This window comes from Breznakia sp. PFB1-19 (assembly GCF_029893935.1).
GTDB classification, from domain to species: Bacteria; Bacillota_I; Bacilli_A; order Erysipelotrichales; family Erysipelotrichaceae; genus Breznakia; species Breznakia blatticola.
Genome location: NZ_JARXXJ010000011.1, coordinates 1 through 57671, shown reverse-complemented (window position 1 = coordinate 57671; position 57671 = coordinate 1). Strand labels below are relative to the sequence as shown.

At 34.9% G+C, this 57671-nt stretch carries 61 protein-coding genes, 1 other RNA gene and 1 other annotated feature (1 of these 63 running past the window's edge); of the genes, 2 read left to right on the top strand and 60 right to left on the bottom strand.

From position 1 onward, the window contains the following. From hisE to M2098_RS06720, 39 genes are all read right to left on the bottom strand, one after another. Nucleotides 1-275: the 5' portion of a phosphoribosyl-ATP diphosphatase gene (gene hisE / locus M2098_RS06910; RefSeq protein ID WP_134168642.1), read on the bottom strand. 58 nt of this gene lie to the left of the window's left edge; only the first 275 of its 333 coding nucleotides appear in the window; it begins with the start codon at nt 273-275; the stop codon falls past the left edge of the window. 8 nt (nt 276-283) lie between these two features. Next, entirely contained in the window at nt 284-601 is a 318-nt protein-coding gene (hisI, locus tag M2098_RS06905) for a phosphoribosyl-AMP cyclohydrolase (RefSeq protein ID WP_134168640.1), read from the bottom strand. A 1-nt stretch (nt 602) separates the two neighbouring features. Next, nucleotides 603-1364 (bottom strand): imidazole glycerol phosphate synthase subunit HisF, encoded by a 762-nt coding sequence (gene hisF / locus M2098_RS06900; protein ID WP_280683049.1) that lies wholly within the window; start codon nt 1362-1364, stop codon nt 603-605. Further along, entirely contained in the window at nt 1358-2089 is a 732-nt protein-coding gene (hisA, locus tag M2098_RS06895; protein ID WP_280683047.1) for a 1-(5-phosphoribosyl)-5-[(5-phosphoribosylamino)methylideneamino]imidazole-4-carboxamide isomerase, read from the bottom strand. Before hisA ends, hisF begins: the two co-directional genes overlap by 7 nt. After that, on the bottom strand, nt 2067-2690 hold the full coding sequence (hisH, locus tag M2098_RS06890) for an imidazole glycerol phosphate synthase subunit HisH (RefSeq protein ID WP_280683046.1): 624 nt from the start codon (nt 2688-2690) through the stop codon (nt 2067-2069). Before hisH ends, hisA begins: the two co-directional genes overlap by 23 nt. Next, on the bottom strand, nt 2687-3271 hold the full coding sequence (gene hisB / locus M2098_RS06885; RefSeq protein WP_280683044.1) for an imidazoleglycerol-phosphate dehydratase HisB: 585 nt from the start codon (nt 3269-3271) through the stop codon (nt 2687-2689). The genes hisH and hisB overlap by 4 nt, the downstream gene beginning before the upstream one ends. Nucleotides 3272-3280: 9 nt before the next feature. Next, nucleotides 3281-4297 (bottom strand): histidinol-phosphate transaminase, encoded by a 1017-nt coding sequence (gene hisC, locus M2098_RS06880; RefSeq protein ID WP_280683042.1) that lies wholly within the window; start codon nt 4295-4297, stop codon nt 3281-3283. Further along, on the bottom strand, nt 4284-5576 hold the full coding sequence (hisD, locus tag M2098_RS06875; RefSeq protein WP_280683040.1) for a histidinol dehydrogenase: 1293 nt from the start codon (nt 5574-5576) through the stop codon (nt 4284-4286). The genes hisC and hisD overlap by 14 nt, the downstream gene beginning before the upstream one ends. After that, nucleotides 5560-6204 carry an ATP phosphoribosyltransferase gene (gene hisG / locus M2098_RS06870; RefSeq protein WP_280683038.1) on the bottom strand — a complete coding sequence of 215 codons (645 nt, stop codon included), beginning with the start codon at nt 6202-6204 and terminating at the stop codon, nt 5560-5562. The genes hisD and hisG overlap by 17 nt, the downstream gene beginning before the upstream one ends. After that, entirely contained in the window at nt 6201-7325 is a 1125-nt protein-coding gene (gene hisZ, locus M2098_RS06865) for an ATP phosphoribosyltransferase regulatory subunit (RefSeq protein WP_280683036.1), read from the bottom strand. Before hisZ ends, hisG begins: the two co-directional genes overlap by 4 nt. 34 nt (nt 7326-7359) lie before the next feature. Further along, nucleotides 7360-7600, bottom strand: a binding site (T-box leader). A gap of 107 nt (nt 7601-7707) precedes the next feature. Then, nucleotides 7708-8043: a hypothetical protein gene (locus M2098_RS06860; protein ID WP_280683034.1), complete on the bottom strand. Its 336-nt coding sequence runs from the start codon at nt 8041-8043 to the stop codon at nt 7708-7710. Between the two features lie 75 nt (nt 8044-8118). After that, nucleotides 8119-9330: an HlyD family efflux transporter periplasmic adaptor subunit gene (locus M2098_RS06855; RefSeq protein WP_280683032.1), complete on the bottom strand. Its 1212-nt coding sequence runs from the start codon at nt 9328-9330 to the stop codon at nt 8119-8121. Beyond that, nucleotides 9308-9793 carry a hypothetical protein gene (locus M2098_RS06850; protein WP_280683030.1) on the bottom strand — a complete coding sequence of 162 codons (486 nt, stop codon included), beginning with the start codon at nt 9791-9793 and terminating at the stop codon, nt 9308-9310. Before M2098_RS06850 ends, M2098_RS06855 begins: the two co-directional genes overlap by 23 nt. A gap of 11 nt (nt 9794-9804) precedes the next feature. Further along, on the bottom strand, nt 9805-11961 hold the full coding sequence (locus M2098_RS06845; protein WP_280683029.1) for a peptidase domain-containing ABC transporter: 2157 nt from the start codon (nt 11959-11961) through the stop codon (nt 9805-9807). Then, nucleotides 11951-12124, bottom strand: a complete 174-nt coding sequence (locus M2098_RS06840) for a hypothetical protein (RefSeq protein ID WP_166667535.1) — start codon at nt 12122-12124, stop codon at nt 11951-11953. Before M2098_RS06840 ends, M2098_RS06845 begins: the two co-directional genes overlap by 11 nt. A gap of 88 nt (nt 12125-12212) precedes the next feature. Then, the gene (locus M2098_RS06835) at nt 12213-12881 is read right to left on the bottom strand and encodes a GntR family transcriptional regulator (RefSeq protein ID WP_280683027.1); all 669 of its coding nucleotides are present in this window, start codon (nt 12879-12881) and stop codon (nt 12213-12215) included. Between the two features lie 27 nt (nt 12882-12908). Next, nucleotides 12909-13997 (bottom strand): MupG family TIM beta-alpha barrel fold protein, encoded by a 1089-nt coding sequence (locus M2098_RS06830; protein ID WP_134168611.1) that lies wholly within the window; start codon nt 13995-13997, stop codon nt 12909-12911. Between the two features lie 43 nt (nt 13998-14040). Beyond that, a complete protein-coding gene (locus M2098_RS06825; protein ID WP_280683024.1) occupies nt 14041-14487 on the bottom strand; it encodes a DUF3284 domain-containing protein in 447 nt (148 codons plus the stop codon). Next, nucleotides 14487-14645 (bottom strand): hypothetical protein, encoded by a 159-nt coding sequence (locus tag M2098_RS06820; RefSeq protein WP_280683022.1) that lies wholly within the window; start codon nt 14643-14645, stop codon nt 14487-14489. Before M2098_RS06820 ends, M2098_RS06825 begins: the two co-directional genes overlap by 1 nt. Before the next feature lie 29 nt (nt 14646-14674). Next, nucleotides 14675-14890, bottom strand: coding sequence for a hypothetical protein (locus M2098_RS06815; protein ID WP_280683020.1), 216 nt, complete (start codon nt 14888-14890; stop codon nt 14675-14677). A 13-nt stretch (nt 14891-14903) separates the two neighbouring features. Continuing rightward, a complete protein-coding gene (locus tag M2098_RS06810; protein ID WP_134168605.1) occupies nt 14904-15215 on the bottom strand; it encodes a PTS lactose/cellobiose transporter subunit IIA in 312 nt (103 codons plus the stop codon). Nucleotides 15216-15276: 61 nt separating this feature from the next. Further along, on the bottom strand, nt 15277-16689 hold the full coding sequence (locus M2098_RS06805) for a PTS transporter subunit EIIC (protein WP_280683018.1): 1413 nt from the start codon (nt 16687-16689) through the stop codon (nt 15277-15279). A gap of 81 nt (nt 16690-16770) precedes the next feature. After that, on the bottom strand, nt 16771-17073 hold the full coding sequence (locus tag M2098_RS06800) for a PTS sugar transporter subunit IIB (protein ID WP_134168601.1): 303 nt from the start codon (nt 17071-17073) through the stop codon (nt 16771-16773). A 189-nt stretch (nt 17074-17262) separates the two neighbouring features. Beyond that, on the bottom strand, nt 17263-18969 hold the full coding sequence (locus tag M2098_RS06795; RefSeq protein ID WP_280683016.1) for a DUF885 family protein: 1707 nt from the start codon (nt 18967-18969) through the stop codon (nt 17263-17265). Nucleotides 18970-18980: 11 nt separating this feature from the next. Continuing rightward, nucleotides 18981-19877, bottom strand: a complete 897-nt coding sequence (locus M2098_RS06790; protein ID WP_280683014.1) for a YitT family protein — start codon at nt 19875-19877, stop codon at nt 18981-18983. A 2-nt stretch (nt 19878-19879) separates the two neighbouring features. Then, nucleotides 19880-20695, bottom strand: a complete 816-nt coding sequence (gene proC / locus M2098_RS06785) for a pyrroline-5-carboxylate reductase (RefSeq protein WP_280683012.1) — start codon at nt 20693-20695, stop codon at nt 19880-19882. 61 nt (nt 20696-20756) lie between these two features. Further along, nucleotides 20757-22193: a tRNA (N6-isopentenyl adenosine(37)-C2)-methylthiotransferase MiaB gene (miaB, locus tag M2098_RS06780; protein ID WP_280683010.1), complete on the bottom strand. Its 1437-nt coding sequence runs from the start codon at nt 22191-22193 to the stop codon at nt 20757-20759. Nucleotides 22194-22310: 117 nt separating this feature from the next. Then, nucleotides 22311-22484, bottom strand: coding sequence for a 4Fe-4S binding protein (locus M2098_RS06775; protein WP_134168592.1), 174 nt, complete (start codon nt 22482-22484; stop codon nt 22311-22313). 65 nt (nt 22485-22549) lie between these two features. Continuing rightward, a complete protein-coding gene (locus M2098_RS06770) occupies nt 22550-23344 on the bottom strand; it encodes a TIGR00282 family metallophosphoesterase (RefSeq protein WP_280683007.1) in 795 nt (264 codons plus the stop codon). After that, nucleotides 23344-24894 carry a ribonuclease Y gene (rny, locus tag M2098_RS06765; RefSeq protein WP_134168588.1) on the bottom strand — a complete coding sequence of 517 codons (1551 nt, stop codon included), beginning with the start codon at nt 24892-24894 and terminating at the stop codon, nt 23344-23346. Before rny ends, M2098_RS06770 begins: the two co-directional genes overlap by 1 nt. Nucleotides 24895-25029: 135 nt before the next feature. After that, nucleotides 25030-25380 carry a DUF2200 family protein gene (locus M2098_RS06760; protein WP_280683002.1) on the bottom strand — a complete coding sequence of 117 codons (351 nt, stop codon included), beginning with the start codon at nt 25378-25380 and terminating at the stop codon, nt 25030-25032. A gap of 74 nt (nt 25381-25454) precedes the next feature. After that, entirely contained in the window at nt 25455-25805 is a 351-nt protein-coding gene (locus M2098_RS06755; RefSeq protein WP_280683000.1) for a DUF2200 domain-containing protein, read from the bottom strand. 11 nt (nt 25806-25816) lie between these two features. Next, a complete protein-coding gene (locus tag M2098_RS06750; protein ID WP_280682998.1) occupies nt 25817-26380 on the bottom strand; it encodes a GNAT family protein in 564 nt (187 codons plus the stop codon). 177 nt (nt 26381-26557) lie between these two features. Beyond that, entirely contained in the window at nt 26558-27592 is a 1035-nt protein-coding gene (gene recA / locus M2098_RS06745) for a recombinase RecA (RefSeq protein WP_280682996.1), read from the bottom strand. Nucleotides 27593-27629: 37 nt separating this feature from the next. Further along, entirely contained in the window at nt 27630-28088 is a 459-nt protein-coding gene (locus M2098_RS06740; protein ID WP_280682995.1) for a CinA family protein, read from the bottom strand. Then, nucleotides 28088-28666, bottom strand: a complete 579-nt coding sequence (gene pgsA / locus M2098_RS06735) for a CDP-diacylglycerol--glycerol-3-phosphate 3-phosphatidyltransferase (RefSeq protein ID WP_280682993.1) — start codon at nt 28664-28666, stop codon at nt 28088-28090. The genes M2098_RS06740 and pgsA overlap by 1 nt, the downstream gene beginning before the upstream one ends. A gap of 2 nt (nt 28667-28668) precedes the next feature. Continuing rightward, on the bottom strand, nt 28669-29631 hold the full coding sequence (locus M2098_RS06730; RefSeq protein ID WP_280682991.1) for a helix-turn-helix transcriptional regulator: 963 nt from the start codon (nt 29629-29631) through the stop codon (nt 28669-28671). A 95-nt stretch (nt 29632-29726) separates the two neighbouring features. Then, nucleotides 29727-30059, bottom strand: an RNA gene (gene rnpB, locus M2098_RS06725) — RNase P RNA component class B. Next, nucleotides 30058-30369, bottom strand: a complete 312-nt coding sequence (locus M2098_RS06720) for a DivIVA domain-containing protein (protein ID WP_280682989.1) — start codon at nt 30367-30369, stop codon at nt 30058-30060. Before M2098_RS06720 ends, rnpB begins: the two co-directional genes overlap by 2 nt. A gap of 111 nt (nt 30370-30480) precedes the next feature. Here M2098_RS06720 and recU point away from each other — a divergent pair, with 111 nt between their 5' ends. Both recU and M2098_RS06710 read left to right on the top strand, forming a co-directional pair. Continuing rightward, nucleotides 30481-31062 (top strand): Holliday junction resolvase RecU, encoded by a 582-nt coding sequence (recU, locus tag M2098_RS06715; protein ID WP_280682987.1) that lies wholly within the window; start codon nt 30481-30483, stop codon nt 31060-31062. Next, on the top strand, nt 31052-33934 hold the full coding sequence (locus M2098_RS06710) for a transglycosylase domain-containing protein (RefSeq protein ID WP_280682985.1): 2883 nt from the start codon (nt 31052-31054) through the stop codon (nt 33932-33934). The genes recU and M2098_RS06710 overlap by 11 nt, the downstream gene beginning before the upstream one ends. A 227-nt stretch (nt 33935-34161) precedes the next feature. Here the strand turns inward: M2098_RS06710 and M2098_RS06705 are convergent, their stop codons facing one another. The 21 genes from M2098_RS06705 to murF all read right to left on the bottom strand — a co-directional run bounded on the left by M2098_RS06705 (nt 34162) and on the right by murF (nt 57493). Further along, on the bottom strand, nt 34162-34458 hold the full coding sequence (locus M2098_RS06705; RefSeq protein WP_280682983.1) for a PTS sugar transporter subunit IIB: 297 nt from the start codon (nt 34456-34458) through the stop codon (nt 34162-34164). After that, nucleotides 34459-35748, bottom strand: coding sequence for a PTS transporter subunit EIIC (locus M2098_RS06700; protein ID WP_280682981.1), 1290 nt, complete (start codon nt 35746-35748; stop codon nt 34459-34461). Further along, nucleotides 35741-37123: a glycoside hydrolase family 1 protein gene (locus tag M2098_RS06695; protein ID WP_280682980.1), complete on the bottom strand. Its 1383-nt coding sequence runs from the start codon at nt 37121-37123 to the stop codon at nt 35741-35743. Before M2098_RS06695 ends, M2098_RS06700 begins: the two co-directional genes overlap by 8 nt. Before the next feature lie 107 nt (nt 37124-37230). Beyond that, nucleotides 37231-38034, bottom strand: a complete 804-nt coding sequence (locus tag M2098_RS06690; protein ID WP_280682979.1) for a MurR/RpiR family transcriptional regulator — start codon at nt 38032-38034, stop codon at nt 37231-37233. 60 nt (nt 38035-38094) lie between these two features. Then, on the bottom strand, nt 38095-39387 hold the full coding sequence (locus M2098_RS06685) for a family 1 glycosylhydrolase (RefSeq protein ID WP_280682977.1): 1293 nt from the start codon (nt 39385-39387) through the stop codon (nt 38095-38097). A 156-nt stretch (nt 39388-39543) separates the two neighbouring features. Then, nucleotides 39544-39861: a GIY-YIG nuclease family protein gene (locus tag M2098_RS06680; protein ID WP_280682975.1), complete on the bottom strand. Its 318-nt coding sequence runs from the start codon at nt 39859-39861 to the stop codon at nt 39544-39546. Nucleotides 39862-39869: 8 nt separating this feature from the next. After that, nucleotides 39870-40922, bottom strand: a complete 1053-nt coding sequence (locus M2098_RS06675) for a M20/M25/M40 family metallo-hydrolase (protein WP_280682973.1) — start codon at nt 40920-40922, stop codon at nt 39870-39872. An 87-nt stretch (nt 40923-41009) separates the two neighbouring features. After that, nucleotides 41010-41648, bottom strand: a complete 639-nt coding sequence (gene pyrE, locus M2098_RS06670; RefSeq protein ID WP_134171114.1) for an orotate phosphoribosyltransferase — start codon at nt 41646-41648, stop codon at nt 41010-41012. Then, nucleotides 41648-42343: an orotidine-5'-phosphate decarboxylase gene (gene pyrF, locus M2098_RS06665; protein ID WP_280682969.1), complete on the bottom strand. Its 696-nt coding sequence runs from the start codon at nt 42341-42343 to the stop codon at nt 41648-41650. Before pyrF ends, pyrE begins: the two co-directional genes overlap by 1 nt. After that, a complete protein-coding gene (locus M2098_RS06660; RefSeq protein WP_280682967.1) occupies nt 42340-43245 on the bottom strand; it encodes a dihydroorotate dehydrogenase in 906 nt (301 codons plus the stop codon). The genes pyrF and M2098_RS06660 overlap by 4 nt, the downstream gene beginning before the upstream one ends. Next, nucleotides 43239-43985: a dihydroorotate dehydrogenase electron transfer subunit gene (locus M2098_RS06655; RefSeq protein ID WP_280682965.1), complete on the bottom strand. Its 747-nt coding sequence runs from the start codon at nt 43983-43985 to the stop codon at nt 43239-43241. Before M2098_RS06655 ends, M2098_RS06660 begins: the two co-directional genes overlap by 7 nt. Beyond that, nucleotides 43985-47176, bottom strand: coding sequence for a carbamoyl-phosphate synthase large subunit (gene carB / locus M2098_RS06650; RefSeq protein WP_280682963.1), 3192 nt, complete (start codon nt 47174-47176; stop codon nt 43985-43987). Before carB ends, M2098_RS06655 begins: the two co-directional genes overlap by 1 nt. Next, entirely contained in the window at nt 47176-48255 is a 1080-nt protein-coding gene (locus M2098_RS06645; RefSeq protein WP_134171125.1) for a carbamoyl phosphate synthase small subunit, read from the bottom strand. The genes carB and M2098_RS06645 overlap by 1 nt, the downstream gene beginning before the upstream one ends. Nucleotide 48256: 1 nt before the next feature. Next, on the bottom strand, nt 48257-49531 hold the full coding sequence (locus tag M2098_RS06640) for a dihydroorotase (RefSeq protein ID WP_280682961.1): 1275 nt from the start codon (nt 49529-49531) through the stop codon (nt 48257-48259). Continuing rightward, complete coding sequence (locus M2098_RS06635; RefSeq protein WP_280682960.1) at nt 49528-50412, bottom strand: aspartate carbamoyltransferase catalytic subunit; 885 nt, start codon at nt 50410-50412, stop codon at nt 49528-49530. The genes M2098_RS06640 and M2098_RS06635 overlap by 4 nt, the downstream gene beginning before the upstream one ends. Nucleotides 50413-50614: 202 nt before the next feature. Further along, nucleotides 50615-51202 carry a TMEM175 family protein gene (locus tag M2098_RS06630; protein ID WP_280682959.1) on the bottom strand — a complete coding sequence of 196 codons (588 nt, stop codon included), beginning with the start codon at nt 51200-51202 and terminating at the stop codon, nt 50615-50617. Nucleotides 51203-51276: 74 nt separating this feature from the next. Next, complete coding sequence (locus M2098_RS06625; RefSeq protein WP_280682958.1) at nt 51277-52863, bottom strand: FAD-dependent protein; 1587 nt, start codon at nt 52861-52863, stop codon at nt 51277-51279. After that, nucleotides 52863-53897: an acyltransferase family protein gene (locus tag M2098_RS06620; protein WP_280682957.1), complete on the bottom strand. Its 1035-nt coding sequence runs from the start codon at nt 53895-53897 to the stop codon at nt 52863-52865. The genes M2098_RS06625 and M2098_RS06620 overlap by 1 nt, the downstream gene beginning before the upstream one ends. A 9-nt stretch (nt 53898-53906) precedes the next feature. Next, complete coding sequence (gene alr, locus M2098_RS06615) at nt 53907-55061, bottom strand: alanine racemase (protein WP_280682955.1); 1155 nt, start codon at nt 55059-55061, stop codon at nt 53907-53909. Next, on the bottom strand, nt 55048-56118 hold the full coding sequence (locus M2098_RS06610; protein WP_280682952.1) for a D-alanine--D-alanine ligase family protein: 1071 nt from the start codon (nt 56116-56118) through the stop codon (nt 55048-55050). The genes alr and M2098_RS06610 overlap by 14 nt, the downstream gene beginning before the upstream one ends. Then, a complete protein-coding gene (gene murF, locus M2098_RS06605) occupies nt 56111-57493 on the bottom strand; it encodes a UDP-N-acetylmuramoyl-tripeptide--D-alanyl-D-alanine ligase (protein ID WP_280682949.1) in 1383 nt (460 codons plus the stop codon). The genes M2098_RS06610 and murF overlap by 8 nt, the downstream gene beginning before the upstream one ends. Between the last annotated feature and the right edge of the window lie 178 nt (nt 57494-57671).

Genomic DNA, 57671 nt, shown 5'->3' with positions numbered 1-57671 from the left:
TTTTCAAGTTCATTATTTACATCATCCAATGTAATATTCTTTTCTGCCATTAAGACAAAAAGGTGGTAAAGTAAATCGCTAATTTCATTTACGATTTCTTCTTTATTATTTTCCTTCATTGCTGCAATAATGACTTCGGTTGCTTCTTCACCGATTTTTTTCAAGATTTTTTCTAAACCTTTTTCATATAAATATGCAGTATAGCTACCAACTTCTGCATGTTCTTTTCGATCAAGTAGTGTTTCATATAACACTTGTAATTCATTTTTTGCCATACGTCCTCCTATAAAACTTTATGAAAGAAACATGATTTTTCACCTGTATGACAGGCAACTCCATCCTGTTTCACAACTAACAATATTGTATCATAATCGCAATCCAAATACATATGAACCACGTGTTGATAATGCCCACTTGTTTCACCTTTTAGCCAAAGTTCGTTTCGACTACGTGAGTAATATGTCGCTAGCTTTGTGTCGATTGTTTTTTGTAAGCTTTCCTCATTCATATATGCAAGCATCAAGATTTCATTACTTCCTTCTTCTTGTACGATTACTGGAACTAATCCACCTTGTTTTGCAAAATCTATTTTATCAATCATCTTAATACCTCACTGGAATGCCGCGCTCATCTAAGTAACGCTTTACTTGTCCAACAGTTAATTCACCATAATGAAATAAACTAGCTGCTAATGCTGCATCAGCTACATCTTCCTTGAACACTTCATAAAAATCTTCAAGACTTCCACACCCGCCACTCGCAATAAGTGGCACGTCAATAATGGCATTGACGGCACGTAACATCTCTATATCAAATCCTTGTTTGGTTCCATCTGCATCCATACTTGTTAGCAAGATTTCTCCTGCACCTAAATCAACCGCTGTTTTTACCCAATCAAGTAAATCCAATCCTGTATCAATACGACCACCAGCAACAAACACATTCCATCCGCTATTATCTTCACGTTTCTTTGCGTCAATTGCGACTACTACACATTGCGAACCAAACGCTTTCGCTCCTTGTGAAATCAACTCTGGCTGTTTAATTGCTGCAGAGTTTAATGAAATCTTATCCGCTCCAGCTAGCAACATGTTACGCATATCTTCAACTGAGCGAATCCCGCCACCAATTGTAAAAGGAATGTAGATTTCTTTTGCGACATCATTTGCAACATCAACCATCGTTTTACGTTCTTCATGTGTTGCTGTAATATCTAAAAACACAATCTCATCTGCTCCTTGTGCATAGTATTCTTTGGCTAAAGTAACGGGATCACCAACTTCTTTGATCCCAACAAAATTGATTCCTTTCACCACTTTTCCTTCTCTAACATCTAAACAAGGAATGATTCGTTTTGTTAGCATGAGATTTCCCCCTTTGCAACTGCAATCGCTTGTTTTAAATCAAGCGTTTTATGATACATAGCCTTACCTGTAATTGCACCATAGAAATTTTTAATCTTTGCAAGTGCGGCAATATCATCAATATCTTTAATTCCACCACTGGCAATAATTTGCATGTTGACATGGTTTTGCAATTCTTGATACATCGATGCATGTATTCCACTCAGTGTTCCATCTTTTGAGATATCTGTCACAATAATTGTTTTCACACCCATGTTTTCAAGTTTCTTTGTGAAGTCTAAATAGTGCTCATTACTTGCTTCTAGCCAACCACGACCATATACATAACCGTCCTTAAAGTCTACACCGACTGCAATCTTATCTCCATAACTAGCAAGTGCTTGTACTAGAAAACCTGGATTTTCTAAAGCAACTGTTCCTAATATCACACGACTTACACCGTTTTTTAGATAGTAATCAATTGCTTCCATGTTGCGAATTCCACCACCGATTTCAATAGGTATCGATAAGGTTTTGGCAACTTCAACAATAGCCTGTGCATTTTTTAGCATTCCATCTTTTGCCCCATCCAAATCCACAAGGTGTATATACTGTGCCCCTGCTTCTTCAAATTGTTTGGCAAGTTCTAAGATGCTTCCGTCAACACGTTCCACTTGATTGTAATCCCCTTTGTATAGACGAACAGGTTTTCCATCAAGAATATCAATTGCTGGTAGAATAATCATCACACACCTCCATAAATTTCTTTAGCATTGCAAGTCCAACTTCACCACTTTTTTCAGGGTGATATTGCATCGCATAAATTTGTCCCTTATGAAAATACGCAGGAATTTTTGCATTCCCATACGTACTATACGCAACTAGATCATCTTCATCATAGTTTGCAGCTACAAAACTGTGTACAAAATATACATATGCATCTTGTTCTTTATCAATAAGTACATCATCTTGTGTATATTCAAGTTGATTCCAACCCATATGTGGAATTTTTTCATCCACTTTGATGCGTGTAACTTCTCCTTTAAAGAAAGAAAACCCGTCTGTAATTTGGCCTTCATATCCTCTTTCAAACATAACTTGCATACCTAAGCAAATCCCCAATAGTGGTGTTCTGTTTTTTACAACTTGATACACAACATCAATCAAGTTTCGTTTATTTAAATTTTGCATCGCTTCTTCAAATGCACCAACACCAGGTAAAATAACCCCGTCAGCTTTTTCAATTTCGTATGGATCTGATGTGATTATCGTTTTTGCACCTAGTGTATCTAAAGCATTTTTTACACTGTGTAAATTTCCTAATCCATAGTCAATAATCGCTATCATTGAATCACTCCCTTGCTCGAAGGAATTGCTGTACCTTCAACACGAATTGCCTGTTTCAGTGCACGTCCAAACCCTTTAAACATCGCTTCTACTTTGTGGTGATCATTATCTCCATACGCAACATTGATGTGCAATGTAAGTCGCGCTTGCATAGCTAATGCATAGAAGAATTCTTTGGTCATCTCTAGTGAATAATTATTGATGTTATCACGTGTAAATGATGCATTAAACACCAAATATGGACGGCCATTAATATCTAAATCCACCGTACATAATGTTTCATCCATTACTAAGCGCATACTTCCATACCGTGCGATTCCACGTTTATCTGCTAATGCATCTTGGATTAGTTCACCAAGCAAAATCCCACAATCTTCAATCATATGGTGATCATCTACATATAAATCTCCTTTTGCTTTACAGCATAAATCGATATTTGAGTGAAATGCAAACAAAGTTAACATATGATCAAAAAAACCAACACCTGTATCAATATCACATGTACCACTACCATCTAGATTGATTGACATTTCAATTTGTGTTTCTTTTGTATCTCTTTTCTTACTCGCAATACGTTTCATACTTTCACCTTATACCTTTCGTAAGATATCCATAACTTTCTTATTATCTTCATTTGAACCTACGGTTATTCTAAAATATGCGTCTTTGAAATTACGAATGATGATTTGTGCATCATCCATTAGTTGCAACAACTTTTCTTTATTTGTACTTGTGCCATAGAAATAGTTTGCGCATGATGGATATAGTGTAACATTCTTTGGTTTATCACGTCCATAATCCTCATACATAGCATCTCTAGCTTGTTTGATTTGCTCAATATTTTCTTGCACACGATCTTTTTGTTGGAGTACTCGAGTCGCCACGACTTGAGTTAATGCATTTACATTATAGGGTACTTTATATGTCTGTAATGTTTCCATCGTTTCTTTGTGTGCAATCATCATTCCACAACGAATTGCAGCTAAACCAAATGCTTTAGATAGTGTTCTAGTCACAAGTAAATTTTTGTATACATCCACTTGATCAATCATAGAGCTATCGCTGAATTCTGCATATGCTTCATCAATAATGACATATGTGTCTGCAAATGCCTCTACAATTTTTATAAGATCTTCTTTTTCAATACAACGTCCTGTTGGATTGTTTGGATTTGAAAAACAAATCAAATCCGGATTCGCTTTCTTTCCAAGTTGAATAAATGCATCAACATCAAATGTATCTTCTACTTTCAAAGGAAAGCGAACAATGTTTGCATCTTGTAAAGTTGCATAATAATCGTACATTGAAAAATCGTATTCAAGTGTATAAAGAGTTTTATTCGATCCTAAACGTAAGTGAATTAGTAATCCTAAAACTTCATCACTTCCATTACCAACCATAATTTGATCAGCATCAACCCCAATATAGCTTGCATATGCTTCTCTAATCATTGTAACATCATTGTCTGGATAACGATTAAAATCAATATTCTTTATATCTTCAATAATGGATTCCAGGATGTCGGCATCGATATTTTGGGGATTTTCATTTGCATTCAACAACAATCCTTGTTGTTGATTTGCTTCATATGCATCAATCTTTTTCATTATCTAATCTAACCTCAACTGCATTCGCATGTGCAAATAATTCTTCTTGTTTTGCAAATGTTGCAATTTTCCTTCCTTCTTCTAACAATACTTCTTTTGGATAATACAAATATGAACTTGTTTTCACAAAACTGTGAACCCCTAATGGCGAATAAAAACGAGCGGTTCCGTTAGTTGGAAGTACGTGATTTGTCCCTCCAAAGTAATCTCCAATACTTTCACAACTGTAATATCCTAAAAAGACACTTCCTGCATTTGTAACGAGCGGTAAATATTCTTTTGCATCTTCTACCATTAATTCTAAGTGTTCTGGTGCAATTGCATTTGAATAGGTAATCGCTTCTTCAATACTAGATACAACCATCGCATACCCGTATGCGTTAAATGATGTCTCGATAATATCTTTTCTAGGCATATCTTTTATTTGTTTGGCTAGTTCTTGTTCTACTTGATCTATCAAAGTTTTACTTGTGCTAATTAAAATACTACTTGCCATTGGATCATGTTCTGCTTGACTCATTAAATCTGCTGCAATATATACTGGATTTGCTTTAGCATCTGCGATTACGAGAATCTCACTTGGTCCTGCAACCATGTCGATATCCACTTGTCCATACACTAGTTTTTTTGCTTCAGCCACGTAAATATTTCCTGGTCCTACAATTTTATCCACACGCGGAATACTTTCGGTTCCATATGCAAGTGCTGCAATTGCTTGTGCACCACCAACTTTGTAAATCGTATCCACACCAGCAACCTTTGCAGTTGCTAAAATTACAGGATTGATCTTTCCTTCTTTATTTGGTGGTGAGACCATAATTACTTCTTTAACGCCAGCGATTTTTGCAGGAATCACATCCATTAGTACAGTACTTGGGTAAGGTGAACGTCCTCCAGGTACATAAATTCCAACTTTCTCTAATGGAATTACGCGTTGTCCCATATACACACCATTATCTTTTTCTAACTCATATCCTTGGCGTTTTTGCGCTTCATGATAAAATGTAATATTTTCCTTTGCTTCTTCTAGTATGGCAATCAAATTTGGATCACAGTTAGCATATGCCTCATCGATTTCTTCTTTACTAACAGTAAAAGAATCTAGAGATACACCATCAAATTTATTTGTATATTCTTTTAATGCTTCATCTTTACGATTTTTTACATCACGTAAAATATCTAAGACAGATGCTGTAATATTTGGGTCGATTTCCATCGAACGTGCTTGCAATAATTCATTAAAAGCTGCTTTATCTTGTATATCAATTTGCTTCAACATTTCGATTTCTTACCTCCTTTTGCAAATCTGTAAGTACTTGCATGATTTCATCACGTTTCAAACGAAAACTTGCTTTATTCACAATGACACGTGCACTAATATCACAAATACGGTCTAAAACAACTAAACCATTTTCTTTTAGTGTCGTTCCTGTTTCCATAATATCCACAATCGCATCACATAAGCCAAGTATCGGTGCAAGTTCTACTGAACCTTCGATTTTAATAATTTCAACATCAAGACCACATTGTTTAAAGTATGTTTTTGCGACTGTTGGATATTTTGTCCCTATTTTAATGTGCCCATTTTTTGTGAAGGGATCTTTACCTGGCAAACTAGCTACAATAAATCCACATTTTCCTAGTTCCAAATCAAGTAACTCATAAAAACGATTTCTTGATTCTAATAGTGTATCTTTACCAACAAAACCTAAGTCTGCAACACCTTGTTCAACATAGGTCACACAGTCTGCTGCTTTTACTAAGAAGTATTCAATATCTTTTTTCGTATCTTGAATTACGAGTTGACGTGTATCTTTTTGTAAGTTTTCAACACCATAACCACAAGCATCTAGCATCTTTACACTTTGCTTTTGTAATCTACCTTTCGTTAATGCAATTGAAATCATAACTGTTCTCCTTTTACTTTAACTCCTGTAATTGATGTATTGGGTGTCAATACAACAATTGTATTTTCATCATATGTCTTACGTAATGCAATGGCTTCTACAAGTGCGTCACGACCATATTCAATTTCTACTTTCTTTGCTTGCTCTTCATATGTGTAAGCTTCCATTAATTGATCAAGTTTGATTGAAAATCCAACAGCTGGACTTGCCTTTCCAAAACGTTCAAGTAAATCATCATAACGTCCTCCAGAAAGCACACGTAATCCAACTCCTTCAACAAAGGCATCGAAAATAATACCTGTGTAGTAATTCAAGTTTCCAATCTTACTCAAATCAAAAGAAACAACATCTTTGTAGCCTAGTGTTTCTAGTGTTTGATATACACTTCGTAAATTATCAATGACAGCAAGTAATTCATCATTGAAAGCAAATCGTTTTGCTATATCTAATACATCAACTGGGCCACTCCACCAAATCATTTCTGTAAAGAATGTTGCATAAGTTTCATCTATTGCTAATTCATTCACGTAATTTTTTAAGTCAACAAGTGCTTTACGATCAATCAAATCTGCTAATACTTCCATTTGTTCGTTACTTAAATTTGCTGCTTTGCATGCCTCTTTAAAGAAACGTACATCACCAATTTCAAAGGTGAAATCCTGTGTATCTACTACTTGTAGTGCATCTAGTGCAGTGACAAGTATTTCAATATCTCCTTCAGGTTCAGCAAGACCAATCAGTTCTACTCCACAATCCGTAATTTCATTTTTATTTCCTGATAATGTTTCGTGTGATTTGAATACATTCGCACTATATGAAAAACGTAGTGGTCCATCAACGTCTTTAAACTTTGTGGCACAAACGCGTGCAATTGGGATTGTCATATCTGCTTTTAATGTCACAATACGCCCATGATCATCCATGGATTTATAAAAGTCTTGTTCTTTTATATTTTGAAAACCAACAGCATATGTCTCATAGTATTCAATTCCTGGAGTTATGACTTCATCATATCCCCATAATCGAAATGTTTTCTCAATTTCTTGTTGTAATTGTCTTTTCTTTTTTGCCTCAGTCAATACTAAATCACGCATTCCTGATGGTACACTAAATATATTCATATGATCCTCCTTTATGTACAAAAAAAACTTCCATCCAAAGGACGAAAGTTTAACTTACGTGGTTCCACCTTTTTTTATTGATACTTCACAGCACCAACCTCTTCGAGTACTATCATACTCTAGCAAGATAACGGTTGCAGGGACACCGATGAAGACTACTTATTTCACCTTCATAACTCCAAGACGTGTTCACGAATCTGCCAATCTTCTTTTTCACCAACCAAGAAGTCTCTACGCTTTTTAGATACGTTACTATTTCTTATCATCGTTTATTGTTAGAATCATTATATGATGTATGTTTCATTGTGTCAACAGTATTTTCATTTTCTTTCATGTAAATATTTTCATAAATAAGAAAAACCAGATTTCTCTGGTTTCCAGCTTATAGATAACTTGCCCATCGAGGGGTCCTTCCCCAAGCCATTGTGTGGAAATACACACGAATTCCATTTCCGTTCGCACCTGATTTAAATACTTTAGCAGCTCCACCTAGTACAGTTGATATTGCACTAGCATACGGTGCAGCAGCCGCACAAAAATATGCAATCGCACTTGAGACCGTTGAGCCAACACTCAACCACCAAGAGATGTTTTTACAATCGGTCTTTGTCATTGTGTACGTCCATTGCGCATGTCCAGTATGCGTCCAATACCCTTGTGCAAAATGTTCCAATTTGTTATCTACTGCAACATAGTGTTTTGGTAATACAAGTTCCATAGTTCCTCCTTTCTAAGCAAGGTGCTCATCATTATATTCACCTCGAAAAAAAAGAATCCTAAGATTCTTTCAATTCTATGATGTAAAGTTAAGTAAGGATAATACATAGTCTAAATAGCTTTCTTCTTCATATACAATTTTACAAGTTACCGGCATCGATTTTTTTAATTGTTTAAAACTCTTTGTGTCTTTGACTTTTGCATAGTCCATCATAACAATCATCCGATATACAAGAACTTGTCCATTACTTGTCTCTTGTTGTAACGTGCCTTGATCAATACTCACTACCATACCAGGTATATTTGGATAAAGGTGTTCATTTAAACCATGTAACTGGATGAACACTGGATCACCAAGTTTGATCTTTGCTATATCATTTGCATCGACATACGTTTCCACTACCCAACGATTTGGTTCATCTTTACTAATACTTGCTACTACTCCATTTGCTTGAATGCTTACTCCTTCATACATAGGATTTAAATAGTGTACATATCCTTCATTAGTTGCACGAATGACATAGGTTGATTCATTTGTTGATGCTAGTAAATGATTTCCTTCTAACTCTTGTTTTTGGGTTTCTACTTGGGTTCTTTGTGTACCTAACTCACTGATAAATTGATAAAATAATTTATCACTTTGTGGAATGTTTTGTAGTTCTTGTTGGAGTTGTTTTACTTCGTCTTGTAAAGCTTCTACACTACTTTGTTTACCCTCCTTTTCCATAGGATCACTGATGCTTGCAAGAGTCTTTTGTTCTTGAGAAAGCTTTTGATTTTTTTGATATAAACTTTCTTCTACTCGTTTTCGTGAGATTTGTTCTTCCTTTACCTGTAGTAAATAGTATTCGACTTTTCCATAATATTCTTGTTGCAATCCATGATTTTGCAAATGATTAACCTTTTCACGCAATGAACTTTCATATAAATCCATAATGGATAGTTTTTCTTTCGCTTGATTGTATTGTTCGAGTAGAGCTTCTACTTCACTACCATTTTTCCCATCACTAACAACAAATAAGATATCGCCATTTTCTACATATTCACCTTCACTTGTTTCTATTGAGATAACAGCACCTTGTACATTACTAGTTACATAATGACTATCTTTTGCGACTACACTGCCTTGTCCATAGACAACATAGGGTTTCAAAAGAAAACATGAACCCCAAGCAATAAGACTTACAAACAATACAGTCACAAGCAAAGTAATCCATATATACTTTGGCGGTTTGCGATCAAAGAAAAAGCGTGTAAACTTCAAATCATGTACGTTGTATAGTTTCATGTGTTATTCCTTCTAAAGGAACATACATCACTGCATGAATTCGCTCTTCACTATTTTCATAAAACAAAGTATATAGTTCACCTGTACTGGCATATTCATGTTCATACAAATACACACTTAACTTTTGATGCGATAGATCAAAGAATCTAGGATGATCACAAAACTCTACACATAAACAATCTTCAAGCGTAATTTGTTGAATGGTTGAAAATGCATGATCATGCAAAGTATTGGTTTGCATCATCAGTGTATAATCCAATAACAAATCCCCTTCATCTGTAAATGTACTTCCACACAATTTATGAATTAATGGCCCATGGACATCGATTTGTTGAAGTTGGATACGATTGATGAATTGTTGCAGATATCGTTCAAATTCATACACTTGTATTTGATGAATCGGTTCAGTAATTAATTGTTGTAATTGTAATGATGCATGTTCACTAATTTTAATATGTTTCATAAATTCCTTTCTTATGTTTTTTCTAACATACGATAATATAATCCTTTTCGTGTATATAATTCCTCATGGCTACCACTTTCCAGTATTTTTCCTTGGTTAAGTACATGAATTACATCACACGACTGAATGGTAGATAGACGATGTGCAATGAGTATTCTTGTGTAACCTTCAAGTTGATTAAATATAATATCAGTAATCATTGCTTCACTTTTACTATCCAAATTACTCGTTACTTCATCAAAGATAAAAATATCTGGTTGTTTAAGTAAGGCGCGAGCAATTCCAATTCTCTGTTTCTGTCCTCCAGAAATATTACTTGAACCTTCTTGTATCATACTTAAATACCGCTTTTCCAATCCATCAATCCATTCGTGTATTCCTACTTGTTTACATACTCGAACAATCTCTTCATATGATGCATCTGGTTTAGCAAGTTTTAAATTATCTAATATCGTCCCAGAGAATAACTGTACTTCTTGTGGTACATATGCAATTTTCTTACGCAGTTCATGCATACACAAATCTTTAATATCATAATCACCAATAGTAATCGATCCATGTTCGACCTCATAATAGCGAAGTAATAAGCGAACAAGTGAAGTCTTCCCACCACCACTTTCACCAACAAGCCCAACAACTTGACCAGGCTGAATCGTAAATCGTAATTGTTTAAAAAGGTAATCTTGTTTTCCATATGCAAAACTTACATCATGAAATACAATTGGTGCATCTAATGTAAACTGTGTAATTGCTACATCTTGCATTTCCTCACTATCAAGTTCCATTAATTCTCGAAGCCGATCAATGGAAATTCCAACTTCTTGAAAGCGTAGCTGCAAGGAAACTAAACTTTGTATCGGTTCCATAAAATATTGTGATAGGGTTTGAAACACCAACAAATCACCAATACTCATTTTCTGTTGCATGATGTAGTATGCACCCACACCTAGAAAAATATAGTTTGCGAGTCCATTTATACTATTGGATAAAAAAGATTGTAGAATAGATAATTTCCCTTCTTTATAGTTAATGGTCAGTGTTTTAATAAAAGCTTTTTCTATTGCAAGTAAACGTTGTTTTTCATTGTTTTGCGCTTTCACTGTATCCATATTTTGCAAGGTTTCAATTAATGTTGCATTCATTTGCGAATTGGCTTCCATCTGCTTTATATTAATCGCCTTATATGGTTTCTTAAAAACATAGATTAAGACTATATTCAATAATACAATCACAAACAAAATAGAAAATAACGTGCGATTCATCGTAAATAAAATCACCGATGAACAAATTGCTAAGACACAATCCATCAATAAGGAAATCGCTACATTTGAAAACACTTCCTTTATCGTAATCGCATCTTGAAATCGCGTTAGGATATCCCCCACTTTACGATTTTTAAAATAACTAAATGATAGATACAGAACGTGTTTGAAATAACCTAGTAATAAAGGAATATCAATCTTTCTTGAAAAGAAAAGTAAGACATGTTCTCTTGCTGCTGATAATGTGTTTTGTAGCAACAAGACAAACGAGAAGAATACCAAATATACAACTAACAATTGTCCTTTGTTGTAAGGGATTAATTCATCCATCACAATTTTTGAACAAAGGGATGATACAATGCCAAACACAGTCAACAAGATGGACATAAAGATAACTTGTAAAATTAGTTTCTTATATGGCAACATCAAATTCGCAAACAAACCAAACATCGACTGACTTTTCACACTTGCTAGTTTTACATCATGTTCTTTTACTAATACAATGACAATCCCACCAAAGATAGACTCCAATTCTTCCTTGGATATCTTTTTTACACCAGCAATTGGATCAGCAATAATGTATTCTTCTTTTCTTGTGATTTTATAAAGTAAAATATAGTGCCACTGCCCTTGTGAATTACTAACCTGTAAAATAATAGGATAGATCATATCATTATGTAAATCTGATACACTCGTACGAACTGCTTGTGCTAAAAATCCATAAGAGTGCAAAACATCTACCAAATCATGAACTCTTGTTCCTTGAAGTTGAACGCCTAACTGTTCACGTAATGCTTCATAACTATAGGTATATCCATAATGTTGCAATACACTTGCTAATGTTGCAACACCACAATCATAGTCATCACGTTGCAATACACAGGCATACTTCTTTTTACGAATCATGATGATCTTGTTTTCGCATCAATATCAAAGAAACAAACATAATAAATGTGAAAAAGAAAATCACACTTGTAAAATCAAGTGGAAGAATTTTAAATGTTACAAGTAATCCTAATCCAATGGCTAGCCAACTACTTACTTGATATATGATATGTAAATATTTCATAGAAAACTCCTTTCAATACTCTATTCACAAAATTACTCAAAATTCCTATTATATACAAAAAAACCGCCATTATAGAGCGGTCTTTAGACTATGTTACGATTTCAATGACTTTTTCTGCCGGGTTGTTGTACACCTTCATAAAGATGACTGGTTCCCCGCTAATACGATTCACAATGTTTTCGACAAGGATGATAGGTTCATTAACTCGAACCGCTAACATATGTGCATATTGTGGTGGTACCATCACCGGCTTAAAACGTGAAGTTAAACTTCCTTCACTATACAAGCGATTGAAATCTTTCCAATTTGGAAGATTTCGTAATTCTTCATCACTTAAATTTAAACGACGAATATATATTTCTTCAATACATTGTGGTAGTTCATTTTTACTTACTAAGCGAATCATTCGAACCACTGGTTCATCATCACTTATTCGTAAAGCTTCTTGTACATCATCACCTGAACTCGCTTTCACATCGAAATAAATCATCTTATATGTAAGACTATCTATATCTTCTGTGTTAATCAATGTATTCTTTTTATGAAGGGTGCTATCAGCAACAAACGTTCCCCGATTACTGTCACGATATAGATACCCCTCATCAACCAATGCTGAAACTGCTTTGCGCACCGTCATTCGACTTGCATCAAAACGTTTCGTGAGATCACGCTCACTTGGAATTGGTGAATTGGGTGGTAAATCTTTTATCATTTCCAGCATTTCCTGTTGGATTTTCTTATAAACAGGAACATCCATGCGTTCTCCCCCCTTCATGCAAAAATGCTATTCCATAAAACCAAATGGTCTCCAAGGTTCGATGTAATCAAGTAACATCATTTCATTATCAGGAATTCGTCCGATAACATTCTTACGTCCATCATTTGGCATATCTTTTAATACAATGTGTAACTCACCTTTGTAACGTGAGTAGTTGTCATTAACAACGATTACATCCCCGCGACGTAAGTCCCTTGTGTTTTCTGGTGGTACACTTTCACTCGCATACGTTACACGTGGAAACGTTGAACGTGCCATGTACTCACTCATATCTCCACGAACATAATGTTCATGTTCAAAAATTACTTTGCGTTCTGTTGGATGCAATTCTTTTTCGTAATCAATTTTAAACGTCAATAAACCTGGTTGAATTTTCGCACAAGTCTCTAATTCTTCACGTGTAGCAAATTGGTTTCCGATAATCACATCATCAATCATACCTGTCGCTACCAAGTGACGCATTTGTACATCAATTGGTAAATCACGATGTGATTCAAGTGTACACAATCCTTCATTCACTGGCCAAGGCCCAAACGTTCCCTTTGCTTGACTAGAAACGAAGGCTGCAATTTTTAAGCCGTGTTTCTTAATCATATTATTGCATAAATTGAAATGTTTTTCACTTAAACCTGTGTATCTTTGTGGATAAAAATTGTGACAAGTAATCATTTTATCTTTGTCTGGGTAATGAGAAATAATATTATCAATATATCCATTTCCAAAACTTGCATTAATTTCGATTTTTAAGCCTTCTTTATTGTACGTCATAAGGCTTTCTTTTTGCCCACCAAATCCTTCATCTAAACGAATTCCATCAGCATGCATTTCTTTAAAAAATGATAGATCATCATAACTAGCACCTAATTTTTCAAACACAAATGGTGCAACATCTAAAATTACTTCCATGTTGAATGTATGTGCATAATCGATCATTTCTCTAAATTCTTCTAATATTTCTTGCTTTGTTCTTCCTTCAACACTTAATAGACAAGTGAAGATTCTTGTAAATCCACATTCTGCTGCATCTTTAATATATGCTTTATTTTTTTCTAAAGGTGCATGTTCTGGATATACAGATATTCCTAATCGAGCCATCTTTTTCTTCCCTTTCTTCTTAAAAAAAGAATAGCGTTAACCACTATTCTTTACTATCTAGTAATGTTTGAAGTTGGTTAAACATAAGATCCATCTTTTTTTTACTTGAACGAGAGAATAATTTATTCATTAAACTAAAATTCAAGTTTTTGCTTGTTTTATCAGAAATAAAATCTTCTTCATAGGTAAGAGCAAAAAGATCATCATCTTCATCTTCAAGATGATACGAAACTGTATTAACACCTTGTGCACTAAAGAATTTAGCAACATATACTTCATTTGGTACAAGTTCAGTCAATTCTACCTTAACACGTCCTTCTTGTCCCATCTTTGTTTTCAATTGCTTGTAGTAAGTAAATCCAGAATGTAAATCACTTTCTATATATTGTTTACCATCTTCGCTGTTTGCATTGATATCTGCTAATATCGACTCCATAAAAAGTTTATAACACGTTTCCTTTTTACCGCGCATCAATCTAGTTGCTTCCATTATTTATCCTTCTTTCTGTTTTTAAACAATTGAAAGGCACCATACCCTGCGATGACAAGTCCACTAACTAACATTGGTATACTATTTCCCATCAGCGGATAAAAGCAAATTAACAAACAACCTAATCCTAAAAGTACTAATGCATTTTCTTTCTTCATGTTTACCACCTAACTTCTATCATTATATACTATGCAACTGAAACTGAAAAGTATAAAACGGAACCAATCTCTGTTGCTTTAATTGCTGCTTTCATTGTTGCTATTGCATCATCCATATCTTGGGCATCAACAGCGAAAAATAAGTTAATACCTTCTTTTTTTTCAAAAGTATATTTATATTTATCAATTCCTTCAACCGTTTCAATAATGAAATCTTGTTTCATCGGACACGAAATTTTAATCATCTTTTACTCCTTACTACTTATCTAATCTTTTGTATACGTCAATAAACTCGTTTGCTAAAATCTTGAATGCTTCAGCACTCATTAATTGATCTTCTGCATGAAGTAACAATAATGTTACTTTTTCCAATTCCCCATTAGCTTCTTGCTGAATCAATTTTGCGTGTGCGTGATGTCCTTCTGTGAAGAATTTCTCTCCTTCAGTGATCGATTCTTGTGCTTTCTCATATTCCCCAGCTTTCGCATGTTGGATTGCTTCAATGAAGCAACTTCTAGCTCCCCCAACATTTGAAATGATTTGAAAACATACTAATTCTAATCCTTCCATAACTAACCTCCTATAATTAGTGCAAAAGGAGGATTGAATATCCTCCTTAAAATGTTAAGTCCTATTCAGCTTCTGTATCAGCTAAATCAACTTTGTTACCGATAAGAACGAAGATTCCCCAAATAACAACTCCGATTACAAGGTTAACAAGTGCTAATACACCCGCTAAAATATTTCCACCAGTTGCAAGAATTGCATAAACTACTGGAGGCATAATCCAAGGTACTGGTACATACACAGGTGGAACAATTTGAGCTGCTGTAGCTGCATATGCAACGATTGTAAGTACAATTGGTACTAACATCCAAGGGATGAAGTAAATTGGGTTAAGCACGATTGGCATACCAAATACGATTGGCTCGTTAATGTTGAATAATCCCATTGGTGCAGATAGTGCTGCAATTGTTTTTGATTCTTGACGTTTTGAGAAGATGAAGATTGCAATAATTAAGGCAATTGAACATCCAGCTCCACCCATCCAAACATATGCATCAAATGATCCACGAGTCCACATGTATTCCATTGCTTTTCCAGCAGTGTGTGCAGCATTGTTTTCAGTGGTTGCAGTTAAATATACACCATCTAGTACTGGTGCAAGTACGTTTGTTCCGTGGATTCCAAAGAACCAGAATAATTGCACTGCGATTACTACAATAATTACAGCTCCAAATCCTTGTGATAATGCTAAGAATGGTGCTTGTACGTTTTCGAAAATAATATCTCCAATTGACGAACCAGTCCATAAACTTACTAAGTAAGCCGCAATACCAGCAATGTAAATCGCGATTACTCCAGGAATAATTGATGCGAACGCTTTTGATACTGCAGGTGGCACTGAATCAGGTAATTTAATTGTAATTTTAGCTAACATTAATTTACAGTAAATAACTCCAGTTACTAATCCAACGATTAATGCTGTAAATAATCCACCAGCGTTTAGGTACGCCCAGTTAAGATTTCCCCAAGCTCCAATTCCAGAAATAACAGTTCCTCCAGCATCTGCTGTACCAAGTGTTAATCCAGCTGTTTTGAAAATTTCTAGTGCATCAGCACCTAATACTGCTTCCCCTAAGTCAATTGCTGCAGTTGCAGATTGTGGTGTAACTGTAATGAATGCTGCAAAAGCAACTACCCCACCAGCTAACGCTGGAACTTTGTAAACTTTTGCAAGTTGGTAACCAAGAGCAAATACGAATACCATTGATAAGATTGCTAATGTTCCCCACCAAACGTTACCGTTAACTCCGATAATTCCAGATACGAATGAGTTTGAAACGAAACTATTTCCTGCTCCCCACCATTCGTTTGGTAAATCTTTAAAGAATACATTTAATAATGTTGCAAATGCTCCCGCCATTGTGATTGGCATAATTGCGATAAACGCATCACGAATTGCAACTAAGTGTTTTTGCGAACCAATTTTCGCCGCGACTGGAACAAAATGTTGCTCCATCCAGTTTGTAAAACCTTTCATGTTCCTCTCCTTTTAAATGAATCAATACTATGTAATAAATCGATCTTCACTTTTCCTACCGATTTACTTACCCTAATAAAACTACTTAACTAAAGCTAAAGCGCTTTCAAGAACTTTTTTACCATTCATTGTTCCATAAGCTGCCATGTCGATAACCATTACTGGTTTTTCGTTATTTACACGTTCTTTCATTTTTGCTTCTAAATAACGAACTTGAGGTCCCAAGCAAATTACATCAGCTTGCTTAATTGCATCTTCACTATCAGCATCCCCAACTGCCCAGATGTTTGTTTCCACACCCATTTCAGTTGCCGCTTCTTGCATTTTTTTCACAAGAGCACTTGTCGACATTCCTGCTGTACAAACTAGTAAAATATTAGTCATTTTTTGTTCCCCTTTCTTGGTATATACCACTCTTTACACTCTTACTATACCACACAATTCCCATATTTCAAGTAGGATAAGCAATTTTTTTACACATTTATTGTAAACGATACATTTACCCCTTGTCGCACCATACGCTTGAGAAATGTATATTTTATAATTTTTATCTTTCGAGCATTAAAAAAAGCCCTATTTAAGGGCTTTCTCCACGTATTCTTCAACAACCGAGAATGGTGCTGGACCTATTTTTAGGATCGCTTCATGGAATTTTTTAGCATCAACATCATCATATTTTTCATATAAATCGATGAATTTTTGACCACCTACATAATATTCTGCGAAAATTCCAGGTGAAACTGCAAGCGTTGAATAGATTTCATCAATGTCTCCAAAGATCTCAAGAGAATCCATCATTTCTTCCTTTGTTTTTCCATCATAATTGATCTCTAAATCCGCTTGTAAGATTAAACAATATTGCCATCTTTCTGCTAAATCATTTGCTTTTGCGGCTTCTGGTTTAAGTGCATATTTCGTTGTAAAGAATTGCACATAATTTGCCCAACCTTCAGTATATCCACTGTAATCTAAAAGCGAACGAATCAATGGTTGTTCTTGTTCTTTGTAGTATTGTTTTTGGTACATATGCCCTGGGTATCCTTCATGGGCAATCGTTGAAAAATCTTCTCCAGTAAAGTCTCCATTTAAGATCATTCTTTCTTTTGTATGTACTTCATCAATTGGACTAACAAAGTATGCAGCTGCAGTATTTCCTAAAATTTTACGCATTGATTCCGGTACGATTTCCATTTCATACTCTAAATCTCTTACTGCAGGAAAATCATCTTTTGTTTTTTTGCTTAAGTCTTCTAATACTTCATTTGGATCTTTCAATTTTGTGTAAACACTACTACCAAAGCTAATGTTCGAATAGTTTTCTTGTGCTTCATTTAAGTAGTGTGTAGCCATATCATTCACATATGTACGATATTCTTCAATATCCATACCTGTTGTATCTTTAATTTGTTTTGCAAACAGTTCTTTTCCGTTTGCATATTGAGACATACCTTCATCCACTGCTTTGACTTGTAAGTTATCAAGTCCAGTTGCTAAATTTGTATAAGCTGTTTGTAAAGTTCCATTTACTAACTCTTCATTTTTCTTAATGTATGCTGCTTTATCTTTTTTAGAAATGCCATCAACTTCATCGATTCTTGTTTTAAATGAATCAATAAGGAATGAATGATCTCCACTCACATATGTTTCAACGACTTCTTTTGTTTTGGCAATATGCATTGGTTGCATTCCAAAACCTTTATCTTGTCGAACTTGCTCGAAAGCGATAAGTTGCCCAAAATAGGATTCCGTTGTTTCTAATAGATTTAAATAGGATTTCACATCTTGTTCATTACGGAATGTATAGAAATAGAAGTTGAACGGAATATTACCTGGTGCTCCATGGTTATAGTCCAAATCATTGGTAGTAAGGTAGTATAAATCTTCCAGTGGAATATCTTTTACTGGTTCATATGCATCTAACAGTACATCATATGTCAATTGTTGTTGTTCACTCAAGTCATCTCGCTTGAAACCCTTGATTTTTTCATATACTGCATCACCATGTTCTTGTGATGCTTTAAAGTCTTCAAAAGTAGGAATGCTTTGCTCATATAGAACATCATCACTATATCCAAATTTTTCTTTATCTGATAAAAAGTAATTCAAGCTATAGTCTGTTTCATCAAAGACTTCATCAATCAATGAATCCACATATTCTGTAAATTCTTTGTTTTCGTTATCATTTGACAGTCCAGTTGTACTTACTTCTTCATCAGAAGAACATGCAACAAGTGTAAATGCCATAACGAAGACAAGTAATACGTTTAATAATTTTTTCATTAGTTTCCCTCTTATAGATGTTTCAAGAAATTCCCACTGACACTTAATCCTTCAGAGAATATGATAAAGGCATGACGATCAATTTTCTTAATTTGATGTTTTAAGAAATGCACTTCATCTTTACTCACTGCTGTCATAAGTACATAAGTTTCTTTTTCTGTGTAACCACCAACCCCTTGCCAGTAGGTTACACCACGATGTAATTCATGCGTAATAAAATCAACAATGTCTTTATTCCTTGTAAAAATCATCGCTGTCATATTGATGTTTTGATAGTGAACCTTGTCAATCACAAAGGTTGATACCACCAAGTAAATCATTGAGTAAATCGCTGTATCGATATTAAACAAGATCGCACAAACGATAAATAAACAAGTATTTACCATCAATGATAACTTCCCCACACTAAAGTTTGGATTTCGTTGGGATAGATAGACCCCAACAATATCAAGTCCACCGCTTGAACCATGAGCTCGAAGCATTATTCCAGTTCCACATCCTGCAATAAACCCACCGGCTAAACAAGATGCTAGTGCATCATGAACGACAGGTGCAGAGGGCACAGGAATAATTGATAAAAAAGTTGTCTGCATAGCAATACATAGTACGGTCAACGAGAAGAATCGTTTTGATATTTTTGTGTACGCTAAAATAAATAATGGAATATTGAAACAGAAGTTGATAATCCCACTAATTTCAAAGGGAAACACAATACCAACGTCTGCCAAAAGGGTACGCACAATTTGTGCAACTCCTAAAATCCCACTGGAATATATATGCACTGGAGTTAAGAAAAATGAAATCCCACAAGAAGAGATAAAACATCCTACAATGATAAATGCAATATTCTTAACGAATTTTTTGGTCCGCTCATCACCGTTATGTTTTAAGTTCTGTGTTTGTAACATACTTACTCACTCATCTTTCTAGACTTATTTGCACATGCCTCCATCGCTTCCATTACGATGTCTTTTAGCTGTTTATCTTCCAGGACATGAACTGCTTCTATCGTTGTTCCTCCTGGACTACATACGTTTTTAACCAATTGATCCAAAGAGTTTTCACTTTCTTGAACCAACTTTGCTGCTCCAAATACGCTTTGACTTGCAAGTAATCGCGCATCTTCATAACATAATCCTTGTTTCATTCCACCTTGAATCAGTGCATCAATAAACATAAATACATAGGCAGGACTTGAACCACTCACAGCAACTACACCGTGCATCTTTTCTTCAGGTGTTTGGACAGTTACACCCAATGCTGAAAAAATTGATGTTACGACTTGGTTTTCTTGAACGCTGATGTTATCACTTGCACAAATGCCACTTGCGCCTTCATTTACTAATGCAGGTGTATTTGGCATAATTCGTACAACCTTTACATCTTGTTCAAATAACTTACGAATCTTATCAATCATCATACCAGCTGCAATACTGACAATGACTTTATCTGATGTATACACATCTTTAATTTCTTCAATAACACTTGGAAAATGAATTGGTTTTACTGCCAGTATTACAAAATCACAAAGCTCCATAATTTCCTTATTGTCTTTTGCAATACGTATTCCAAATTCATTTTTTACCTTCTCGTGTTGTGTTTCATCTGCTGCATATACGTAAATGTTGTTTGCATCAAAAAGGCTTGCATGAAGCATTCCTTTTAAAATTGCAGAACCCATATTTCCGCAGCCGATAAAGCCAACTTTATAATCCATCTTACTCATGTATATATTCTATCCTTTTTCTAATTCATTGTCCACAAAGGCAAAAGAAAACAAGTCCATTTTAGACTTGCTTTCCATTTAATGACCAGGTTTTTGCATCTGTAATTTCTACATCTACAATATCTCCTGCTTTGATCTTTTGATCTGTTGTAAAATTCACTAGTTTTTGTTGTTCCGTGTATCCTGAATATACATCTTTATTCTTTTTACTTGGACCATCAACAAGCACCTTACAAGTTTTGCCTTCCCATGCTTCATTTTTCAAACGCGCATAATGGTTTGTTCTTTCCATCAATCGATTCAAACGATCTTGTTTGACTTCCATTGGTACATTATCTTGCATCTTAGCAGCCGGTGTCCCTTCACGAGGTGAATAGATAAACGTAAAGGCATTATCAAATTGACAGTATTCTACAATATCCAATGTACGTTGGAACTGCGCTTCTGTTTCATTTGGAAAACCTACGATAATGTCCGTTGAGAAAGCGACATTTTTGATCTTACTTGCTAATTTATCAAACAATGTACGATACTCTTCAATCGTGTATCGACGTCCCATGATTTTTAGCATATCACTATCACCAGATTGTACTGGTAAATGAATAAATGGCATGATGTTATCGTATGCAGCAATAACATCAATCATTGCATCACTAAAGTCCCATGGATGACTTGTTGTAAATCGTATGCGTTGGATACCCGTTTTTGCAACTTCTTCTAATAAGCATGCAAATCCACTATCAATACCCAAATCTTTTCCATAAGAATTTACATTTTGACCTAGGAGTGTAACTTCTTTAAAGCCCTCATCAATCAATGTTTGGATTTCACCAAGTACATCTTCCATTGTACGGCTTCTTTCTTTACCGCGTGTGTAAGGTACAATACAATACGTACAGAATTTATCACATCCATACATAATATTCACCCATGCCTTGTGTGTCCCAAAGCGTTTCACAGGTAAGTTTTCAATTACTTCACCTTCTTGCGAGAATACTTCAATTGTACGTTCTTTATTCATCATGGCTTGATATAACAATTTTGGTAAACGGTGAATGTTATGTGTTCCAAACACCAAATCCACATGTGGGTATTTCTTTAAGATAATATCCACAATTTCTTCTTCTTGCGCCATGCATCCACACATCCCCATAATTAAATCTGGGTTGGTTTGTTTCAAACGTTTTAAAGATCCTAACTCTCCTAATACTTTATCTTCTGCATTTTTTCGAACTGCACATGTATTCAATAAGATAAAATCAGCTTCTTCTGGCGTATCCACTTGTGTAAAGTGTAGTTGTTCAAGAATTCCCGCAATGGTTTCTCCATCACGTTCATTAGCTTGACATCCATAAGTACGCAAGTAAAATTTGCGATCCACACCAAGGTTTTTCACTTCTACTGGTACTTCAAACAATTCTTTTTCAATTTTCACTTGTTGTTTGGTGCGCTTTTGCGCATCTTTCAAGTTTGGTAATTTATAGTCGTTCTTTTTCATATCGTTAGCATTATAACACATCTAACTCATTTGCCAACACTTGCCTTGTGAAAATACCAACTAGAAAACACAAAAAAAGCAGACTCCATAGGAATCCACTATTTTTGACTTTATTAATTATTGAGTAATTGCTTCAGTAGGGCATGTACCAATGCAAGCACCACAGTCGATGCAAGTTGCTTCATCACATACTGCTTTTCCATCGTCATTCATTGAAAGTGATTCAACTGGACAAGATCCAACACAAGCACCACATCCAATACAAGTATCTAAATTAATTTTTACTGGCATGTAAAGTCCTCCTTTATGACATTCCCATGTTATCACCTAACTATGAAGTTAGTCAATTATAACTGTTACTCAGAATAGATTTCTCCTTTTTCAGGAAGAATCTGCAATCGTTTGATTGAAGTTGCACACTTTTGTGCCTCATCAAATTCGATAACAACTGCATTTAACATTCCTTCACCTTCCGCCACAGTAAAGCGTGTTTTTTCATCTGTTGTAAAGCGTGTTAATACTTCTGTTACATCACGCCCAATAATGCTTTCGTATGCTCCACACATCCCAGCATCGCTGATGTATGCACATTTACCAATAATGCGGTTATCTGCGGTTTGTACGTGTGTATGCGTACCTACGACGGCATGTATTTCATCTTTGAAATAATAAGCAAAGGCAAGTTTCTCACTTGTTGCTTCTGCATGAAAGTCGCAAAAATAGAAATCCGCTTCTACATTACGAAGCATTTCTTTCATACAATCAAATGGCGAAGAATTCACTTCAATCATAAATACTTCACCCATCACATTACAGATACAAACTTTATACCCATTGACTTCAACGACTTTGTAGTGTTGTCCGCGATCATCTGGATTTAAGTTCATTGGCACAACTAATTGTTCTGCCTCATCAATAAATTGAAAGATTGGATCTTTGGAGTAAGTGTGATTTCCCATAGTGATTACATCCACCCCTGCATTAAGCAAAGCGTGGTAAATCTTACGCGTAATCCCTTTACCATGTGCACTATTTTCCCCATTGGCAACCACTAAATCTAATTGTAGCTCGTCCTTAAGACGAGCTACATTGTTGATTACCATGTTTCGACCGACCGATCCGACAATATCACCAACAAATAAAATTCTCATTATTTTGCGATTTCGTTAGCTCTTGTTTCGCGGATAACAGTAACTTTAATTTGTCCTGGATATGTAAGTTCAGCTTCAATCTTATCTTTTAATTCACGTGCTAATTTTACAGCTTTCAAATCATCAATTTGATCTGGAGCCACAAATACACGAATTTCACGTCCTGCTTGAATTGCATACGTACTTTCTACACCATCAAATGATTTTGAAATGCGTTCTAAGTCTTCCAAGCGTTTGATGTAGTTTTGCATTTGTTCTTTACGTGCCCCTGGACGTGCTGCACTTAGTGTATCTGCAGCATATACAAGGTTACTAATTAAGTATTTTGGTTCTGCATCTCCATGGTGTGATTGAATTGCATTTAATACAACTTCATCTTCTCCATGTTTTTTAGCAAACTTATATCCAAGTTCTACATGTGAACCATCTACTTCATAGTCGATTGCTTTTCCTAAATCATGCAACAAACCTGCACGTTTTGCAAGAACTTGATTTAATCCAAGTTCAGCAGCCATCATTCCTGTAAGTTCAGCAACTTCCATGGAATGTTGTAATGCATTTTGTCCATATGAATAACGATATTTCAGTTTTCCGATAAGACGAATCATATCTTTATCCATTTTTCCAATTCCTAAACGGAAAATTGCATCTTCTCCTGCTTTAAGAATACTTTGATCCATGTCTTTACGTACTTTGCGTACGACTTCTTCAATACGTCCTGGTTGAATACGTCCATCTTTAATTAAACTTTCAAGTGCTTGTCTAGCAACTTCACGACGAATTGGATCAAAACAAGAAAGTGTAATTACTTCAGGTGTATCATCAATATTTAAATCTACTCCTGTAGCTTGTTCAATTGCTTTAATATTACGTCCTTCACGTCCGATAATACGTCCCTTCATTTCCTCAGAAGGTAAGTTTACTACGCTTACCATACGGTCAGCTGCTTCTTCTTGCGATAAACGTTGTACCGACAATGCGATGATATTACGAGCTTTTTCATCAGCTGTACTCTTTGCTTCATCCTCACGTTCTTTAATGTAAGATAATACTTCATTATCCATACGTTTTTCGATAATTGAGAATAACTCATCTTTTGCTTGTTGACTTGTCATTGCTGCAATTCTCTCTAACTCTTCGACTTGTGAGTCGATTTGTTTTTCTAATTCTGCTTCTTTCTTGTCTAATGCTGACATTCTCTCACTTAATTGCGTATTTTTCTTTTCTAATTGTACTTCTTTGCTCACTAAAGCCTCATCCCTAAAATTGAGACTGTCTTCTTTACGAATTAAACTGTTTTCTTTTTCTAATAATTTAGATTCTTGAGCTTTAATTTCTTTTTCTGCATTAAGTTTCAATTCATGAGCCTGCGTTTTCCCCTCAAGCACAGCTTGTTTGATTGTTGATTCCGCTTTTGACTCAGCTTCTTGTATTGTCAATTTGGCTTGTTGCTCACTTTTTGTAAGCCCCATTTTACCAGCGATTGCCATAATGGCAATTCCAATAATTAAACCGATAACACCAGACAAGAGGATTGTAGTTACATCCATATGTTTCTCCTCTTTTCTTGTTGTAATAATCTGAGTAATGATACCCATATATAATAATACATCTAATTCAAGATTTCGGCAATGATTTAACGATTCAAAAAAGAGAAAAACAATTTATGTTCTTCTCCTTTTCCCTTAGGATCGTAAGATAACTGAAAGCGGTTCATGTTTATTCAATTCATTCAACATGATTTCCAGTTGCCTAACTGTTTTTAGTGTAGATTCTTCCATATCTTCAACTTTTTGATTTCCAATGACACCTTGAATCATACTCGCATTTGGATGAATTGCTGGTGCATCTTGAATAAAATGGTCCATGTCAATATGACTTTCTCTCATTTGATTTAACATTTTTTCATCATATCCAGTTAACCACATGATGATGGTATCCACTTCTTGTTTCGTATGTTCTCGACGTTTTGCTTCTTGTAATATATGTGCATAATAGTCTGAAAATCGCATACGCATTACATTTGCTTCATGCATAATTATCACCTCTCCTTATGAATCTATAATTATTATATCATTTTCTCATAAAGACTAGATGAATAACGCTTTATTCATTTTCTAAGAATTTTCTCAAGATCTTTACCTTTTGCAAGTTCATCAACAAGTTTATCTAAATAGCGAATATTCAACATGAGAGGATCTTGAATATCTGCAATGCGCACCCCACAAATACTACCCGTTATCTTTACTGCATTTGGATGAATCTGTGGTGCAAATGTATAAAACTCTTCTACTGTTACATGACTATCTAATTGTTTTTTTAGATTTGTTTCATCATATCCTGTAAGCCACATCGTAATCGTGTCCAATTCTTCTTTTGTTCTACCTTTACGTTCAACTTTTTGGATATACATTTCATAAATCTTGCCAAAATCCATTTGAAATACTTTTTGATTTGCCATAAATTGCTCCTTTACATTTCTACTTGATGCTCGATGATTTCATATTCATCTCTTAGAATTCCAAATTTTAAAGAATCCCAGTACATATCTTCCCAGTAGCGTACCTTACGAATTCTTCCTTCCAGTTGCATACCTACTTTCTCTCCTACACGTGCCATTCCTACATTTTTTGACCATGTAGTAAAACCAACATGTTCAATATCAGGTAAACTAGTAAACACATATTGAATCCATAATTTTAGAATGTGCGTACCTAACCCTTTATTCCAATCCTCTTTACTATAAAGTAAAATCCCTACTTCTGGCCATTTAGCAAGTTTTCCATCATCAAAATAATAAGTAACTAGACCGATGATTCTATCTTCATATTCCACCAACATACAATCCTTGCAATTGACATATGCACTTGGTGCAATCTTCTGAGTAAATTCATCATAGGTATACATTGGATCTTTGAAATATGGACCATTCCATTTCATCCACTCCAAATCTCCTTGGTAAGCAATTTTATATAATGCATCAATATCACTTGTTTCAATTGTTCGTAATACAATTTTATCTGTTTTTATTTTCAAATTTGTCTCCCTTCGTGGAGGCTATTGTGTATCTTTTCCTCCGTTACTTTTTTTAATATTTATAAGTTTTTTCATAATTGTGTCCTCCTTAATGTAGTTTCACTTTATCATAGTTTCTTTATAGAGTAAAAAAAGATGAAGTCTCAATTAACGAAACTTCATCGATTCTATATTCAATTACGCAGCAACTTCTTCTTTTGGACGAATTGCTTCACGAACAAGTTGTGAGATTTCTTCCATCACATCCTTGTTTTCTTTTAAATATGCTTTCGCACTTTCTTTACCTTGTGCAATTTTATCCCCTTTATAAGAGAACCATGCACCACTTTTTTGCACAATGTCGTGATCTACAGCTAAATCAAGAACTTCCCCAACAAATGAGATTCCTTCTCCATACATAATTTCCACTTGTGCAACTTTAAATGGAGGTGCAACTTTGTTTTTTACAACTTTAATGTTTACTTTATTTCCAACAACTTCCGTTCCAATTTTAATCGCTTCACTACGGCGAATATCAATACGTACAGAAGAGTAGAATTTTAACGCACGTCCACCAGGTGTTGTTTCTGGGTTTCCAAACATGATTCCTACTTTTTCACGAAGTTGGTTAATAAATAATGCTGTACATTCACTTTTGTTCATGACACCAGCTAATTTACGCATTGCTTTTGACATTAAACGTGCTTGTAAACCGACTTGCAAATCTCCCATTTCCCCATCAAGTTCAGCTTGAGGAACAAGAGCAGCAACTGAATCGACAACCACTAGATCAATTGCACCAGAACGAATTAACATCTCACAAATTTCTAATGCCTGTTCTCCTGAATCTGGTTGTGATAAAACAAGTTCATCAATATTTACACCTAGATTTTTTGCATATAAAGGATCAATGGCATTTTCAACATCAATAAATGCAGCACGTCCACCTTTTTTTTGTACCTCAGCAATTGCATGTAGTGCTAACGTTGTCTTCCCACTTGATTCTGGACCATAGATTTCAATGATTCTTCCTTTTGGATATCCACCAATACCTAATGCTTCATCAAGTTTAATACTTCCTGAACTGATTGCATCTACTGAAACATTTGCACGATCCCCAAGTTTCATAATTGAACCTTTACCAAATTGTTTTTCAATCGCACTTATTGCATCACTTAGTAAGGCATCTTTTTTGTCTTCTGCTTTTTTATCATCTACTTTTTTTGTTGCCATGATTCCCTCCTGTTTCTTATATATTTGTCTGGTTTTCTTATTTTCCTAGAATATCTAAAACTTTATGTGCTAAATACGCGCATACTTGTTCTCTTACTTCATTACGGTTTCCTGGAAATATTTCTTCAAATACATATACATTTTTATCGTAATAAATTGCCATATCTACTAAACCTACTGCTTTTCCTTCTAGTACATCAGGTCCAGCATTTCCAGTGCATGACAGTACAATATTTGCTTCGATCTGTTTTGCACCTTGTATTGCCATAGCCTTTGCACACTCTTTACTTACTACTCCATAAGTTTCAATCAAATTATGATCGATACCCAAGACATGCTCTTTTACTTCACTCATATAGGTGACAAAACCACCTTTAAGAACTTTACTTGCTCCTGGCACTTCGCTTATCTTAGCACATAACAAGCCACCAGTGAGTGACTCGACGGTGGCGATAGTAAGTTGATGTTGTTGTAGTTTAGCAACAAGTTCTTTCATTATTTACTCTCCAAGATAAATTCTTTCATTTCCATGAAATACTTGATTCCACTAATTACAGAAACAAGGGTTGCTGCGTAAACAAGTATTTGATCTACCGGAATTCCTACAGCAACAAATGGAACATTTGCAAGTAGGACAAAGATAATGGCAAACATTTGTAATACCGTTTTCAATTTTCCCCAAATACCTGCAGCTACAACGATACCTTTTTGTGCTGCCATCATGCGCATTCCATCAACTAAGGTATCACGCCAAATCATAATTACAACAGGCACAACACTTACTTGTCCACTTACTGCAAGCAGAATAAATAGTGTATTCACTAATAATTTATCTGCAATCGGATCGATAAATTTTCCAAAACTTGTAATTAACTGATATTTTCTTGCAATATAGCCATCTAGAAAATCAGTAAATGATGCAACTGCAAAGATAAGCAATGCAATTACATTTTTCACTGGAAGTAATGTATCCATGATATGTATGTTTCCTAAGTTCATGTCGATTACATAAACACAAACAATAATTGGAACTAATATCACCCGAAACAATGATAATTTATTAGGTAAATTCATAGTTACTGACCTTTCACATTAAGTGTTATATCTAATACGTTTCCATTTGCGGCAACGCTAGGATCAATTGTCATTTTTGTCCCATTGATATATATACTTACTTTTTGATCTGCATAGTTTCCAAAATTAATCGTATAGATGTCATTTGCACCTGCAGTTCCTGTATAAACAATTTTACTTGTGCTGTTGTAAACATCACCAATAATCACTTCTTGACCATTTAGATATACACGAATCCAAGATTCCGTTCCATTTTCTAAACGAATATCTAATTCTAAAGGATCGTTAAGTTTTACACCTGTAATATCATATGTTGAAGGATTTACTTGCGTAAATACAACACTGTTCTTTTCTTGTTCTTGTTCTTTTTCTGTTTCATCTGTATCACCATTATCTTTTTCTGGTGTTGGTGTCGGTGTTACTTCACTTTGCTTGTCATTGTTTGCACTTGAATCATCTGGTGCAAATACATTGTTAAACACCGCAAAAATAATCACTCCAACAATCACAACGACAATCACTAATAATGAAATCAGTGAAATATCTACTTTGCTTTTACGGAAACGAGATGATTGTTTCACGTTTTGTCGAATTGATTTTAAATCTTTATTTGCGCTAACTGGTGGCTCTGTATACGTATGAGCCTTTGGTACTTCACGTCTTTGTTTAATGTTTTGATCCAATTCTTCACGCTCTTGGATGGCTTTCATTGATAATGTTTGTGTGTATTCTTCTACGCTTGTATCATAAGCATCACGAATATCATCGAAATTCACACCTAATACTTCCGCATACTTACGCACATAAAATCTAAGATAACTAATATCATTTTCGAAAAAATCGAAATCTCCATTCTCAATCGCCTCAATTTGATCCGGGCGCATTTTTGTCATCTTTTCAATATCCGCATATGTATATTTTTTCTTTAATCTTATATCCTTTAATTGTTGTCCAATTTCTTTCATATCACACCTCGAAATATGCATACTCTACACTATTATAGCAACTTAAGTTGGATAAGTAAAACAAAAAGGAAACCGGAGTTTCCCTTGTAAATAACGCATATAAGCCATGTTCTGTACTCCGAAGAGTGGTAACCATTTATCTACACTTACGTGTCCCTATTGAACTTCGGTTCGTTCGCTAGAGTTCCCCTACCAATATTTGGGTTTCTCGCTTGTGGGGTTTACCCGTTCCAGTCTTTACGTTTCCATAAAGCATCGTCACTGTGGCACTTTTAAAGACGCCATCCATAGTTGCCCTTAGGACTTTGTCAGCCGTTAGCTTTCGCTACCTAGATTTATTTTTTCATCTAGCACAAACACTACAATCATCACAGATTGTGCGAGCATGGACTTTCCTCTACTTTTGCAAGCAGCGATTACCCTGCGTTATCTTTTAAATACTTCTGCTTCTAAATTTGAAATTCGCTTCAACAAATCCACATAATCTACTTGGTTTTGTTTATCACATTCATAATTTAACTGTGCTTCAAGCTCTTTGATTTTCGCTTGTAGTTTTTTATTTTCATCTTCATAACGATGTAAATGTTGCCCAAGTTCTTCAATATAGGCACCATAAGCTTCGTAATCTTCAATAATTTTATCTAAAAAACTATCTACTTCACCAGTTGCATACCCTTTCATATCCACATGAAATTGCTTGTCTAGTATGTCTTTAATCGTCAAATTGTATCTTTCCATAATATCACCTACTTCAGTTTCGCAAATTATACAGGAAAAAGCAAGTGTGTGCACTCATTTTTTAATAACTGTCCTTGCATTTTTCGTGTATAATATAGAATAGGTGAAATTATGATAAACTATCCAACAAAGAAAAAATCAGCAGTTCAAAGTATTTCCTCAACAAGTAATCAAAGAGGAATGAATTTGGAAAAAGATTTAAATGATTCGAACACGTTCTATAAAGAAACAGGTCGTGCTCTAATTTATAAGAAACCGACACCTGTACAAATCGTACGTGTAGACTATCCAAAACGAACCGCTGCTAAAATTGTGGAAGCCTATTATAAAACACCAAGTACAACTGATTACAATGGGATTTATCGATCAACGTATATTGACTTTGAAGCAAAAGAAACGACTAGTAAAACTTCTTTTGCCTTCCGCAATATTCACGAACACCAGATCGCACATTTACGTGCGGTAAAGCAACATGGTGGAATTGCATTTCTAGTTATACGATTTATTGCGTATAATGAGACATATCTACTTGATGCAGAATATATCATCAATGAAGAAAAGCAACATAAATCCATATCCTATAAAAAGGTGCAAACCCATGGATATTTAATTGATGAATCATATACACCACGTTTGAAGTATTTAGATGTGGTGGACGCAGTATACTTTAAGGAGGATTCTTATGGCAAATAAAAAAATAAATACGCCAAAAAGGTCAAAACCAAGTAATGGTCAAAAAACAAAAACAAAGACTAAATCAAAATTAACTGGACGTCGTGTCGTTAATACGATTTGTATCATTATCCTAGCTGGGATGATGCTTGTAAGTGTAACAGGTTTTGTGATGTTGCAAGACATCTTATCAAAGAAGCAAAATGACCGCAGTGAATTAACAGCAAATGCTTCAACCCGCATGTTTGCAATTGATGGAAGCCTAATAACAACCCTATCCATGGGAGATGGAATTCGTGAAAACGTAAAATTAGAGGAAATTCCAAACAATGTAATTGATGCATTTTTAGCAGTAGAAGATTCTCGTTATTTTGAACATAACGGATTTGACTTACCCCGCTTTATTAAATCAGGTGTCATCAACGTTGGAGCTGGTGGAATCCGCCAAGGTGGTTCTACATTAACCATGCAACTTGTTGATAATGCAAACATGCTTCAATTAACAGAAGAAGAAAAAAATGAAGCGAATACATTAACAAAAATCGAATGGAAAATTCAAGAGATTTTTAATTCGATGGAACTTGAAGCAGAAGAAAGCAAAAACGATATCTTAGAAAACTATTTAAATAAGATTAACTTTGGAGGTCCTGCTCGAGGGATTGAAAAAGGTGCAGAATACTATTTTGGTAAATCAGTTAGTGATATCAATTTAGGAGAAGCCGCTTTCTTAGCCGGTGTAATTAACGCCCCTGCCACAAACAACCCGTATAATGGTGTCACATCATATGCGCAGGTTGATGAGAATGGTGAACCGATTCTCAATGAAGCAGGACAACAAACTGCCGTAGTTACGGTTAACCATTACGATGCAGCTATCGAACGTCGTAATGACACGCTGTATCAAATGTTGAATCACGGATATATCAGTGAACAAGAGTATAAAGTTGCTGTATCTGAAGATTTATCATTCCAATTAAGTGGTGCTGCACAATTCCAGGTAGATGAATACCAAAGTTTTATTACATACGCAGCAAATGAAGTACTTGAAAAAACAGGATATGATCCATATACAACACCAATGGATATTTATACAACAATGGATATCGAGTCACAACAACTTGCAGACAGCATCTGTAATAGTGAAGCTGTCGATTATACAGGTACTCCATTTAACATCAATGAACAATATGATGAACGTTATCAAACGGGATTCACATTAATGAACAACCAAACTGGTGAAATACTCGCTTTCGGTGGTGGACGCGGGGATATCACAAAAAACCGTGCATGGGATTTAGACCAACAACCTGGATCAACTGCAAAACCAATTATTGAATATGCTGCAGCATTTGATAACTTAGGATATTCAACAGAACATGTTATTGAAGATGGTCCAACAGCCTATACTGACACTGATATTCTATGGAATGCAGATGATCAATTTAGAGGTGACTTAGACTTACGTGAAGCAATTAACCACTCGCTTAACGTCCCTGCATTCAAAACCTTACAGGAACTTGTTAATACAATTGGCATTGACGGTGTACAAGATTACATGAGAAAGCTTGGTATTCCAGAAGATGTCGTTGAAAACTTCGTTATGGGATATTCTATTGGTGGTGGAGATTTACGTATGACAACACTACAATTAGCTGAAGCATACACTACATTCGCTAATAAAGGACAACGTGTAACTCCATACTCAGTAAAAGAAGTAAAATTCCAAGATACAACAATAAAAACATATAAAGCAAAAACTGAAAAAACAGACGTATATTCTGAAGGAGCAGCATGGCTAATGTCATATATGTTAGCAGGTGCTGTAGATGAAGGTTGGGGAAATATTAATTCATTCACTAACTCAGGATATCGCATTTATGCCAAAACAGGAACTTCATCTTATGAGAATGATGACCCAACACTTCAATATCCAACAGGTGCAGGAAAAGACAAATGGATTGTTGGATATACTGACAAATATACAGTTTCCGTTTGGGCTGGATATGATAAAGGTGTCCGTGGAGAAGACAACTATCTAGATGAATATAAACTTTACAATTGGAATTTAGAAGGTCGTATTGCTAGAACCATGCTAGACCATATTACAAATAATGGTGAAGATGCATCAAAAGAAATGTTTGCACAACCTGCTGATGTGTCAAGTATTAGTTATACAAAAGGTACTTGGCCATATGCAACAACTGCAAATAATGATACAAAAGCATATATCTTAAAGAAATATGCAGGTAATCTAAAAGCAATTGCAGCAGACCCACTAAGTGATCCTTCATCAATTACCGTGACATACAAAGATGGTAAAGTAGAATATGCAATGAGTGCATATCCTGATGCCAGTGCACTAGAAGAAAAGAGTCATACAAAATCTATGACTGCAAAAAATATAACAAAAACTGGTAAACTATGGTTTGATAAGTCATTTATCTTTGGAGTCGTACAGTATAAATTTACAGTAAAACTAAATGGTACAGCCATTGAAACATTTACTGGTACATCTGATAAAGGTGTATACGAAAAATTACCATCAAATGCTAAAAATGGTGATACTGTTGAAGTTTGCGGATTCTATCAATATTCAAAAACTGACACAAAATCAAAAGAAGTATGTGCTTCAGTTACAGTTGATAAAAAAGCAACTCCAGTAGGAACTGAGTTTTTAAACCTATTCCAAGAAGGACTTACAGCTACTGAAGTGAAAGCTAGAGTTGATGCATATATGAGTGCAAATTTCCCAGATGTGAAAAACTATGTCATCGTAGAAGACCCAACAGCAAAAATGGGTACGATGGGTAAAGCTACAACAATTAAAGTTGGTGACATCTTAGATGCATCTAAATCTTATATTATTGCTGTAGGTACTAAAAAAGCAGACTAATCGCATATGAAGATGATTTATCCTTTGATAGATCATCTTTTCTTATACCATTTCTTATCTTTCCATAAAATTTCATACTTACTGTAAATGAAATTACATATTAATATACACAAATAACAGAAGCTAAAAAGAATACCATTAAATGTTTTATTATGTGTATAGATTCAAAGATATAAATCCCGATAAAAAAACAGATGCGTATCATACATCTGTTTTTTGTATACTGGTTATCCGATAAGTTGATTCACATCATCAACTACTTTTGATCCATTCATTTGTCCATAATCGATCATATCAATTACTTGTACCGGACAATCTACCTTTTGCTTCACTTGATCCAATTGAAATCTAACCTGTGGTCCTAACAAGATTATATCGGCTTCATCTTTTACTGATTCAAGTTGATTCATTGAATAAGCTGCAATTTGATATTTTAAACCTTTTTCATTTGCTGCTTCTTTCATTTTCTCCACAAGCATACTTGTAGATAAACCAGCAGAACACAATAATACGATTTGTTTCATTTATACTTCTCCTTGTATTTCTTTTGCTTCTTCTTCACATGCTGTTTTATCTAGCATCTTAAAGAATGGGAAATAAATTAGTGCAGAAATTAATGTAGCAAATAATTCATATACTCCAAATGATACACTGCCTTGAACAACCCCATGAATAAACGGTGGTAAAGATCCCGCACCAAGCACTCCAATTGTAGGTGTTATAATACCCAATGAAATTAATGCGTATCCTAAGCTTACGATAATCACTGGTGTTAATAAGAATGGAATTAACATCACTAAATTTAACATTAAAGGCATCCCAAAAATCAATGGCTCATTTACCCCAAATAATCCACAAGGTAAAACTACTTTAGAGAAGACTTTATAGCGATTACTTTTTGCGAAGAAGAACATCACAATTACAAGTCCAATTGTTGCTCCTGCACCCCCTAAACACGCCAAATCATATAGTCCAAAATTAATAGGATTTGGTGGGATTTGTCCTGCTGCAACTGCAGCTGTGTTTTCTTGAAGAAAACCAAGGAAGATTGGAAATAGAATTGGAAGTACAGTCATCGAACCATGAATTCCAAAGAACCATAATAATTGTGCAACCAATATAAGGATCAAGAAAGCCGGCAAACTACCAGTTAAATTTTGTAGTGGAGTTTGCAACATTGTGTAAATAAAAGACTGCAGTGTTTCATAACTCGTTTGTAACATAATGTATTTCACAACACCAAAGAAGCAAACAGCAACCAACGCAGGAACTAGAGCAACAAATGAGTTAATAACCATTGGTGGTACTCCGTTAGGCATCTTAATTGTAAAATTGTGTTTTACAAAGAAACGAATGATTTGTACAGTTATTAAACTTACAAAAATGGAAACAATTACACCTCTTGCCCCTAAATATGTAAAATCTAAAAACGAAGTTCCTTCCAATGCCGTTGTATTGATTGGTATTAGTAACAAATAACAAACCAAAGATGTAAGTCCACAGTTTAATGCACTTTCTTTAATATCGAATTGACTTGCTCCACAATATGCAATTGAAAATGCCATATATAGTGCAAGTAAATCAATCGTAATACTAGGAACAAAACCTAAAAATGTTCCAAGTCCTGTTGTAGTTAGAAACTCTTGATATGGTTCCCAACTAATACCTTTAACAACTGTAAAAATCGAACCAATCATAATAATACTTAACAGTGCCATAGAACCATTGCTTATACTTTTTAAATAACGATTCGATGCAATTTTATTCGAGAAAGGAACAAAATGTTCTTCCATAAAATTCATTAACTTATTCATTATTATTCTCCTTTATATTTCCATTGTTTTTAATGACATTTTTATACCAGTCATAACTATCTTTTGGTATACGTACACGATCTTTTATATCGTGATCATCGCGATTCACATAAATTAAACCATATCTTTTAGCAAACCCTTGATGCGAACTCACTAAATCAAAAAGTGACCAAACGCAGTAACCAAATAACGGATATCCTTCATCAACAAGACGTTTGCATTGTGCTATATGTGTATTTAAATACTCGATTCGATCAGCATCGTGTACTTTTCCATCAATAAGTTCATCGCTCATTGCTAATCCATTTTCACATATGATCATTGGTAATTTATATCGTTCATACATACGGCGGATTCCAACATATAATCCTTCTGGATCCACTCCAAATTCCATCCATTTTGTCTTTTCCACATATGCGTTATTTCCTAATGTAAATAATTCGTTTTGATAGAATGGTGGCATTTTCGAATAATCTTCACCTGCTTTTCTTGCACGAATACATGTTGTTGCATAATAATTAACCCCAATTATATCAGGCTTGTTTGAGACTAACACCGCTTTGTCTTCTGCTAATGGATAGTTTAATCCTAACGCTTGTAGATAATTTTTCACACTCTGCGGATAATCTCCAAAAACACTCATATCCAAAAACATATTCTGCAAAAAATCTTGAGCATATTCGCCTGCTACTGCATCCTTTGAACTAGAAGTTTCTGGATATACAACTTGCATGGAACAAACTGGACCGATTTTCCCATCTGGAATCATCTTACGAAAATCTTGTATCACATATTTTTCTGCTACAGACATATGATAACTGATTGTATACATATTTTTCATACGTTTTATAAAGTCTGTTTCTTGATTTCCATTTAAATCACCTGATGCACTTACAATAAGTTGTTCATTGATTGTTCCCCACATTTTGATACGATCACCAAACACTTCAAAACAAGTATGCGCATATTTTCTAAAATCATCAATGCATTTTCTAGATTTCCATCCACCATATGTATCCACTAAAATTTGTGGCATTTCAAAATGGTACAGTGTTGGAAATGGAACAATTTCGTTTTTTATACATAAATCAATAAGATTATTATAAAATTGTATTCCTTGCTCATTCACTGTTCCATCATTTTTGATAATACGAGACCAACTGAATGAAAAACGATACACTTTAATTCCTAATTCCTTCATAAGTTCTACATCCTCAATATAATGATGATAATGATCTGAAGCTACTTTAGTATCAGCAATTCCTTTTGGAACCTTTCTCGTATCAGTAGTTGACAGTTCTCGCCCATCTTCATTATATGCACCTTCAAATTGAAATGAACTTGTAGATCCTCCCCATAAAAAGTCTTTATTCATAAATCACTTCTCCTTTCATCTCCAATTTAGCATGTGACTACATGAAATTTATGCGCAAAAAAACTGAAGTAATTTCAAATTACCTCAGTTAGTTTCATATTTTGAAACTACTGCATTGCTGCTTTGTAGTTTACATAGTAATACATGATAATCAATTCCATAATATACAGTAAAGATATTCGTCCTTCCGTATTGGAGTTATTATCACTGCATAAAATGATTTCATCTGCATCTTTAAGCGGTTTCAACGAGTAATTCATTGTAAAAACAATCATCTTACACCCTTTTTCTCTAATTTTACGGATAATCTCATCATTACGATAGAAGTATCCTCCCTCTAATGATGCAATCATCACAACACTATCCTTTGATAAAGAATCCAATAATTCCATTTGTTCTGTATATGGTGTACCTAATTTAATTAACTTATTTAATTCAGCCATTTTGATTTGAAAGTGTTGTCCAATCAGTGTAGCGAACTCTAATCCTAAGAAATACACATCTTTACTTTGAAAAATGTACTCACATACACGTTCAATTTGATTGTAGTCTAAATGTTCTAACGTAAAGTTGAGATTATTTATCACATTATTTGTGTATAACTCAAATAGTGGTTTCATCTCCTTCTTTCCTGCCATTTGTACATCTTTAGAATAATCGACATTAATCTCAATAGTATTTTTACACTGCTCTTTAAATTCACCATATGTATCAAATCCAAGCATTTTTACAAACCGTGATATTGAAGCCGACGACACATAACATATATCCGCCATATCATGGATTGTCACTTCTGGTATTTTCGAAAAATGTTGCAGCATTTGTTTTGCAATTATGTAATTATTGTCTTTTTTCTTTGCATGATTTATATAACTTAATAAGAGTGATAAAACTGATGTATATGATGCCATTATGCTTCTCCTATTTCTTAAAATTAGTATATCATGCATTATTACAGAAACAAACAACTACTATCCTTCTAGTAGTTGTTTGTTTGTTGGCATTTCATTAATATACTTACGTATAATTGATTGACTTAGCATATTATTTTTTGCAATTTCTCCATAGAAATTACCACTGTTTCGAATCCTTCTAGCAAATGTCTCAAAATTCACTTCAACCAACCCAAATGTCGGATGTGTAGTTCCCCACTCCCAATTATCAAGCAAACTAAAATGCATATATCCAATTACATTTGCACCAAGTTGCATGGCTTGATGCATTGCAGTAAGCATAGAAGCAATATATACAATACGGATGTTATCATCAGCGACTGCTATACCATTCTCTGTGATCATAATTGGTCGATCAGAAAACCGCATAAGCATCTTGAGCATAATCTCGGGTGCAATTTCCTCAGTAAAAAACGGTTTCTCCAATGCTCTGAAATGAGTTGCCTCGTAGTAGTCAAAACGAAACTCCTTTTTTCTTGAGTTTATGAGTTGTCTTACATATGTGTTTAACGCCCAAAAATCACATGTGTCTTTCAGTTTTGGTAAATAGACGGTTTCATGGAATGGCATTACAATTTCGCCAGTACGAATCGCATGGATAAAAAACTCATTTTCAATATAATCAACATAATCAGCCATTGTTTGATCTGGTCGGTCATAAGTTCCTCGCATTGGTTCTTTTATTGAAAATGACAAAGCAGAAGAAACAGGTTGATCACAGTATTCTTTTATAATGTGGTATCCCTCAGCATGGTATTGCATTAAATTTATACGTTCTTCTATCTCATACTCAAATGGCATATTTGGCTCATTAATGACAATCCAATAATCTACCACATCTTTATATATAGGTACAATTTTATGTAAGTACTCCTTCCAAAAGGATAGATTATCCATCGTTTTAAATGCACCCTTTTCGACAAACCAAACAGGGCAAGAAAAGTGAAGTATTGTGAGGCATACTTTAATTCCTTCCTCTTGCAAACGACTTAATAGATGGTGGTAATATTGTATTTCTTTTTCATCGAATTTACCTGGTTGTGGTTCAATACGCGACCATTCTACTGATAATCGATACATTTGCAAATGCATCTTCTTTAGTAACTGAATATCTTGTTCAAACAATTCATAACTATTACAAGCTTTCCCCGCCATTTTATATGGGACTCCACCATATGCATATGATGGAGCATATCTTTCATCATCTTTGTCTGAGTGATTACCACCTTCTACTTGCATAGCTGCTGTAGTTGCTCCCCAATAGAAATTCTTCGGGAATTTTATTTCTTTATACTGGAAAATATCAATCATTACATTTCCTCCTTTTTACAAGAAAAGTATAACAAGATGCGTACGTAGATAGAGTTTCAAAATTAGCTGATAAATTTCATTTTTTTACTAATGAATTTCATTTATAAAATCGTATCACATTAAAAAGGGTTATATTTGCATACAACCCGTACCTAATTATTCAGTTTCCAAGCATACATCTAAGGAGTAATTACTCACAACCTGATAAAACTCGTCTTCGATTATTGTTGGCTGCGTAATAATTTCTTCTTTTTTTATTTTGGGTAAATGCTTTAATCGATATTCAAGCTTACTAGCTAAACTACGATTATCACATGACCATAATGCTTCAAGTGCTACTACATTTCTTGTTTTTGTATACTTTGCAGCTTTGTCACTTTTATAGAAATGTTCTTTTACTCGTTTTGCTATATCTGTTGTGATGCCTGTATAAATTGAATCATCATCACAACGAAGCATATAAATATAATACATGGATCTCGCTATAGTGAAGCAATTACTTCTGCATTTAATTCTTTGATGAATTCAATTGCTAGTGCAATTGTATGATCCACATCACTTGATGAAATATAGCCATAGTGTGTATGTGCATATCGTGTTGGAATCCCCAAAACTAAACATGGTACGCCTGTATCAGCAATATGGATTGCTGCTCCATTTGTTGAACCTGCTTTTCGCACAGTACATTGAAATGGAATGTCATGTTTAGTTGCAACTTCTTTTGCTTTTTCAATTAATGTAGGATTTGAAATCATTCCACTATCCATATAACGAATTTGTGGTCCACTATGTAACCTTCCTTGTGGATGTGTAATATCACTATATACATCATCAGCTGGTGAACCTTCAAAGATAATTGCTAAGTCAGGTTTTACTTTATTTACACTCACTTTTGCACCACGTGTACCAACTTCTTCCTGTGCTGCAATTGCGCCGACAACTTGTACATCGACAGTTTCTTTTGCTAGTGCTTTAATCGTTTCTAATACGCAGTAACAACCAATACGATTATCAAATGCTTTCCCCATAAGTAATCCGGTTGCTTCTATTTCTTCCATATACACTTCTGGTGCTATTGGATCACCAAGTGTTATATGAAATACGTTTTCTACTTCATGTTTTGATGTAGCACCAATATCCACAAAGATATCATCCATTTCTAAAGCTTGTTCTCTTTGCTTGGCACTCATAAAGTGTGGAGGTCTAGAAGTTGTTGTCCCTTTTACATATTGTCCATCACGCGTTTTGATAATTACTCGATGCGCGGGAATGGTATGTAAAATCCAACCTCCTAGTGGTACGATACGTAACAATCCATTATCACAAATATCTTGCACCATAAATCCAACTTCATCACTATGTGCATCCAGCATCACAGTTGGTAATTCACTTTCTTCATAATTAATATATACGTTTTTTAAGTGATCTACTTCTACATTTGCTGTTGTATGACGTTTTATGATTTCCACTACATCTTCTTCATGACCAGATGGTCCAAATGCATTACTTAATGCCTCAGCGAGTTGTTTATTCATCCCATTACCTCCAAAATTCTTTATGTCTATTCTACCACTTTCTCAAAAAAATAAAACAGCTTGAAAATTCAAACTGTTTTATTTGATTTATTCTACATTCATCCAAGCATCACTTGTAGGATCTGCTTTAAATGCTTGTAGTTTCTTTAAATCTGCTTCTTGGATATAGTCATTTTCTACTGCAGCTTCAAGCAAGTAATCATAGTTACTTAATGTACGAAGTTCACAGTTCATATCTTCAAATGCTTGTTTTGCTTTTGGTAATAAGTATGTAAAGATTGCAGCGACTCCTAAAACTTCACAACCTGCATCACGTAAAGCATCAATTACATCTTTTACGCTTCCACCAGTCGAAATAAGGTCTTCTACAACTACAACTTTCATTCCAGGTGTAACTTTACCTTCAATTTTGTTTTCTTTACCATGGCTCTTATTTGAGCTTCTTACATATCCCATTGGTTTATACAATTCTTGTGCAACCATTGCAGCCCAAGGAATACCAGCAGTTGCTGTTCCCATTAGCATATCTGCATCAGGAAATTCACGACGAATCATTGAAACAAAACCACTAACAACAGCATCACGTTTTTCCGGATATGATAAAACCAAACGGTTATCACAATAGATTGGACTTTTAATTCCACTAGCCCATGTAAATGGATCATTTGGACGTAAATATACTGCTTCTACATCTAATAGATTTTTTGCAATTACTTTTTCATTCATTATTTCATCATCTCCTCAATTTTGTAATACGTTTCTTTTGGGTTTGCACTTTTTGTGATGGAACGTCCAACTACAATGTGATCGCACCCTTCTTCTTTGGCAAACGCTGGTGTTGCTACACGTTTTTGATCATCTTTTGAATCATCAGCTAAACGAATCCCTGGTGTAACCGTCAAGAAATCAGGTCCGCATACTTCATGAATGGCTTTAGCTTCATGTACCGAACAAACCACTCCATCAAGTCCTGCTGTTTTTGCATTTTTCGCATATAGTTTTACACAATCAATCACTTCTCCAGGAATACCCAATTCATCATTCATCGCTTCCTTTGAAGTACTTGTTAGTTGTGTAACCCCAATACATAATGGACGTTTTCCTCCAACGCTTCCTTCTTCTAAACCTTCAATCGCTGCTTTCATCATCGCAATTCCACCAGCACAGTGTAAATTCACAATTTCTACACCAAGTTTTGCAAGGTTTTTCATTCCACCTTTTACCGTATTTGGAATATCATGAAGTTTTAAATCCAAGAAGATATGATGTCCCATTTCTTTTACTTCCTTAACAATATCCAATCCACATGCATATGTTAATTCCATTCCGATTTTTACATAGATAGGTTCATCAAATTGCTTTAAGAAATCTAAGACCTCATCTTTTGTTGAAAAATCTAAAGCTACAATTGTTTTGTTCATACATGACTCCTTCCGATCGCATCTTTTACTGATTTACAGCCATATTTTTTTAAGACTGTTGGTAACTGTTCAATAATTTTTGGACAGATGTATGGATCTACAAAGTTATACATCCCTACTTGCACTGCACTAGCTCCAGCATATAGAAATTCTAGTACATCCTCTGCACAACTGATTCCTCCAACGCCAATAATTGGAATATCAACTGCTTGATATACTTGGTACACCATACGAATCGCAATTGGTTTAATTGCAGGTCCACTCAGTCCCCCAGTAGTATTGGCAATAATTGGCTTTGCGCTATGTAAATCAAGTCGCATTCCTAGCAATGTATTAATAAGCACAAGTCCATCAGCACCTGCTTCTTCTACTGCTTTAGCGATTTCGACAATGTTTGTTACATTTGGTGATAGTTTAACCCATACAGGTTTAGTTGCTACAGCTTTTGCCATACGCGTAATATTTGCTGCAAGTATCGGATCACTTCCTAATCCAATTCCTCCATGCTTTACATTTGGACAAGAGATATTCAGTTCATATGCATGCACCTCTGGACAATCATTCAAGCGTTTGATTACTTCAATATAGTCCTCTTCACTTGCTCCTGCAACATTCGCTAAAATTTGCGTATCGTATTGTTTTAAAAACGGTAGTTCTGTTTCGATAATTTTATCGACACCAGGATTTTGCAGTCCAATCGCATTAAGCATTCCTGAAGGTGTTTCTGCAATACGTGGCGTTGGATTTCCAAAACGTGGCTCAATGGTTGCACTTTTTATGGCAATTCCACCCAATATACTTAAATCATATAATTCTGCATATTCACGACCAAACCCAAAGCATCCACTTGCTGGCATAATTGGATTTTTTAAATCGAGTCCAGGTAATTTAATATCTAACATTCAAATGCCACCTTTCCAATTGGGAAAACTGGTCCCTCTTTACAAATACGATAGTATAATTGTTTATCTTTACTATCTTTGCATACACAACCCATACAAGTTCCAATACCACACGCCATACGTGCTTCAAAACTTAAGTACCCTTTCGTGTATGTTTGATTTAATGCTTCAAGCATACGCATCGGACCACAACTGTAAATCGTATCAATTGTAATATTGTGTTCTGCAATTGCATCAAGTACAGTTCCTTTTGTTCCATAACTCCCATCCATCGTTGCTACATATACATCACAACCTAGAAAGGCAAAGTCATCTTCATAGAACATGCTCTCTTTATCGTTGAAACCTAAGACAACTGTAACTTTTGTTTGTTTATCACGAAATTGCTTTGCAACTTCAAATAATGGAGGAACACCCACACCCCCACCGATGATTAGAACTTCATCTAAATCATCGATTGGGAATGGTGTACCTAATGGTTCAAGGACATCTAGTATTTGTCCTTTTTTTACTTTACTTAAAGCTTTGGTTCCATCACCTACAACTTTGTAGATGATCTTGTAGCAATTATGATTCACACTTGAAACACTAATTGGTCTTCGCAACATATATCCATCAAGTTTAATATTCACAAACTGACCTGGTAAAATCGTTGGCATATGTTGTGGACGTAGAATCATCTCAAATGTGTCTTTGGCAATTTCTACATTCCCTAAAACTGCATCTTTACTAACAATCATTACTGATCTCCCATTGGTAAAGCTGAGAAACTTTGTGCTTCAATTACTTTTAAAATTGCATTTACAGTATCTAAACTTGTTAGACATGAGATTCCATTTTCTGCAGAGAATCGACGAATTAAGAATCCATCATCTCTAGAACCTTTATCTTGACTCATCGTATTTACAACATAATCAACTTTTCCTTTGATGATTAAATCAAGCACATCATTTTCTGCTTGTTCAACTTTTGCAACTTCTTCTACACGAATACCATGATCTTTTAAGTATTTACATGTTCCACTTGTCGCAAAGATTCCATAGCCGATTTCTTCAAAGCGTCTTGCAATATCTAGAGCCTCTTCTTTGTTTTCATCTGCGATTGTCATAAGTACACTTCCGTGTAATGGAATTTTTGTACCTGCAGCGACCATTGCTTTGTATAATGCTTTTTCAAGTGTTTCATCTCCACCTAGAGATTCTCCAGTACTTTTCATCTCTGGACCAAGAGTCGTATCTACTGAACGTAGTTTCGCAAATGAGAACACAGGTGCTTTTACATATACACGTTCGGTTTCACGTTTAATTCCTTCAAGGTATCCTTGTTTAATTAAACTTTGTCCCATGATTGCTTTTGTGGCAATATTTGCCATTGGTACATTTGTAATTTTTGATAAGAATGGTACGGTTCTTGAACTTCTTGGGTTTACCTCAAGTACAAATAAGTTATCATCCTTATCAACGATAAATTGAATATTGAATAATCCAATGAAATTGAATCCTTTACCAATTTTTGTTGTGTATTCGATAATTTTGTATTTGATATCCTTACTTAAGGTTTGTGTTGGATATACAGAAATTGAATCTCCTGAGTGAACTCCGGCACGTTCAATGTGTTCCATGATTCCCGGAATATACACGTTTTCACCATCACAAATGGCATCCGTTTCTACTTCTTTTCCGACAATGTATTTATCGACAAGAATTGGTGCATCATGACTAATTTCCTTCATCGCATTGGTCATATATACTTCTAAATCTTTATCTGAGTGTACAATTTCCATTGCACGTCCTCCAAGCACATAACTTGGGCGAACAAGTACAGGATAGCCAATACGTGAAGCAATTGCTAATGCTTCTTCAACGGTAATTGCTGTTTCCCCTTGTGGTTGAGGGATACCAAGTTTACGTAACATCGCTTCAAACTCGTAACGGTCTTCTGCTTTATTGATGTTCTCGACACTTGTTCCTAGAATTTTTACACCACGGCGTACCAATCCATCCGCTAAGTTAATCGCTGTTTGTCCACCAAATTGTACAATCACACCTTCTGGATTTTCTAAATCTACAATGTGCATTACATCTTCAAGCGTTAAAGGTTCAAAGTATAATTTGTCAGAAATCGAGAAGTCTGTCGATACGGTTTCTGGGTTATTGTTAACAACAATCGCCTCATATCCAGCTTCACGTAATGCAAGCACACAGTGTACGGTTGCATAATCAAACTCAACTCCTTGTCCAATACGAATCGGACCAGAACCAAGTACAATAACTTTCTTTTTGTCGGTACGAATACTTTCATTTTCATCTAAATACGTTGAGTAGAAATATGGCGTGTGACTTTCAAACTCACCTGCACATGTATCGACCATTTTGTATACAGGAATCATATTTTCTTTTTTACGTAAATTGTAGATGTCATCTTCACTCATATTCCATACACGTGCAATGTATGAATCAGAGAACCCATTACGTTTCACTTTTCTAAGTACATCAACATCACCAACGTTGTATTTTAACTCTTCTTCCATTTTGTGGATGTTTTTAAGTTTCGCTAAGAAGAATGGATCAATCATCGTTAATTCAAAGATATCTTCAAATGATGCTCCACGACGAATCAATTCCATTACTGCATAAATACGTTCATCATCACGCCATTTCGCTTTCTTCCATAGTTCTTCATCACTCATATCATCCATTTCTTTGATTTGAATATGATCGACTTTCATTTCAATCGAACGAATGGCTTTAAGTAAACTTTCTTCAAAGTTACGACCAATACTCATAACTTCTCCAGTTGCTTTCATTTGCGTTCCTAAGCGACGATCTGCACTTGGGAATTTATCAAATGGGAAACGTGGAAGTTTTGCCACAATATAGTCAATACTTGGTTCAAAACAAGCATATGATGTTTGTGTTACTGGATTTAGTATTTCATCTAACGTAAGTCCTACAGCTACTTTTGCCGCAAGTTTGGCAATTGGATAACCTGTTGCTTTACTAGCTAATGCAGATGAACGAGAAACCCTTGGGTTTACTTCAATAACATAGTAGTTAAATGAGTGTGGATCTAAAGCAAGTTGGACGTTACATCCTCCACAAATTTCAAGTGCACGAATGATATCCAAAGAAGCATTACGTAACATTTGGTGTTCACGATCACTTAAGGTTTGCACTGGTGCAACAACGATACTATCTCCGGTGTGAATTCCAACTGGATCCACATTTTCCATCGAACAAACCATAATTGCATTATCGTTGTTATCGCGCATAACTTCATATTCAATCTCTTTATATCCAGCGATACTTTTTTCAATTAAACATTGTGTCACTGGTGAAAGCTTCAATCCATTTTTCGCGATATCTTTTAATTCTTCGTCATCTCTGGCAAATCCTCCACCAGTACCACCAAGGGTAAAGGCAGGACGAACAACTACTGGATAACCGATTTCATTTGCAAATACAAGCGCTTCTTCTACCGTATGTACAATTAAACTATCTGGAACTGGTTGTCCCAATTCTTCCATTAATGCTTTGAATTTTTCACGGTCTTCCGCTTTTTCAATTGCATCTAATTTTGTCCCTAGAATTTCAACATTTTCTTTTTCTAAAATTCCAGCATTTGATAATTCCACAACTAGGTTTAGACCTGTTTGTCCACCTAATGTTCCTAAAATTGCATCTGGTTTTTCTTTATGGATAATTTTTGATGCAAATTCAAGTGTCAATGGTTCAATATACACTTTGTCAGCAATTTCACGATCTGTCATGATCGTTGCTGGGTTTGAGTTAATTAAGATTACTTCATAGCCTTCTTCACGTAAAGCCTGGCATGCTTGGGTTCCTGCATAATCAAACTCTGCAGCTTGTCCAATGACGATTGGTCCAGAACCAATCACCATAATTTTTTTAATATCGTTGCGTTTTGGCATTATTTATTTCCCCCTTGTGCATCCATTACTCTCATAAATGTGTCAAATAAGTAGTTTGCATCTTCTGGTCCAGGTGCAGCTTCTGGGTGATATTGCACACTGAATAAGTTTTTTTCAGGACAAGCAAGACCTTCAACACTTTTATCATTTAAGTTACGGTGTGTAACTTCTAAATCTGTATTTGCCAAACTTTCTTCATTTACTGAAAATGAGTGGTTTTGACTTGTGATTTCTACTTTACCAGTAAGTAAGTTCATAACTGGTTGGTTCGCCCCACGGTGTCCAAATTTTAATTTATCAATTTTCGCACCTGAAGCAAGAGCAATTAATTGGTGACCTAAACAGATTCCAAAGATTGGAATTTGTCCAATAAGTGCACGAATATTTTCAATTGCTTGTGTAAGTTCACGAGGATCTCCAGGACCATTACTCAACATAATTCCATCTGGTTTTAAGTTCATAACTTCTTGCACCGTTGATGTATATGGCATAATTTTCAAATCACATCCACGACTTGATAATTCACGAACAATTCCTTGTTTTGCCCCATAATCAATTAAGACAACACGACGTCCACGATTTGGTACTTGGAATGCTTTTTGCGTAGAAACTTGTGCAACTTGTCCAGTTGGATATGGTGCAGCTTTCAACATAGCTACAGTTGCATCTACATCAACATCCATATCTGCCATAATGGCTTTCATCGTACCTTCTTTACGAATTAGTTTTGTTAGTTTTCTTGTATCAATTCCTGCAAGTCCTGGAATATCATTACTTGCTAGAAATGTATCAATACTTTCATCAGAGCGCCAGTTGTTTGGATATTCACAGTATTCACTTACAACCAATCCGAAGATTGCTGGTTCAATACTTTCAAAATCATCACGATTGATTCCATAGTTTCCAATCATTGGATATGTCATCAAAACAATTTGTGCACAGTAACTTAAGTCACTGATTACTTCTTGATAACCACTCATTCCGGTGTTGAAGACGATTTCTCCCATTTGATAGTTACTTCCACCAAAACCTTCACCTACGAATACACTTCCATCTTCTAATATTAACTGTCTTTTCATTTTATATATCCTCCTGGCTGTTATATACTATTTTACCATCTACTAGAACCGTTGCAATTTGAGCTGCAACTTTATATCCATCAAATGGTGTATTTTTCCCTTTGGAAACAAATGTTGTTTTATCAATCACACCCTCTGTTTCTGACCAAACTACAAGATCTGCTTGATACCCTTCAGCAATTTTTGCAGTATGGTCTAAGCCAAAGCGTTTTGCTGCTTTTTTACTAACAAATTGTTCAAACTGTTCAAGTGTAAATATCCCAGTTTTCACAAAGTGCGTATATAGCAGGGGCAAACTTGTTTCCAATGCCACTATACCAAATGGTGCTTGCACCATATTCTGTGCTTTTTCTTGTTCTGTATGTGGGGCATGATCATTTGCAATAAAATCAATGGTTCCATCAAGTAAGCCATCGATAAGTGCTTGCTTATCTTCTTTGCTTCGTAATGGTGGATTCATTTTATCATTTGCATTATGCACATCTTCTTCACTAAGTAGTAAGTGATGCGTTGTTACTTCCCCACTTACATTTGCACCTTTTGCTTTATAGCTTCGAAGTAACTGTACACTTTCTTTACAACTCATATGACAAATGTGATATGCACAACCACTTTCATATGCAAGTTGTAAATCACGTTCAATTTGTTTATATTCTGTTTCACTTGGAATTCCAACAAGTCCTAAAACTTTATTTTGTTTTCCTTCGTGCATGCATCCTTCTTTTGGTCGATACGACATATCTTCGGTGTGTGCAACAATCATAACATCATTTGCTTTTGCTTGTTGCATTGCTTGTTTCATCATCGTTTCACTTTGAACACCAACCCCATCATCACTAAACCAGTGAATACCAAGTTGTTTTAATCCCTTCATATCAACAAGTTCATTTCCTGCTTCACCTTTTGTAATAGTCGCATATGGATAGGTATGAACCACTGTATCTTTTTTAATGCGTTCTTGATATGCTTTCATCACTTCTACATTATCTGGATATGGGTGAATATTTGGCATTGCAAAGATGCTTGTATACCCCCCATGAGCTGCAGCCAAACTACCAGTTGCTATTGTTTCTTTTGCTTCAAATCCTGGTTCACGTAAATGCACATGTACATCAACTCCCCCAGGCATCACATAAGCTTCATTCACATCAAGAATTTGCTCGTTTTCACATGCAATATAATCCGCAATTCTTTGAATCTTTCCATCTACAATTCGAATATCTTGAACTTTTGTCTCATTATCTTTTACAAGTATTCGTGCATTTCGTATAATCATTCAAATTCCTCCTGGAGTACATATTTCAACATTGCTTTGCGTACATACACACCATTTTCCATTTGTTTAAAAATTCTAGACTTACTTGCTTCCACCAAGTCTGTATCGATTTCCACTTGTCGATTGACTGGTGCTGGATGCATTACAATCGTTTTTTCTTTTAATGTTTCATAACGCTGTTTTGTAAGTCCATACATGTCCAAATATGTATCTTTAGACAATGTTGTTTCTTGTTCATGTCGTTCGTGTTGAATACGTAGTAACATAACAACATCTGCCCATTTACAGGCTTGATCCAAATCCATGTAACGCTCTGTATCAATGATCCATTTTTTAGGACCTGCAAATTTTACATTTGCGCCCAATCGAGTTAATGCTTCATCGTTACTTTTCGCAACTCGTGAATGTGCAATATCTCCTACAATTACAACATTTAAATCTTCAAATGTTTGAAAGTGTTCGTAGATTGTATATAAATCAAGCAAACACTGACTTGGATGATTTCCACATCCATCTCCTGCATTAATCATTGGTACATCAATGGATTTTAATTGTTTAAAATACTCATCTTCAGGATGGCGAATCACCATTGCCTCATAGCCTAACATCTGAAATGTCTTGATGGTATCATATAAACTTTCACCTTTTTTTAATGAACTGGCATTTGCATTAAAGTCTACAACTTTACAATTGAGTCCATACTCCGCACTCACAAATGAATAGTGTGTACGTGTACTAGGTTCAAAAAAAAGATTAGCAACTAAATACGATTTCGTAAAATGCCAATCTTTATGTGAAGTTGAAAACTTTTTTGCGTCATGCAAAATGTTGATGATATCCTTGTTTGATAAATCACTCATGGTTAGCAAACTTTTGTACATCGTGTTTCCTCCAATTTTCCTAAAAGAAAAGGTCCTTGCAAATATGCAAAAGGACCTTTATTGTTCAAAAAAATAAAGTCTATGACCTTCTTCACCTCTCTGGATGATCTTAAAGGACCTTTTCGTTACAACTATAATACCAATACTCGAGTAAAACATCAACTAAAAATATTACGAATTTTCAGATTCATTTCTTGTCGTGTTACGATTCAATTTCTTCTAATAGTTTTTCAATTTGTCGAGAAGGAATTAACCAAGGAAGTAAGCCAAAAATATACATCACCATAATTAGTGCCGGTGAGATACATATACCAAGTAGCACTCCGATGATATTTAATGAAATTGTAATTTTTAACTTTAGATACCCTGAAGTTGTTTTGGCAATCAATGAATGTTTACCCTGTGCTTTTACTAATTCATGTAGTAACCATGCATATGCAAGATCTGCTAGCATCAAAACTGAAGCATAGAATAACTCAGGTGCTAAATCAAATAGATGCGAATCTACCCAACGTGTCGCGAAGGGAACCAATGTTAAGATAAAAATAAATAACATGTTAGCCCATAAAATGCGTCCATTGACTTTCTTTACTGCTTGAAACATATGATGGTGATTATTCCAATAGATCGCTAGGGAAATAAAGGAAATAAAATATACGATAAAGGTTGTTTTCATTTCAAATAGCGAGGCGAAAGTTGGCTCTTTTGGTAGTTCTAATTCCAAAACCATGATTGTCATAATAATGGCTATAATTGCATCACTAAATGCTTCTAATCTACTTTTACTCATAGGACCTCCAATCCTCTATTATTATGCCACACAGCTAAGAAAAAAGTGCCGCGAATGCTCACGACACGATACTTCTACTTAGTGATATTTGTATTTGTGTACTTTGTAATAATTACTTCTGCACATTTCAAGCCATCAATTGCACTTGATGTGATTCCACCAGAATACCCACTACCTTCACCAATTGGATATACATGTTTGATAGTGCTGCTTTCCATGGTTTCCTTACGACAAATACGAATTGGACATGAAGAGCGTGTTTCTACTCCTGTCAGTAAAGCATTTCCATTTTTAAATGCTTTGTTTTTCTTTTGAAATGCACGAATTCCTTCTTGTAACTTATATGTAATACTTGCAGGTAATAAACGATGTAAATTCGTGTATGTTACACCTAAAGGATATGATGGTTCAATCATTTCTCCTTCGCTATGATCTTCTAAGAAGTCACTTACGCGTTGTGCTGGTGCTTTATATGTACTTCCTGCAAGTTCATAGGCAAGACGTTCTAACTTCTCTTGAAACTCGATGCCTTTGAATACGCCTTCACCATAATCACTTTCATCTACTTGCACAAGTATTGCTGCATTTGCATTTTCTTTGTCTCTTGCATAATTGGACATTCCATTAACAACAACATGTCCTTGATTACTTGTTGCTGCGACTACTTGTCCACCAGGACACATACAAAACGTATACACCCCACAGCCTTCCACGTTATGCGTCAATCGATAACTGGCTTGTGGTAAACTTTCATGCATTGCATATTTATGATACAGTGCTTCATTAATCGCTTTTTGTGTATGTTCTATTCGTAGTCCTACAGCAAACGGTTTACTTTCCATGAGCAATCCTTGTTTATGAAAACGATAGAAACTATCGCGGCTACTATTTCCTAAGGCAAGCACAACCACATCACTATAGATTTCTTGCGTATTAACGACAATTCCTTTACATACATCATCTTCAATGATCAACTTTTCCACTTTTGAATCAAAATGAATCGATCCCCCCAGTGCAATGATTTCCTTTCGAATACTACGAACCACATCAATTAAAATATCACTACCAATATGTGGATATGCATCGTACACAATTTCTTTAGGTGCACCATGTTCGACAAACATGTCATAGACATCCTGTACACGATAGTCTTTTGTGCGTGCTGTTAATTTTCCATCACTGAATGTACCAGCACCACCTTCACCAAATTGAATATTACTTTCTTCATTTAACGTACGTGTTTGATAAAAGTTTTCAACATCTTTTACCCGTTTTTCAACCTGACTTCCACGTTCAAATACGCGAGGTTTATATCCCTGTCTAGCAAGTTGCAAAGCACAAAACATCCCTGCTGGACCAAAGCCAACAATAATTGGTCGCCTATGCAGTTCAACAATTCCAGGAATAAGCGCACTTCGCGGTTCAACAACAAGTTTGCGCACATTTTTTATCTTCTTTTGTAAGATAACATTTTCATTAACAACTTCAACATCAAGACTATAACTATACGAAACTTGATGATGACGTGCGTCGATATTCTTTCGATAGATGGAAAAAGATTGAAGATCACTTTTTGCAATCTTCAACTTTTTTAAGATCTTTTCTTGTAAGTCACTTTCCTTTTCATCCAAGGTAAGTTTGATTTGATCCAGTCGTAACATTAATATAAGTTCCTTAAGATTTTAAACTCTTTACGTTTGGAAATATTATAAATTAAATATGCCAAATCAACTACGATAACTAAAACAATTACTGTTGTAAAAAAGTTATTGAATTCAATTGGTAGTATAGAGATAATCCAAGCAAATAAAGCAAATAAGAAATAAATCAAAATACTATATGAACGATAATTTACAAAACGTGGATTGTAGTTCAAATTGAATGTTAAAACCAAACAGAAACAATAGTAGTGTAAAGGTACTAATGTAATTAACATATACGTTTGATCACTAAATAGTCCAAGCCCTTTAATAAAGAAACCTTCAATTAAAAGTAATACAACACATACAATGATGCGTTTTACATAGAATTCACGGTTTGTTGATACTGGTGTTTGTGCAATATAAGCACCTAGTAAAGTAAATATCGTTCCATAGAATAGTCCATTACGGGCAGTTCCAAATATATCTAAATATAGTTTTACAAGTTGTGAAATACCAGGAATTTCAGCTAGCACTGGTGTATAAACATTAATCATCATACCAACAACAAATAAAGCCAGTCCGATTTCCAACACACGAATTGGACGTAGTTTATGCATCATGATATAGATTAGTACCGTTGAAAACATCATTGCTGGAAATATCCATAAGTGATAATAACTTCCAGTAAAGAAGAAATCACGAACAAGAAATAATAAGGCTTGTGCACTAAATTTAGCTTGTGCTAAGTTATAAATAATTGGAACAATATAGATTGCCGTCCAAATTACATACAGCTTCGCTTGACGCCATAAATAGTTTCGTAAATACATACGATTTTCGCGTTCACTTTCCTCATGGAAATCGAGTTTTCTAAAAAAGAAATATGCACTTGCAACAAAGAAAAATGGTACAGCAACTCTTCCCAAAATAAATGAGACAAAAAAGTTAGCAATATCACTCACTCCTTTAAATGGTTGCAAGTATGCAAGAATTGCAAAAATTGCAGCAACCAACTTGAGGATATCGATTAGATAATTCTTATGGTTCTTCATAGGTTCTCCTTAATCTTTTTTTATATAAAATCTAGGTACACGTGAAGCCAGTAAAGTAAACGATTCATTGTTTATCGTATTTGCAGCTCTTGAAAGCTCATCAATTTTAATTACTTCATCCCCATCTATCCCCACGATGGTTACTTCATCTTCACAGTGTACATCAAGTCCAGTTGCATCAATCATAAATTGATCCATACAAATGTTCCCGATGATGGTACAACGTTTTCCTTTTACGAGCACTTGTAAGCCTTTATGCGAGGCATTACGGTTTAATCCATCTGCATATCCACATGCAACCGTTGCGACTTGTATATCGCTTGTTGCTTGATAATTACGCCCATATCCAATATACGTACCAGCTTTTACTTGCTTTACACAAGATATTTGTGCTTTCCAAGTAAGAACAGGTTCAAGTTCACAAGGAACTTTTAATGGTTGTGCATCATCACTTGTATTTCCTAATAGTAGAATTCCAACACGTGCATAATCATATGGTAAATCTGGATAGTTAATTGCTCCATAACTATTTTGAATATGTTTAATCTTCACTGGTAGATTTGCAACTGCTAAATCTTGTAAGACTCTTTCATATAATTCAATTTGATGGAATGTATACACTTCATCATCATCGCGATCAAACGTATCTGCTACACTAAAGTGTGAGAATACCCCTTCAACTTCCAAATGATCACATGTATACACCGCTTTTACTTCATCAATATGATAGTTATCATCTAAACAAGGAAAGCCAATACGTCCCATTCCTGTATCTACTTTAATATGTACACGAATCTTTACATTTTGTGTAGTTGCATATGTATTCAACTCTTGTGCAAACTCTGTTGAAAACACACATTGTACAATATCTAATTCATGTAAGTAATGAAAGTGTTCACTTGGTGTAAATCCAAGGATTAAGATATTTGCTTTAATCCCGTTTTGACGTAAGTGCACAGCTTCATCCACACTACTTACAGCAAAGAAATCACAGCCCTCATTTTCTAAAAGTGTGGCAACCTGTACATCTCCATGATGATACGCATCAGCTTTCACTACTGCCATAATCTTTGTATCATGAATATGTTTATCCATCACACGATAGTTATGAACAATCTTGTTTTCGTCAATTTCGACCCAAGTTCTTTTTTTACTTTGTAGCATTTGCTTTCTCCAAAGCAAGTTCAAGTAATGTATCTAGTAGTTTTGGAAAATCATAACCAACATTTGCCATCATACTTGGATAACGACTTGCTGATGTAAACCCTGGAATTGTATTAATTTCATTGAAATAGATTTTTTCATCATCATCAATAAACATATCAATTCTTGATAATCCACTGCATCCAAGCATATGATAGATTGTTTTCGCATATGCTTTAATTTCTGCTTTTTTCTCATCTGATATTCTTGCAGGACAATGTATTTGTGTATTTTCTAATTCATATTTTGCATCATAGTCAAAGAAAGAATTATGTGTATCAATTTCATCCACATCTCCGATAATTAGTACATCATTTCCTAATACTGAACTTCCTACTTCAAATCCAGAAATTCCACTTTCAATGATAATTTTATCATCATATGCATATGCAAAATCAATTGCTTTTTCTAAATCATCCATAACATTCACTTTACTAATTCCAAAACTACTTCCAGCATTTGCCGGTTTCACAAATAATGGAAATTGAAGTTTTGTTTCAACTTGTTTTACAATCTGTGCCATTGGTTGTGGCATGTTTTTACGTAAAGCGATATATGGTGCCATTGGAATTCCTGCACTCTCACAAATGATATGTGTATATTCTTTGTCCATTGCAATTGCACTACTTACGTGATTACAACCAACGTATGGAATTTGTGATAATGTGAAAAGTCCTTGAATCGTTCCATCTTCTCCATTTTTACCATGTAAAATAGGAAGTAAAACATCTAACTTTTTCGTTGTATATGTTCCATTTTCAAGAATCAATAATCCTTCTTGTTTTGAAGGAGATAGTAACGCACGTGTCGCATGTCCACTTTCCAACCAGTGATCATGTTCAAGTGTATCAATATCACCATCATATACATACCAGTTTCCATTTGGATCAATTCCAATCATGGTTACGTCGTATTTATTTGCATCTAAGTTACGCAAAACACTAGCGACAGAGTGTAAAGATACAGGATATTCACTTGAATTCCCACCAAAAATAACTCCTACTTGTAGTTTACTCATATTTACCTCTTAATTTATCAACAACTTTATCCAGTTGCATTCCTCGACTTCCTTTAATCAACAATGCAATTGAATGATTTTCTAGACTTTCTAAATAATCAACAATTGCATCATGACTATCCATATGCTGATACACCTTGTTTGGTGCGATTTTACTTGCTTGTTTAATATAATACTTCGATAATGGTCCATATGCAATCAATTCATCAAACGAACTATTTGCTACATATGCTCCAACTTGTTTGTGATACATTTTCTCATCTGGCTCTAAATCTAACATATCCCCCAAAATAACAACACGATATGCACCTTCAATACCAGCAAAAGCATCAATTGCAGCTTGTGCACTTTCTGGATTTGATTTATAACTGTCATTCAAAATTGTAAAACGATCAAGTTTAACTACTTCATTACGCATACCTGTTGGCTCATACATATCAAAGCCAGCTTGGATTTGTTGATCTGTAAGACCTAACTGTCTTAAACACGCAATTGCTGCTAAGGCATTAATTGCTTGATGTTTTCCAATGGTTTGGATATGAAATGTAGTGTTCGTAGCACTTGTTGTAAAGTAAATCATATCCTCTTTTTGGGTAAATGAAGTCAGTTGAATTTGATTATCATCCTGTTCTCCATAACGTATACGTTCTACTGGTACATTTTGTTTTTCATCAATAACTTTGGCAAGAATTGGATCATCTCCATAATAGACAAAAAGACCATCATTAGGTAAAGCATCCATAATTTCAAGTTTTGCACGAGCAACGTTCTCTTTCGAACCCAGCGTTGCTAAGTGTGCAGCTCCAACACCAGTTAAAATCGACATCGTTGGTTGTACCATCGGATTTAAAAATGCGATATCTCCAACATTTTCAACCCCCATCTCACAAACAATAATATCTGTATCTTTGCTTGCTCTAAGTAAAGTAATCGGAACACCGATTTCATTGTTTTGATTTCCTAATGTTTTTGTTACTTTGTAAGTAGCCATTAAACCAGCTGCAAGAATGTCTTTTGTAGAAGTCTTTCCATTACTTCCTGTGATTCCAATTACTTGTATGTCCAATGACTCACGATAAGCCTTTGCTAAGTCCTGTAAAGCCTTTACACTATCTTCTACAAGTAATGTAGCTATACTGCTTGTCACAAATGCTTCGTTATCAATAATTGCTAGTACTGCACCTTGTTTATTGGCACTGTCGATATATGTATGTCCATCAACATGTTCTCCAGCAATTGCAATATATATATTGTCCTGTTCGATGATTCGCGAATCTGTTGAAACTCCAGCAACTCTTTGGTCTGCTGCAGCTCCATTTAATTGTAATGAACCACCAATCATTTCTTGAATACCTTGAATGGTATGAATTAACATAGGTAAGCCTCCTATAAATATCTTTATAATTATAGCATAATCGCTATCTAGGTGAACATCTTTTCTAAAAAAGGTGAAACAATAAAAAAGACACCCGAAATGGATGTCTAATCAACTGGCGATTTGCTATTTTCACTTGGGCAGGCCAAGCTATCGTCGCCGTTAAAGTGCTTAACTT

Bases quoted from the DNA above. Each gene is read 5' to 3' on its own strand.
- hisI (WP_134168640.1), bottom strand. From the start codon at position 601: ATGATTGATAAAATAGATTTTGCAAAACAAGGTGGATTAGTTCCAGTA.
- hisF (WP_280683049.1), bottom strand. From the start codon at position 1,364: ATGCTAACAAAACGAATCATTCCTTGTTTAGATGTTAGAGAAGGAAAA.
- hisA (WP_280683047.1), bottom strand. From the start codon at position 2,089: ATGATTATTCTACCAGCAATTGATATTCTTGATGGAAAACCTGTTCGT.
- hisH (WP_280683046.1), bottom strand. From the start codon at position 2,690: ATGATAGCGATTATTGACTATGGATTAGGAAATTTACACAGTGTAAAA.
- hisB (WP_280683044.1), bottom strand. From the start codon at position 3,271: ATGAAACGTATTGCGAGTAAGAAAAGAGATACAAAAGAAACACAAATT.
- hisC (WP_280683042.1), bottom strand. From the start codon at position 4,297: ATGAAAAAGATTGATGCATATGAAGCAAATCAACAACAAGGATTGTTG.
- hisD (WP_280683040.1), bottom strand. From the start codon at position 5,576: ATGTTGAAGCAAATTGATATACAAGATAAAGCAGCTTTTAATGAATTA.
- hisG (WP_280683038.1), bottom strand. From the start codon at position 6,204: ATGATTTCAATTGCATTAACGAAAGGTAGATTACAAAAGCAAAGTGTA.
- hisZ (WP_280683036.1), bottom strand. From the start codon at position 7,325: ATGAATATATTTAGTGTACCATCAGGAATGCGTGATTTAGTATTGACT.
- M2098_RS06860 (WP_280683034.1), bottom strand. From the start codon at position 8,043: ATGGAACTTGTATTACCAAAACACTATGTTGCAGTAGATAACAAATTG.
- M2098_RS06855 (WP_280683032.1), bottom strand. From the start codon at position 9,330: ATGAAACTATACAACGTACATGATTTGAAGTTTACACGCTTTTTCTTT.
- M2098_RS06850 (WP_280683030.1), bottom strand. From the start codon at position 9,793: ATGAAACATATTAAAATTAGTGAACATGCATCATTACAATTACAACAA.
- M2098_RS06845 (WP_280683029.1), bottom strand. From the start codon at position 11,961: ATGATTCGTAAAAAGAAGTATGCCTGTGTATTGCAACGTGATGACTAT.
- M2098_RS06840 (WP_166667535.1), bottom strand. From the start codon at position 12,124: ATGAAATATTTACATATCATATATCAAGTAAGTAGTTGGCTAGCCATT.
- M2098_RS06835 (WP_280683027.1), bottom strand. From the start codon at position 12,881: ATGGATGTTCCTGTTTATAAGAAAATCCAACAGGAAATGCTGGAAATG.
- M2098_RS06830 (WP_134168611.1), bottom strand. From the start codon at position 13,997: ATGGCTCGATTAGGAATATCTGTATATCCAGAACATGCACCTTTAGAA.
- M2098_RS06825 (WP_280683024.1), bottom strand. From the start codon at position 14,487: ATGGAAGCAACTAGATTGATGCGCGGTAAAAAGGAAACGTGTTATAAA.
- M2098_RS06820 (WP_280683022.1), bottom strand. From the start codon at position 14,645: ATGAAGAAAGAAAATGCATTAGTACTTTTAGGATTAGGTTGTTTGTTA.
- M2098_RS06815 (WP_280683020.1), bottom strand. From the start codon at position 14,890: ATGATTAAAATTTCGTGTCCGATGAAACAAGATTTCATTATTGAAACG.
- M2098_RS06810 (WP_134168605.1), bottom strand. From the start codon at position 15,215: ATGGAAGGATTAGAATTAGTATGTTTTCAAATCATTTCAAATGTTGGG.
- M2098_RS06805 (WP_280683018.1), bottom strand. From the start codon at position 16,689: ATGAAAGGTTTTACAAACTGGATGGAGCAACATTTTGTTCCAGTCGCG.
- M2098_RS06800 (WP_134168601.1), bottom strand. From the start codon at position 17,073: ATGACTAATATTTTACTAGTTTGTACAGCAGGAATGTCGACAAGTGCT.
- M2098_RS06795 (WP_280683016.1), bottom strand. From the start codon at position 18,969: ATGAAAAAATTATTAAACGTATTACTTGTCTTCGTTATGGCATTTACA.
- M2098_RS06790 (WP_280683014.1), bottom strand. From the start codon at position 19,877: ATGTTACAAACACAGAACTTAAAACATAACGGTGATGAGCGGACCAAA.
- proC (WP_280683012.1), bottom strand. From the start codon at position 20,695: ATGAGTAAGATGGATTATAAAGTTGGCTTTATCGGCTGCGGAAATATG.
- miaB (WP_280683010.1), bottom strand. From the start codon at position 22,193: ATGAAAAAGAACGACTATAAATTACCAAACTTGAAAGATGCGCAAAAG.
- M2098_RS06775 (WP_134168592.1), bottom strand. From the start codon at position 22,484: ATGCCAGTAAAAATTAATTTAGATACTTGTATTGGATGTGGTGCTTGT.
- M2098_RS06770 (WP_280683007.1), bottom strand. From the start codon at position 23,344: ATGAGAATTTTATTTGTTGGTGATATTGTCGGATCGGTCGGTCGAAAC.
- rny (WP_134168588.1), bottom strand. From the start codon at position 24,894: ATGGATGTAACTACAATCCTCTTGTCTGGTGTTATCGGTTTAATTATT.
- M2098_RS06760 (WP_280683002.1), bottom strand. From the start codon at position 25,380: ATGCATGAAGCAAATGTAATGCGTATGCGATTTTCAGACTATTATGCA.
- M2098_RS06755 (WP_280683000.1), bottom strand. From the start codon at position 25,805: ATGGCAAATCAAAAAGTATTTCAAATGGATTTTGGCAAGATTTATGAA.
- recA (WP_280682996.1), bottom strand. From the start codon at position 27,592: ATGGCAACAAAAAAAGTAGATGATAAAAAAGCAGAAGACAAAAAAGAT.
- M2098_RS06740 (WP_280682995.1), bottom strand. From the start codon at position 28,088: ATGAAAGAACTTGTTGCTAAACTACAACAACATCAACTTACTATCGCC.
- pgsA (WP_280682993.1), bottom strand. From the start codon at position 28,666: ATGAATTTACCTAATAAATTATCATTGTTTCGGGTGATATTAGTTCCA.
- M2098_RS06730 (WP_280682991.1), bottom strand. From the start codon at position 29,631: ATGAAAGAAATTGGACAACAATTAAAGGATATAAGATTAAAGAAAAAA.
- M2098_RS06720 (WP_280682989.1), bottom strand. From the start codon at position 30,369: ATGGAAAGATACAATTTGACGATTAAAGACATACTAGACAAGCAATTT.
- recU (WP_280682987.1), top strand. From the start codon at position 30,481: ATGATAAACTATCCAACAAAGAAAAAATCAGCAGTTCAAAGTATTTCC.
- M2098_RS06710 (WP_280682985.1), top strand. From the start codon at position 31,052: ATGGCAAATAAAAAAATAAATACGCCAAAAAGGTCAAAACCAAGTAAT.
- M2098_RS06705 (WP_280682983.1), bottom strand. From the start codon at position 34,458: ATGAAACAAATCGTATTATTGTGTTCTGCTGGTTTATCTACAAGTATG.
- M2098_RS06700 (WP_280682981.1), bottom strand. From the start codon at position 35,748: ATGAATAAGTTAATGAATTTTATGGAAGAACATTTTGTTCCTTTCTCG.
- M2098_RS06695 (WP_280682980.1), bottom strand. From the start codon at position 37,123: ATGAATAAAGACTTTTTATGGGGAGGATCTACAAGTTCATTTCAATTT.
- M2098_RS06690 (WP_280682979.1), bottom strand. From the start codon at position 38,034: ATGGCATCATATACATCAGTTTTATCACTCTTATTAAGTTATATAAAT.
- M2098_RS06685 (WP_280682977.1), bottom strand. From the start codon at position 39,387: ATGATTGATATTTTCCAGTATAAAGAAATAAAATTCCCGAAGAATTTC.
- M2098_RS06680 (WP_280682975.1), bottom strand. From the start codon at position 39,861: ATGTATTATATTTATATGCTTCGTTGTGATGATGATTCAATTTATACA.
- M2098_RS06675 (WP_280682973.1), bottom strand. From the start codon at position 40,922: ATGAATAAACAACTCGCTGAGGCATTAAGTAATGCATTTGGACCATCT.
- pyrE (WP_134171114.1), bottom strand. From the start codon at position 41,648: ATGAATGAAAAAGTAATTGCAAAAAATCTATTAGATGTAGAAGCAGTA.
- pyrF (WP_280682969.1), bottom strand. From the start codon at position 42,343: ATGAACAAAACAATTGTAGCTTTAGATTTTTCAACAAAAGATGAGGTC.
- M2098_RS06660 (WP_280682967.1), bottom strand. From the start codon at position 43,245: ATGTTAGATATTAAATTACCTGGACTCGATTTAAAAAATCCAATTATG.
- M2098_RS06655 (WP_280682965.1), bottom strand. From the start codon at position 43,985: ATGATTGTTAGTAAAGATGCAGTTTTAGGGAATGTAGAAATTGCCAAA.
- carB (WP_280682963.1), bottom strand. From the start codon at position 47,176: ATGCCAAAACGCAACGATATTAAAAAAATTATGGTGATTGGTTCTGGA.
- M2098_RS06645 (WP_134171125.1), bottom strand. From the start codon at position 48,255: ATGAAAAGACAGTTAATATTAGAAGATGGAAGTGTATTCGTAGGTGAA.
- M2098_RS06640 (WP_280682961.1), bottom strand. From the start codon at position 49,531: ATGATTATACGAAATGCACGAATACTTGTAAAAGATAATGAGACAAAA.
- M2098_RS06635 (WP_280682960.1), bottom strand. From the start codon at position 50,412: ATGTACAAAAGTTTGCTAACCATGAGTGATTTATCAAACAAGGATATC.
- M2098_RS06630 (WP_280682959.1), bottom strand. From the start codon at position 51,202: ATGAGTAAAAGTAGATTAGAAGCATTTAGTGATGCAATTATAGCCATT.
- M2098_RS06625 (WP_280682958.1), bottom strand. From the start codon at position 52,863: ATGTTACGACTGGATCAAATCAAACTTACCTTGGATGAAAAGGAAAGT.
- M2098_RS06620 (WP_280682957.1), bottom strand. From the start codon at position 53,897: ATGAAGAACCATAAGAATTATCTAATCGATATCCTCAAGTTGGTTGCT.
- alr (WP_280682955.1), bottom strand. From the start codon at position 55,061: ATGCTACAAAGTAAAAAAAGAACTTGGGTCGAAATTGACGAAAACAAG.
- M2098_RS06610 (WP_280682952.1), bottom strand. From the start codon at position 56,118: ATGAGTAAACTACAAGTAGGAGTTATTTTTGGTGGGAATTCAAGTGAA.
- murF (WP_280682949.1), bottom strand. From the start codon at position 57,493: ATGTTAATTCATACCATTCAAGGTATTCAAGAAATGATTGGTGGTTCA.